The sequence below is a fragment of the Mucilaginibacter roseus genome, from assembly GCF_021215455.1.
GTDB lineage: Bacteria > Bacteroidota > Bacteroidia > Sphingobacteriales > Sphingobacteriaceae > Mucilaginibacter > Mucilaginibacter roseus.
This window is the reverse complement of the sequence record NZ_JAJPWV010000004.1, coordinates 57672-115342: the sequence shown is the minus strand read 5'-3', so window position 1 is coordinate 115342 and position 57671 is coordinate 57672. Positions and strand designations below refer to the sequence as shown.

The 57671-nt window shown below is 44.0% G+C and carries 55 protein-coding genes and 1 pseudogene (2 of these 56 cut by a window edge); 36 read left to right on the top strand and 20 right to left on the bottom strand.

The annotated features are described in order from the left end of the window. The 19 genes from LT679_RS13735 to LT679_RS13645 all read left to right on the top strand — a co-directional run. Nucleotides 1-321: the end of a CBS domain-containing protein gene (locus LT679_RS13735; RefSeq protein WP_232178178.1), read on the top strand. It extends 342 nt beyond the left edge of the window; 321 of the gene's 663 nt are visible here — the last part of the coding sequence; its start codon lies off the left edge, out of view; its stop codon occupies nucleotides 319-321. A gap of 9 nt (nucleotides 322-330) precedes the next feature. Beyond that, on the top strand, nucleotides 331-1212 hold the full coding sequence (locus LT679_RS13730; RefSeq protein ID WP_232178177.1) for an NAD kinase: 882 nt from the start codon (nucleotides 331-333) through the stop codon (nucleotides 1210-1212). A 9-nt stretch (nucleotides 1213-1221) separates the two neighbouring features. Beyond that, the gene (gene porG / locus LT679_RS13725) at nucleotides 1222-2013 is read left to right on the top strand and encodes a type IX secretion system protein PorG (RefSeq protein ID WP_232178176.1); all 792 of its coding nucleotides are present in this window, start codon (nucleotides 1222-1224) and stop codon (nucleotides 2011-2013) included. A gap of 89 nt (nucleotides 2014-2102) precedes the next feature. Further along, on the top strand, nucleotides 2103-2639 hold the full coding sequence (locus LT679_RS13720; RefSeq protein WP_232178175.1) for an ExbD/TolR family protein: 537 nt from the start codon (nucleotides 2103-2105) through the stop codon (nucleotides 2637-2639). 208 nt (nucleotides 2640-2847) lie between these two features. Further along, entirely contained in the window at nucleotides 2848-3582 is a 735-nt protein-coding gene (locus LT679_RS13715; RefSeq protein WP_232178174.1) for an isoprenyl transferase, read from the top strand. A 63-nt stretch (nucleotides 3583-3645) separates the two neighbouring features. After that, nucleotides 3646-6174 (top strand): outer membrane protein assembly factor BamA, encoded by a 2529-nt coding sequence (bamA, locus tag LT679_RS13710; protein ID WP_232178173.1) that lies wholly within the window; start codon nucleotides 3646-3648, stop codon nucleotides 6172-6174. Nucleotides 6175-6189: 15 nt separating this feature from the next. Then, entirely contained in the window at nucleotides 6190-6720 is a 531-nt protein-coding gene (locus LT679_RS13705; protein ID WP_232178172.1) for an OmpH family outer membrane protein, read from the top strand. 52 nt (nucleotides 6721-6772) lie between these two features. Beyond that, nucleotides 6773-7282 carry an OmpH family outer membrane protein gene (locus LT679_RS13700; RefSeq protein WP_232178171.1) on the top strand — a complete coding sequence of 170 codons (510 nt, stop codon included), beginning with the start codon at nucleotides 6773-6775 and terminating at the stop codon, nucleotides 7280-7282. Between the two features lie 63 nt (nucleotides 7283-7345). Next, a complete protein-coding gene (gene murI, locus LT679_RS13695) occupies nucleotides 7346-8176 on the top strand; it encodes a glutamate racemase (RefSeq protein WP_232178170.1) in 831 nt (276 codons plus the stop codon). Between the two features lie 361 nt (nucleotides 8177-8537). Continuing rightward, nucleotides 8538-9608, top strand: a complete 1071-nt coding sequence (gene nuoH, locus LT679_RS13690) for an NADH-quinone oxidoreductase subunit NuoH (protein ID WP_232178169.1) — start codon at nucleotides 8538-8540, stop codon at nucleotides 9606-9608. A gap of 81 nt (nucleotides 9609-9689) precedes the next feature. Continuing rightward, the gene (locus LT679_RS13685; RefSeq protein WP_232178168.1) at nucleotides 9690-10277 is read left to right on the top strand and encodes a 4Fe-4S binding protein; all 588 of its coding nucleotides are present in this window, start codon (nucleotides 9690-9692) and stop codon (nucleotides 10275-10277) included. Then, nucleotides 10274-10822, top strand: coding sequence for an NADH-quinone oxidoreductase subunit J family protein (locus LT679_RS13680; RefSeq protein WP_232178167.1), 549 nt, complete (start codon nucleotides 10274-10276; stop codon nucleotides 10820-10822). The genes LT679_RS13685 and LT679_RS13680 overlap by 4 nt, the downstream gene beginning before the upstream one ends. Next, on the top strand, nucleotides 10819-11124 hold the full coding sequence (nuoK, locus tag LT679_RS13675; RefSeq protein ID WP_232178166.1) for an NADH-quinone oxidoreductase subunit NuoK: 306 nt from the start codon (nucleotides 10819-10821) through the stop codon (nucleotides 11122-11124). The genes LT679_RS13680 and nuoK overlap by 4 nt, the downstream gene beginning before the upstream one ends. Nucleotides 11125-11186: 62 nt before the next feature. Then, nucleotides 11187-13247 (top strand): NADH-quinone oxidoreductase subunit 5 family protein, encoded by a 2061-nt coding sequence (locus LT679_RS13670; protein WP_232178165.1) that lies wholly within the window; start codon nucleotides 11187-11189, stop codon nucleotides 13245-13247. A gap of 4 nt (nucleotides 13248-13251) precedes the next feature. Then, on the top strand, nucleotides 13252-14853 hold the full coding sequence (locus tag LT679_RS13665; protein ID WP_232178164.1) for a complex I subunit 4 family protein: 1602 nt from the start codon (nucleotides 13252-13254) through the stop codon (nucleotides 14851-14853). Between the two features lie 9 nt (nucleotides 14854-14862). Further along, complete coding sequence (locus LT679_RS13660) at nucleotides 14863-16368, top strand: NADH-quinone oxidoreductase subunit N (protein WP_232178163.1); 1506 nt, start codon at nucleotides 14863-14865, stop codon at nucleotides 16366-16368. Between the two features lie 106 nt (nucleotides 16369-16474). Further along, nucleotides 16475-17782 carry an ammonium transporter gene (locus tag LT679_RS13655; RefSeq protein WP_232178162.1) on the top strand — a complete coding sequence of 436 codons (1308 nt, stop codon included), beginning with the start codon at nucleotides 16475-16477 and terminating at the stop codon, nucleotides 17780-17782. A gap of 71 nt (nucleotides 17783-17853) precedes the next feature. After that, on the top strand, nucleotides 17854-18906 hold the full coding sequence (locus LT679_RS13650; protein ID WP_232178161.1) for an acyltransferase family protein: 1053 nt from the start codon (nucleotides 17854-17856) through the stop codon (nucleotides 18904-18906). Nucleotides 18907-19013: 107 nt separating this feature from the next. Next, the gene (locus LT679_RS13645; RefSeq protein ID WP_232178160.1) at nucleotides 19014-20921 is read left to right on the top strand and encodes an amidophosphoribosyltransferase; all 1908 of its coding nucleotides are present in this window, start codon (nucleotides 19014-19016) and stop codon (nucleotides 20919-20921) included. 82 nt (nucleotides 20922-21003) lie between these two features. On the opposite strand, the gene LT679_RS13640 is transcribed toward LT679_RS13645, so the two are convergent. Continuing rightward, nucleotides 21004-21660 carry a LysE family translocator gene (locus tag LT679_RS13640; protein WP_232178159.1) on the bottom strand — a complete coding sequence of 219 codons (657 nt, stop codon included), beginning with the start codon at nucleotides 21658-21660 and terminating at the stop codon, nucleotides 21004-21006. Nucleotides 21661-21829: 169 nt separating this feature from the next. Here LT679_RS13640 and LT679_RS13635 point away from each other — a divergent pair, with 169 nt between their 5' ends. Beyond that, nucleotides 21830-23305, top strand: a complete 1476-nt coding sequence (locus LT679_RS13635; RefSeq protein WP_232178158.1) for an MFS transporter — start codon at nucleotides 21830-21832, stop codon at nucleotides 23303-23305. A gap of 129 nt (nucleotides 23306-23434) precedes the next feature. After that, a complete protein-coding gene (locus LT679_RS13630; protein ID WP_232178157.1) occupies nucleotides 23435-23899 on the top strand; it encodes a deoxycytidylate deaminase in 465 nt (154 codons plus the stop codon). Here the strand turns inward: LT679_RS13630 and cmk are convergent. After that, nucleotides 23889-24566 (bottom strand): (d)CMP kinase, encoded by a 678-nt coding sequence (gene cmk / locus LT679_RS13625; RefSeq protein ID WP_232178156.1) that lies wholly within the window; start codon nucleotides 24564-24566, stop codon nucleotides 23889-23891. The two genes, LT679_RS13630 and cmk, sit on opposite strands and share 11 nt — an antisense overlap. 59 nt (nucleotides 24567-24625) lie before the next feature. On the opposite strand from cmk, the pseudogene arfB reads away from it, so the two are divergent. Further along, nucleotides 24626-25036 (top strand): annotated as a pseudogene (gene arfB / locus LT679_RS13620) (alternative ribosome rescue aminoacyl-tRNA hydrolase ArfB); the annotation flags it as partial. Here arfB and LT679_RS13615 read toward each other — a convergent pair. Then, entirely contained in the window at nucleotides 25033-25986 is a 954-nt protein-coding gene (locus LT679_RS13615; RefSeq protein ID WP_232178154.1) for a lipid A deacylase LpxR family protein, read from the bottom strand. The pseudogene arfB and the gene LT679_RS13615 sit on opposite strands and share 4 nt — an antisense overlap. A gap of 81 nt (nucleotides 25987-26067) precedes the next feature. After that, a complete protein-coding gene (gene lon, locus LT679_RS13610) occupies nucleotides 26068-28542 on the bottom strand; it encodes an endopeptidase La (RefSeq protein WP_232178153.1) in 2475 nt (824 codons plus the stop codon). 337 nt (nucleotides 28543-28879) lie between these two features. Here lon and LT679_RS13605 point away from each other — a divergent pair, with 337 nt between their 5' ends. Then, nucleotides 28880-29512 carry a tetratricopeptide repeat protein gene (locus LT679_RS13605; RefSeq protein ID WP_232178152.1) on the top strand — a complete coding sequence of 211 codons (633 nt, stop codon included), beginning with the start codon at nucleotides 28880-28882 and terminating at the stop codon, nucleotides 29510-29512. Here the strand turns inward: LT679_RS13605 and LT679_RS13600 are convergent. Then, nucleotides 29509-30048 carry a hypothetical protein gene (locus LT679_RS13600; RefSeq protein ID WP_232178151.1) on the bottom strand — a complete coding sequence of 180 codons (540 nt, stop codon included), beginning with the start codon at nucleotides 30046-30048 and terminating at the stop codon, nucleotides 29509-29511. The genes LT679_RS13605 and LT679_RS13600 overlap by 4 nt on opposite strands. Next, nucleotides 30035-31558, bottom strand: coding sequence for a 2,3-bisphosphoglycerate-independent phosphoglycerate mutase (gene gpmI / locus LT679_RS13595; protein WP_317206546.1), 1524 nt, complete (start codon nucleotides 31556-31558; stop codon nucleotides 30035-30037). The genes LT679_RS13600 and gpmI overlap by 14 nt, the downstream gene beginning before the upstream one ends. A gap of 98 nt (nucleotides 31559-31656) precedes the next feature. Here gpmI and LT679_RS13590 point away from each other — a divergent pair, with 98 nt between their 5' ends. From LT679_RS13590 to LT679_RS13570, 5 genes are read left to right on the top strand one after another with little or no spacing between them, the layout of a single operon-like run. Further along, nucleotides 31657-32052 carry a DUF4783 domain-containing protein gene (locus LT679_RS13590; RefSeq protein WP_232178150.1) on the top strand — a complete coding sequence of 132 codons (396 nt, stop codon included), beginning with the start codon at nucleotides 31657-31659 and terminating at the stop codon, nucleotides 32050-32052. Between the two features lie 45 nt (nucleotides 32053-32097). Further along, entirely contained in the window at nucleotides 32098-32940 is an 843-nt protein-coding gene (gene nadC / locus LT679_RS13585) for a carboxylating nicotinate-nucleotide diphosphorylase (protein WP_232178149.1), read from the top strand. Between the two features lie 46 nt (nucleotides 32941-32986). Next, nucleotides 32987-33634: a glycerol-3-phosphate 1-O-acyltransferase PlsY gene (gene plsY / locus LT679_RS13580; protein WP_232178148.1), complete on the top strand. Its 648-nt coding sequence runs from the start codon at nucleotides 32987-32989 to the stop codon at nucleotides 33632-33634. A gap of 5 nt (nucleotides 33635-33639) precedes the next feature. Next, the gene (locus LT679_RS13575; protein WP_232178147.1) at nucleotides 33640-34449 is read left to right on the top strand and encodes a M48 family metallopeptidase; all 810 of its coding nucleotides are present in this window, start codon (nucleotides 33640-33642) and stop codon (nucleotides 34447-34449) included. Between the two features lie 43 nt (nucleotides 34450-34492). Beyond that, nucleotides 34493-35236: a YqjF family protein gene (locus LT679_RS13570; protein WP_232178146.1), complete on the top strand. Its 744-nt coding sequence runs from the start codon at nucleotides 34493-34495 to the stop codon at nucleotides 35234-35236. On the opposite strand, the gene LT679_RS13565 is transcribed toward LT679_RS13570, so the two are convergent. From LT679_RS13565 to LT679_RS13550, 4 genes are all read right to left on the bottom strand, one after another. Then, complete coding sequence (locus LT679_RS13565; protein ID WP_232178145.1) at nucleotides 35190-36473, bottom strand: anthranilate synthase component I family protein; 1284 nt, start codon at nucleotides 36471-36473, stop codon at nucleotides 35190-35192. The genes LT679_RS13570 and LT679_RS13565 overlap by 47 nt on opposite strands. A gap of 69 nt (nucleotides 36474-36542) precedes the next feature. Then, on the bottom strand, nucleotides 36543-37820 hold the full coding sequence (locus tag LT679_RS13560) for an adenylosuccinate synthase (RefSeq protein ID WP_232178144.1): 1278 nt from the start codon (nucleotides 37818-37820) through the stop codon (nucleotides 36543-36545). A gap of 36 nt (nucleotides 37821-37856) precedes the next feature. Beyond that, nucleotides 37857-38324 (bottom strand): Fur family transcriptional regulator, encoded by a 468-nt coding sequence (locus LT679_RS13555; RefSeq protein ID WP_232178143.1) that lies wholly within the window; start codon nucleotides 38322-38324, stop codon nucleotides 37857-37859. Nucleotides 38325-38522: 198 nt separating this feature from the next. Beyond that, nucleotides 38523-40748 (bottom strand): RelA/SpoT family protein, encoded by a 2226-nt coding sequence (locus tag LT679_RS13550; protein WP_232178142.1) that lies wholly within the window; start codon nucleotides 40746-40748, stop codon nucleotides 38523-38525. Between the two features lie 111 nt (nucleotides 40749-40859). On the opposite strand from LT679_RS13550, the gene LT679_RS13545 reads away from it, so the two are divergent. The 3 genes from LT679_RS13545 to bshB1 are packed head-to-tail and all read left to right on the top strand — an operon-like array spanning nucleotide 40860 to nucleotide 42715. Beyond that, nucleotides 40860-41480 carry a DUF4294 domain-containing protein gene (locus LT679_RS13545; protein ID WP_232178141.1) on the top strand — a complete coding sequence of 207 codons (621 nt, stop codon included), beginning with the start codon at nucleotides 40860-40862 and terminating at the stop codon, nucleotides 41478-41480. Between the two features lies 1 nt (nucleotide 41481). Further along, the gene (locus LT679_RS13540; protein WP_232178140.1) at nucleotides 41482-41985 is read left to right on the top strand and encodes a glutathione peroxidase; all 504 of its coding nucleotides are present in this window, start codon (nucleotides 41482-41484) and stop codon (nucleotides 41983-41985) included. A gap of 4 nt (nucleotides 41986-41989) precedes the next feature. Continuing rightward, the gene (gene bshB1 / locus LT679_RS13535; protein ID WP_232178139.1) at nucleotides 41990-42715 is read left to right on the top strand and encodes a bacillithiol biosynthesis deacetylase BshB1; all 726 of its coding nucleotides are present in this window, start codon (nucleotides 41990-41992) and stop codon (nucleotides 42713-42715) included. Nucleotides 42716-42718: 3 nt separating this feature from the next. Here the strand turns inward: bshB1 and LT679_RS13530 are convergent, their stop codons facing one another. The 4 genes from LT679_RS13530 to LT679_RS13515 all read right to left on the bottom strand — a co-directional run bounded on the left by LT679_RS13530 (nucleotide 42719) and on the right by LT679_RS13515 (nucleotide 46168). Then, the gene (locus LT679_RS13530; protein ID WP_232178138.1) at nucleotides 42719-43150 is read right to left on the bottom strand and encodes a hypothetical protein; all 432 of its coding nucleotides are present in this window, start codon (nucleotides 43148-43150) and stop codon (nucleotides 42719-42721) included. Nucleotides 43151-43344: 194 nt separating this feature from the next. Then, nucleotides 43345-44676, bottom strand: a complete 1332-nt coding sequence (lat, locus tag LT679_RS13525; RefSeq protein WP_232178137.1) for an L-lysine 6-transaminase — start codon at nucleotides 44674-44676, stop codon at nucleotides 43345-43347. A 140-nt stretch (nucleotides 44677-44816) separates the two neighbouring features. Further along, nucleotides 44817-45704 carry a 1-aminocyclopropane-1-carboxylate deaminase/D-cysteine desulfhydrase gene (locus tag LT679_RS13520; RefSeq protein ID WP_232178136.1) on the bottom strand — a complete coding sequence of 296 codons (888 nt, stop codon included), beginning with the start codon at nucleotides 45702-45704 and terminating at the stop codon, nucleotides 44817-44819. An 83-nt stretch (nucleotides 45705-45787) separates the two neighbouring features. After that, the gene (locus LT679_RS13515; RefSeq protein ID WP_232178135.1) at nucleotides 45788-46168 is read right to left on the bottom strand and encodes a hypothetical protein; all 381 of its coding nucleotides are present in this window, start codon (nucleotides 46166-46168) and stop codon (nucleotides 45788-45790) included. Between the two features lie 121 nt (nucleotides 46169-46289). Here LT679_RS13515 and LT679_RS13510 point away from each other — a divergent pair, with 121 nt between their 5' ends. Both LT679_RS13510 and LT679_RS13505 read left to right on the top strand, forming a co-directional pair. Beyond that, on the top strand, nucleotides 46290-47333 hold the full coding sequence (locus tag LT679_RS13510) for an RluA family pseudouridine synthase (RefSeq protein WP_232178134.1): 1044 nt from the start codon (nucleotides 46290-46292) through the stop codon (nucleotides 47331-47333). 72 nt (nucleotides 47334-47405) lie between these two features. Beyond that, the gene (locus LT679_RS13505; protein ID WP_232178133.1) at nucleotides 47406-48239 is read left to right on the top strand and encodes an aminotransferase class IV; all 834 of its coding nucleotides are present in this window, start codon (nucleotides 47406-47408) and stop codon (nucleotides 48237-48239) included. 6 nt (nucleotides 48240-48245) lie between these two features. On the opposite strand, the gene LT679_RS13500 is transcribed toward LT679_RS13505, so the two are convergent. Continuing rightward, complete coding sequence (locus tag LT679_RS13500; protein WP_232178132.1) at nucleotides 48246-49466, bottom strand: ABC transporter permease; 1221 nt, start codon at nucleotides 49464-49466, stop codon at nucleotides 48246-48248. An 85-nt stretch (nucleotides 49467-49551) separates the two neighbouring features. Here LT679_RS13500 and LT679_RS13495 point away from each other — a divergent pair, with 85 nt between their 5' ends. Both LT679_RS13495 and fmt read left to right on the top strand, forming a co-directional pair. Continuing rightward, entirely contained in the window at nucleotides 49552-50805 is a 1254-nt protein-coding gene (locus LT679_RS13495; protein WP_232178131.1) for an exo-beta-N-acetylmuramidase NamZ family protein, read from the top strand. Nucleotides 50806-50887: 82 nt separating this feature from the next. After that, nucleotides 50888-51805: a methionyl-tRNA formyltransferase gene (gene fmt, locus LT679_RS13490; protein ID WP_232178130.1), complete on the top strand. Its 918-nt coding sequence runs from the start codon at nucleotides 50888-50890 to the stop codon at nucleotides 51803-51805. Between the two features lie 63 nt (nucleotides 51806-51868). Here fmt and LT679_RS13485 read toward each other — a convergent pair whose 3' ends face one another. After that, a complete protein-coding gene (locus LT679_RS13485) occupies nucleotides 51869-52630 on the bottom strand; it encodes a hypothetical protein (protein ID WP_232178129.1) in 762 nt (253 codons plus the stop codon). 121 nt (nucleotides 52631-52751) lie between these two features. Here LT679_RS13485 and LT679_RS13480 point away from each other — a divergent pair, with 121 nt between their 5' ends. Continuing rightward, the gene (locus tag LT679_RS13480; RefSeq protein ID WP_232178128.1) at nucleotides 52752-53543 is read left to right on the top strand and encodes a DUF3050 domain-containing protein; all 792 of its coding nucleotides are present in this window, start codon (nucleotides 52752-52754) and stop codon (nucleotides 53541-53543) included. On the opposite strand, the gene LT679_RS13475 is transcribed toward LT679_RS13480, so the two are convergent. From LT679_RS13475 to LT679_RS13460, 4 genes are all read right to left on the bottom strand, one after another. Further along, nucleotides 53544-54071: an acyl-CoA thioesterase gene (locus LT679_RS13475; protein WP_232178127.1), complete on the bottom strand. Its 528-nt coding sequence runs from the start codon at nucleotides 54069-54071 to the stop codon at nucleotides 53544-53546. Nucleotides 54072-54115: 44 nt separating this feature from the next. Next, entirely contained in the window at nucleotides 54116-55378 is a 1263-nt protein-coding gene (locus LT679_RS13470) for a type IX secretion system plug protein (RefSeq protein WP_232178126.1), read from the bottom strand. Nucleotides 55379-55380: 2 nt separating this feature from the next. After that, complete coding sequence (locus tag LT679_RS13465) at nucleotides 55381-55698, bottom strand: hypothetical protein (RefSeq protein WP_232178125.1); 318 nt, start codon at nucleotides 55696-55698, stop codon at nucleotides 55381-55383. Nucleotides 55699-55818: 120 nt separating this feature from the next. Continuing rightward, on the bottom strand, nucleotides 55819-57671 hold the 3' portion of the coding sequence (locus LT679_RS13460; RefSeq protein WP_232178124.1) for an ABC-F family ATP-binding cassette domain-containing protein. It continues 58 nt past the right edge of the window; 1853 of the gene's 1911 nt are visible here — the last part of the coding sequence; its start codon lies off the right edge, out of view; the stop codon is at nucleotides 55819-55821.

The following is a 57671-nucleotide window of genomic DNA, read 5'->3' as shown; positions in this document are numbered from 1 at the left end:
GAATATTTTGCTGATCTTACATCAGTATCGGTACCCGGCGGCATTATTGTATTGGAGATAAGTAACCGCAATAACTCGCTTGCGCATATGGCGCAGATAGTAGAGTCAGACAATGCGCAGATACTCAGTTCATACGTTCGCACCTTCCCCGATTCAACCCGTATGGAGGTTACATTAAAAATCAATAAGCTGGATATATCGACCATAGCGGCTACCTTTTTGAGGTACAACTATGATATTAAAGCTACCTTTAATCACTATAACGAAAGGGATAATTCAATGGAGCGGTATGACTCGCTGATGAATTACCTCAACCTATAATCCCGCCTGATGAAAATAGCAGTATACGGCAGACCATTTACAGATAGTGAGGTTTTGCCCTTTATACAACAGGTTTTTGATAACCTGCAACAACACGGGGTCGAAATATATGTACACAGCCGCTTGCATGGCTATCTGCAGGACAAAATAACCAACGTTAAGTATACCGTACTCGAAGAAGGTCAGCCATTTAAAGGCTTGATCGATCTGTTTTTGAGTCTTGGTGGCGATGGTACCATGTTAGATACCGTTACCCTGATACGTGACAGTGGCATCCCTGTAATAGGCATCAACTTTGGCAGGCTCGGCTTTTTGGCCAGTATCAATAAAAGCGACATTGCCGCTGCCATACACGCGGTGGTTAATCAGCAATACACGCTTGACAAAAGGGCTATGCTTCGTATAGACTCGGAAGCCAAGCTGTTTGGGGATGATAATTTCGCGCTGAACGAGATTACCATACATAAGCGTGATGATTCAGCCATGATTACTACGCATGCCTTTTTAGATAATAATTTTCTCAACTCTTATTGGAGCGATGGCATTATTGTATCAACAGCTACAGGTTCAACAGCTTACTCGTTAAGTTGCGGCGGCCCTATTATTTTCCCGGAATCAAACACGGTGGTATTAACGCCAATTTCGCCGCATAACCTCAATGTGAGGCCGGCAGTATTACCTGATTGCTGTACATTGTCTTTCGATGTGGAAACACGCAGCGCCAACTATTTAATATCTTGCGATTCACGTACCGTGGTGCTTGACCAGCCGGTGCGTATCAATGTAAGCAAAGCTGACTTTCAGCTTAATTTGATCAGGCTGAATAATGAAAATTACTTATCAACGTTAAGACATAAGTTATTGTGGGGACTTGACACCCGTAATTATTAGCCTTACCGGATGCAGAAATATCTACTTACAATACTCATATTATTTATAGCCATAACGCTCAAAGCCCAAACCTGGGAAGTAGGGGCGGGTATTGGCGGCGCCGGTTACATGGGCGATTTAAATCAGCATAATCCCTTACAAATTAGCGGGCTTGACGGTAACGTGTTTGTAAAACGCAACTTTAACGGCTACCTCTCGGCTAAACTACAATTCACTTATGGCAAAATAGGGGCTGCGGACAGTACGTCCAACAACCAGCAACAGCGCGACCGTAACCTGAGTTTTACCAATCGCATAATGGAAACCAGCCTAACCGGCGAGTTTAATTTTATGCACTACATTCCTGACGCCGGAAAAAATGTTTTTACGCCGTTTGTATTTGCAGGCATTGGCTTAGCCGCGCACGCACCACGAACCGAACTGAATGGCAATCAGGTAGGTTTACGCCGGTTGCGTACCGAGGGGCAGGAAAAGCAGTATGCAGGTACAATACTATCAGTGCCTTACGGCGCTGGTATAAAATATAACATCGGCGGCAAGTGGACATTGATAGCCGATTTGGGCTATCGGTGGACAAATACCGACTACCTTGATGACGTAAGTGGCTTATACGCTGATAAATCTACATTGCCATCTCCAACCTCTGTGCGGTTGTCAGACCGTACGGGCGAGCGCACCGGCGTGTATACAGGCACTGCGGGCACCCAACGCGGAGATTTACGTAAGCGCGATACGTACCTGTTTTTAAACCTTTCGCTTTCGTTTACATTCGTAACCGAAAAATGTTATTACGAAAATTGATTTTATAAAATAAAATTTTATAAAATATATATAATAAAAAATATAATTTGGCGTAATAAATAGTATTACTCATCTAAACTATTATTGTTATGGCCGAATTAAACACATCTGCCGCCGGATCAGGCAGAAAAGGAACCCGCAAACGCGCCTCAACCCGCGTAGATCTAACAGCTATGGTTGACCTTGCCTTTTTGTTAATCACCTTTTTTATCATGACCACTACCTTGAGCAAGCCTAAGATAATGGCCATAGCAATGCCGGATGATCCCGGAGATGATACAGAGCTCCTGGTATCTGAAAACCGAACGCTGACCGTATGCCTGGGTAAGGATAACAAGGCCCTTTGGTATTTAGGCCGGGCGGAGCAGCCCATACTTAAACCAACAGTGGCAGGTTATGGTAAAAACGGCGTCCGCAAAGCTTTGCTTGATGCCCGGGCGTATGTTAGAAAGAACTACGGTAAAACGCTGATGGTAATAGTAAAACCGGCAGACAGTTCAAAATATGAAAACCTGGTAAACACTATTGACGAACTGGATATAACCCAGGTGCCAGCCTATGCCATTGCCGATATAGCCCCTCAGGATAACGCTGTTGAAGCAAAATGGCATCTATTAAAATTATAAAGATACATGTACAGCCGGGCTCAGCAGCCCGGCTTTTTTGTTGAAAAAAAGCTTGTTTTTTCTTTTACGCCGTCATACTAAAAAAATACAAAGTAAGTTTTACCTTTGTAGCCTGAAAAAACAGGCTTATTTTAAATAATTTAAATAGCTGAGCGCTTACTTATTACAATTGCAGCGCCATAAATTATCGCTATTTAACACGGCAGGAATGAAAGACCAGATCGATTTGTTGAAATTGCCCGCGCATATTGCCATTATTATGGATGGTAACGGCCGCTGGGCAAAAACCAAAGGAAAGTTAAGGGTATTTGGCCATCATAACGGTGTGCTTGCCGTACGCGATGTAGTTGAGGGCGCTTGTGAACTGGGTTTAAAATATTTAACCCTTTACGCATTTTCGGCCGAGAACTGGAACCGCCCAAAGCTTGAGGTAATGGCGTTGATGGAATTAATGGTAAGCACCATTAATAAGGAGATAAGCACTTTCATGAATAATAATGTGCGCCTTAACGCCATTGGCGACTTAAGTATGCTGCCTGCCCGTAACCACCGCGAACTTACCAAAGCCATGCAAACCACCGCCGGTAACACCGGTTTGGTGCTTACACTCGCCTTAAGCTATAGCTCACGTAACGAGATGATCCACGCTGTGAAAAGCATTGCCGAAAAGGTTAAGGCAGGTGAGCTTAACCCGGCAGACATTACTGAACAAACTTTTGCTGATAACCTCTACACTTATAATATGCCTGATCCTGAACTGTTGATCAGGACGAGCGGTGAACACCGCATCAGCAACTATCTGCTTTGGCAAATAGCCTATACCGAGCTGTATTTTACCAATAAATTATGGCCCGATTTCAGGCGCGAAGATTTATTTGAAGCGATACTTGACTACCAGCAGCGCGAGCGCCGCTTTGGTATGACCAGCGAGCAGCTTAACTAAATTTTTACTTTTAACACTATTTAACAACTGTTTAAATTATTTTTAGCCCACTAAAATATCCGAATGTATAAATATATAGTTGCTGTATTTTCTTTCCTGTTAAGTGCAATTACTGCCATGGCGCAGGTTCCGGCCGGCTCGGCAGACAGCCTGAATTATCTTAGCCCTAAAGAGTATATTGTTGGTGGGGTAACCATCAGCGGAGCCAAAAACCTTGATAAGGAAATTTTGATCACCATATCAAAGTTAAACAAAGGCGACAGGCTGATATTACCGGGCGAGGCTAACGCGCGTGTTATTAAAGACCTTTTTTCGCAGGGATTGTTTGATGATGTTCAACTGAACATTACCAAGGTAAATATGGATACCGTATACCTGGAGATAGCAGTGGTTGAAAGGCCGCGTTTATCAAGGTTGAAAATAACCGGCATCAAAAAGGGAGAAATTGAGGATGTTACCAAAAAGCTGAACGATAAAACAGGTAAGATAGTTAACCAAAACCTGATCAATACCACAACCGGTATTATAAAGCGCCATTTTAACGAGAAAGGTTATTTATTTACCGAGGTAAAGATGAACCCGGTACCTGATCCGGGTGATTCAAGTTCGGTGATACTGAATGTGCAGGTTGATAAGAAGACAAAGGTTAAAATAAACAGTGTTGAATTTGATGGTAACACTGCGTTTACCGATAAAAAATTACGTAAGTTTTTAAAGAATACCCGTACCAAAAAGTGGTACAACATTTTCGGTTCAAAGAAATTTAAAGAGGACAAGTTTTTAGAAGATAAGCAAACGCTTATCGAGAAAATGCAGGCCGAAGGTTATCGTGATGCGCAGGTATTGGATGATACCGTTGCCCGCCACGATGAGCGCACGGTTGACGTGAAGATAAAAGTTTACGAAGGCCCTAAGTATTACTTCGGTAACATTAAATGGTCGGGCAATGCTAAATACACCACCGAGTTTTTGAATCGTGTATTGCGTATTAAAAAGGGCGATATATTTAGTGAAGAGGAACTGACCAAAAGGTTGTCAGGCCCAACGCCAAGTAATGATGACGTATCAACGCTTTATTTAGATGACGGATACCTGACTTACAATGCCGACCCGGTACAAACACGTATTTATGGCGATACTATCGATCTGGACATCCGTATTTACGAAGGCCCGCAGTACACCATTAACCGTGTAACCGTTAAAGGTAATGATGTTACTAATGACAAGGTGGTGATGCGTGAGATACGTACTAAACCAGGGCAACGTTTTAACAAAACGTTATTGATCCGTAGTACACGTGAGCTTTCGCAACTGGGTAGCTTTGATGAGCAAAAAACAGAACCACGCCCTACCAACATAAACCCGGCTGAAGGTACAGTTGACATTATTTACAACGTAGTTGAAAAACCTTCAGATCAGATCGAACTTTCGGGTGGTTTTGGCGGTGGCCAGTTGGTTGGTACGTTAGGTTTATCATTCAACAACTTCTCGCTGCGTAATATATTCAACCTTAAAGCCTACAGGCCGCTGCCAAAAGGAGACGGACAAAGGTTAAGTATACGTGGCCAGTCGAGCGGACGTACGTATCAAAACTTCTCGTTCACCTTTTCTGAGCCATGGCTGGGTGGTAAAAAACCTATCTTCTTCAGCTTGTCGGCTTATACACAAGGTAGCTCAACAGGGCAATATTATCCAAAATCAAGCCCTTACTACAATAAGTTACGTATTAACGGTATAGGTGTAACCTTAGGTAAGCGTTTAAACTGGCCTGATAACTACTTCCAATTAAACTACTCGCTTAACTTTGACCACTATTTCCTGGATAACTACTCTGCATATTTATTCAGAAACGGTACATCATACAACATTAAAATTACGCAGGAGCTAAGCCGTAACTCATTGGATGCGCCAATTTACCCAACATCAGGTTCAAACATCAGGTTTACGGTACAGGTAACCCCGCCATATTCATTATTTAATAATACCAACTACGCAATTGCTACGCCGGAAGAGCGTTATAAATTTGTGGAGTATCACAAATGGAAGTTTGATGCACAATGGTTCCAGCGCATAACAGGTAAATTGGTTTTGATGTCGCAGGCAAGGTTTGGTTTCCTGGGTTCATACAACTCGCAGGTAGGCCCTTCACCGTTTGAGCGCTTTAAACTTGGTGGTGATGGTATGCAAACTTACCAGTTTCTGCAAGGTAGCGAGATCATCGGTTTACGTGGTTACCAAAACTTCTCCATTGTGCCAACCGGTTCAAACTACACGGCTAATGATAACCCGGGCAGTGCCATCTATAACAAGTTTACGCTTGAGTTGCGCCACCCGGTAATTGCAAGCCAGTCGGCCACTATATTCCTGCTGGCGTTTGCTGAGGGCGGTAACGCTTGGGATAGCTTTAGCCGGTACAATCCGTTCAACGTAAGGCGTTCGGTAGGTATGGGTGCCCGGATATTTTTACCTATATTTGGTTTGCTTGGGCTTGATTATGGTTATGGTTTCGACCGCATACCTGGTCAACCGGATGCAGGAAGAGGACAGTTCCACTTCTCAATCGCACAAAGTTTACAAGGTGGATTTAATTAATTGTATAATTAATTTATGAAAAGGATAATTTTAACAGCTTTATTAGCGTTTACTGCATGTTTAGGAGCATTTGCACAAAGGTTTGCTTATGTTGACTCAGAATACATATTGAAGCATATACCTGACTACACATCGGCACAAAAGCAACTTACGGCGCAATCGCAGCAGTGGCAAAAAGAGGCTGATGCCAAGTTTCAGGAGATTGACAGGTTGTATAAAGCTTACCAGGCCGACCAAGTGTTGATGACGCCTGAAATGAAAAAACGCCGTGAGGCCGAAATTGTAGGCAAGGAGAAAGCAGCAAAGGATTTTCAGAGGTTGAAATTCGGTCCTGACGGTGAGTTGACACAAAAAAGCAATGCGCTGATTAAACCAATTCAGGATCGCGTGTCAAAAGCGGTACAGGCAGTTGCTGAAAGCGAAAATCTGGATATGATATTTGACAAGAACAGCGAGGTAATGATGCTTTACGCAAATCCGAGGTACGATAAAAGCGCCGCGGTAATTACGCGTTTAGGATTAAAACCAGGAACATTTGCCCAATAAATTTATATTTTATAAAATAGCGAACTATTATATTAAACACACAGAAACAAAAATGAAAAGATTATTTAAGGTTGCTTTAGTAGCGGTATGCATGGTATTTGTGGGGACGTATGCAAAAGCACAAAAGATCGCGCACATTAACTTTAATCAACTGGTGGAGTTGATGCCTGAAACTAAAACGGTAAGAACTCAAATGGAAGCTTACCAAAAAACTTTTGTTGATACTTACACTACTATGGGTAACGAGTTTCAAACAAAAGCTCAGGCTTACGAAAAGGATAAAGCTACAATGAACGATGCAACCCGTACTGCTAAAGAAACAGAATTACAGGATCTGCAAAAACGCATTCAGGACTTCCAGAAAGACGCGCAAGGTAAAGTAGAGGCTAAAAGCAATGAGCTAACCAGGCCATTATTTACCAAAGCCCGCGCTTCAATAAGCAAAGTTGCTAAAGCAAAAGGTTACACTTATGTGCTTGATTCATCTCAAACCGAACTGTTAGTATCACCGGAGGCTGACGATCTGTTAGCATCAGTTAAAGCTGACCTGGGTTTAAAATAATCAGTAATTAAGATATTAAACTGAAAGCGCCCGCATTACCGGGCGCTTTTTTATTTTTGTAAAGTGTCAGCAACAAAACCCATCGGCATATTTGATTCAGGCTATGGCGGATTGACCGTGTTCCGGTCTATCGCCAACCGGCTGCCGCAGTATGATTATATCTATTTGGGGGATAACGGTCGTTCGCCTTATGGTAACCGCTCGTTTAAAACCATACATGAGTATACGTGGGAGTGTGTGCAGTGGCTTTTTAAACAAGGCTGCCCGTTAATTATACTGGCCTGCAACACCGCCTCTGCAAAAGCGCTGCGCACCATACAGCAGCAGGACATGCCCGGTAAGTTTGATGATAAACGGGTGTTGGGTGTAATACGCCCCACAGCCGAAGTAATTGGTAACTATACCCAAGCGGGCGAGATAGGTGTTTTAGGGACAAAGGGCACGGTGCAATCGCAATCGTATTTGTTAGAGATTGAAAAGTTTTTCCCTGAACTAAAGGTTTACCAGCAAGCGTGCCCGATGTGGGTACCGCTTATTGAAACCGGGGAGTATGAAAAGCCGGGAGCTGATTACTTTGTAAAAGAATATCTGGACGCTATACAAGCACAATCAGCTAATATAGATACATTGTTGCTGGCCTGTACCCATTACCCATTATTGCAGGATAAAATAGAGGCATACCTGCCATCAAACATCAAAGTAGTTGCGCAAGGTGATATAGTAGCTACCAGTTTGGTTGATTATTTGCACCGCCACCCCGAGATTAAAGAAAAGATAACCTGGGGCGGTACCAAAGCGTTTTATACCACATCAGACGATACCAGCGATTTTGATCACCACGCGTCTGCCTTTTTTGGTGAACAGGTGATAGCGGAGTATGTGTCGGTAAAATAATACCCTCCCTAACTGGCCCGAGAGGGGAATTAATTTAGCCCCACAAACATAAAAGCACCATCTGTAAATAACCTATCTAACCGGCATCAGAAATGCCCGGAGTAGCATAAACTCTGCTTGAGCACAAACTTATACCGGGCAGGGCGTAGCCGGCGACTTTTGCTTCTTTTGGTCGCTCAAAAGAAGTTTAGGATCGGTAATGAATATGCATTATCGCTATAAACTATAGAATGATCCATCTAACCCAAATCCAAAATAAAACGCTTCCCGATTTCATAAATCAAAATCCTGTTATAATCTACCAAATACATAGAATATTTAGCAGGCATTTGCTAAGTTTGCATCCAAAGGATTTTGGGCGTTGAGTAATTACCTTATATATTTTCTTGTAGCTGCCGGACTATTTGCGTTTGCCGCATTGTTTGCCCTGTTTGGGGTATATGCAGAGCGCAAAATATCAGCTTACATTCAGGACAGGCTCGGCCCCACTGAAACAGGTAAATTTGGTGCGCTGCAAACTTTTGCGGATATTCTTAAGATGATCCAAAAGGAGTTGATCATCCCCTCGAAGGCGGATAAATGGCTGTTCATCCTTGCCCCGGTAATTATATTTGTAGCGGTTTACATGGGCTTTGCAGCCATGCCCTGGGGGCCTGGATTGGTGCCTTCTAAAGTAAATATCGGTTTATACTACGTCTTCGCTATAATCTCTATAGAAACATTAGGCATACTGATGGCGGGTTGGGGTTCAAATAATAAGTACTCCATACTGGGTGCCATGCGTTCTGCCGCACAGATCATTTCTTATGAGATACCGGCCGGATTCGCTATTATATCAGCCGTCATGATCGCACAGTCGCTTGATCTGCAGGTTATCTCCACGCAACAAGGCGTGCAGTCGGGAGAAACCATAAAGTTTTTTGGCTTTTGGGATGTTACGAATATTGGCGGTTTGCTGAGCTGGAACATTTTCAGGGCGCCGCACTTAATTGTGGCGTTTGTTATATATTTCATTGCATCACTGGCCGAGTCAAACCGGGCGCCTTTTGATATCCCGGAGGCGGAATCAGAACTGGTGGCGGGTTTCCATACCGAATATTCGGGTCTGGGTTTCGCATTCGTGTTTTTGGCTGAGTATTCGATGATGTTTTTGGTATCCATGATCGGGGTTATCCTGTTTTTAGGTGCCTGGAATACGCCGTTGCCAAACATGGGCGCGTTAAAGCTGGCCGATTGGACTACCAACATTTGGTGGGGCATTTTTTGGGTGGCAATTAAAAGTTTAGCGTTGGTAGGCGTACAAATGTGGATACGCTGGACGTTGCCTCGTTTGCGTGTTGACCAACTGATGAACCTGTGCTGGAAGGTATTGACGCCTTTGGCCTTTGCCTGTATGTTGATATCAGGTATATGGCGGTTGTGGTTGATGTAGGTTGGTGAATAGAGAGTGGTGAATAGTGATTAGTGAATGGTGGGGTATTGTTAGAAATTAGATTTTAGAATTTAACAGAATATGTTTAAAAGCGCGATAAATGGCTTTATTACTGCATGGAAGGGGATGACTCTGACCATAGGCCATTTGTTTGCGTCAAAAAAGACACGCGAGATAACCCGGGTGAGTGATGATAATTACTTTAAAAAACTCGAGGGAACTAATACAATCCAGTATCCAAAACAACAACTGCCTGTACCCGAGGTAGGCCGTTACCAGTTAGACGTGGAGATGGATGATTGCATTGTGTGCGATCTGTGTGCAAAGATATGTCCGGTGGATTGCATTGATATCGAATCCATTAAAGCCACGGAGGCTATCGGCCAAACCTCTGATGGTACAACCAAGCGCCTTTACGCCGCCAAGTTTGATATTGACATGGCCAAGTGCATGTATTGCGGTCTGTGTACTGTTGTTTGCCCGACCGAGTGCATCACCATGACCAATACGTATGACCGTACGGTATTTGAGCTGAGCGACCTGGTATACGAATTTTCGGACATGACGAAGGAGGAGGCCGAAGAAAAACGTGCGCTCCTTGAAAAGCAAAATGCCGAAAAGCAAGCCGCCAAGCTTGCCGCCATGAAAAAGAAGGAGGAAGGGCAATGATGCTGGTGAAGGTCATGTTTTACATCCTTGCTGCCATCGCGCTCGGGTCGGCATTGTACGTAGCAGCGGCTAAAAATCTCGTGCGCTCGGTATTTATGTTTTTTGTTACGCTGTTTGCCTTAGCGGGTTTATATGTGCTTGCCCTGGCAGATTTTGTGGCCGTCACCCAAATTGTGATCTACGTGGGTGGCATATTGGTGCTTATACTGTTTGCCTTTATGCTATCGGGCCGCGAAACATTAGAGGTATTACAGCAGCAAAAAGGCAAGTTCATAAGCTTAAGTAAACTGCCTGCTGTATTGTTGGCCCTGATGTTTTTTGTGGTGATGTTTGTAGCCCTCAGGCAGGTTAATATAAATGATGCCGACTGGGTAAAAACCGCAGTTGCAGAAGGTAACATCATGAAGCCGGATACAGTACTGGTAGAAAGCATCGGCGTTAACCTGATGACGCGTTACCTGTTGCCGTTCGAGGCTATCTCCATATTGCTGCTTTTCGCGTTGGTAGGTGCGGCACACCTGTCAAGAAAGGAGCCGCAGGCATGATCGGCCTAAATGAATTTTTACTGCTTAGCGCTGCCCTTTTTTGTATAGGCTTGTATATCGTGGTAGCCAAACGCAATGCCATACAAATACTGATAGGTGTTGAGCTGATGTTGAACGCAGCTATATTAAACCTGGTAGCTTTTGGTAAATACGATAAAATCAACAACGGCGGCCAGGTGTTCGCCCTGTTTGCTATTGTGCTGGCCGCGGCGGTAACCGCTGTAGCGCTGGCTATCATTCTGAATGTATACAGGCAATACAAAACTATCGATCCGTCAAAAATTAACAAACTGGGAGATTGAGCCCAATAAGGTAATGTAGCCGTTATTGGTTGATAAAATTGAACTAAACAAAGAACTAAACGTTGATACCCGATCAGGCACATATAGCTCATATACAAACGTTCCACACGGTGGTGGCGGTGGTGTTGCCATTGCTGGCGGCGGTTATCAATAATTTTATACCTAATAAGTTAAAGATTACCGGATGGATCTCCACCATCGCCATACTATTAAGTGCCGCGTTTGCCATCAGTGTTTTTGCCGCTGTTTGGAATACTACCGCTGTGCATACACAACAACTTTGGTTTACCATAGGCGCTACCAAGGTGTACGCGGGTGTATGGCTCAATAATTTATCGGTGATGATGCTGGCGTTGGTGCCTGTGATAGCCCTGCCGGTACACATCTACTCCATGGCTTACATGAAGGAGGATGAACGCTTTAACCGCTACTTCACTTACCTCAGCTTCTTTTGCTTTAGTATGCTTGCGCTGGTGGTGGTTGATAGTACGATACTGCTTTACGCTTTTTGGGAGTTAGTGGGTTTTTCATCGTATCTACTGATAGGTTTTTGGTTTACGCGCGATAAGGCGGTGCAGGCCAACAAAAAAGCCTTCATCATGAACAGGATAGGAGATGTAGGCTTACTCTCCGCCGTCATCATCCTGTTTGCGCAATACGGTACTTTTGATCTGGTTCGGCTATTTGGCGATAATGGCCTGGTATCCAAGTCCGTTATCGAAAACGGCGTATGGATAGCTCCTGCCGGTCAGCTACCTGCCGTATGGCAATATGTAGCTTTTGCAGGGATATTTTTAGGTATGGCTGCTAAGTCGGCACAGTTCCCATTACATACCTGGCTGCCCGATGCCATGGAGGGTCCAACCTCAGTATCAGCTTTGATTCACGCAGCTACGATGGTTGCGGCGGGTGTGTTTTTGCTGGGCAGGGCATACCCACTTTTTACGCCCGAAGAGTTAAGCGTTTTTGCCGTTATCGGCTGTTTCACCGCGTTCATGGCGGCAAGCATCGCCCTAACACAAAACGATCTGAAAAGGATACTGGCCTATTCCACCATATCGCAGCTTGGTTTTATGGTGCTGGCTATGGGGGTAGGGGCTTACGCTTCGTCACTGTTCCATTTGGCTACGCATGCTTTTTTTAAATGCCTGTTGTTCTTGGTAGCCGGTATCGTGATCCACGAGATGCAGCACATCAAACACGAAAACCATCTTGACATTGATCCGCAGAATATATTGTATATGGGCGGACTGCGTAAAAAGCTCCCTTTAACCTTTATTAGCGCTGTAATAGGCAGTCTCGCACTGATCGGTTTATTATTTACTTCAGGATACTTGTCTAAGGATGGCATCCTGATACAAGCCTTTGAATGGGCGGAAGGCAAGGCCTGGTACTTCCAACTGGTGCCTGCGGGTGCCTTGCTGACCAGTTTGCTTACCGCATTCTATGTGAGCCGCTTAATTGTAAAGGTATTCTTTGGCAAATTTCGTTTGCTGAATATTAATCCGGATATAAAACTCCATATAAGTGATGGGGGTTGGAATTACAAAATGCCGCTGGTATTGCTTGCGCTTTGCAGTTTGTTTCCGCTGTTTTCCTTACATCCGTGGCTGTATGAGCACGCCTGGCTCTACCAGGGTTTTCTGCCAGCTAACCACCTGGAGCGCATGAATGTTTACCATACGCTGATTCCTGTCGGAGTTAACATTTTTTGCGTTATTGTAATGTATCTGGCGTATGCTATGTACGTAAAGCGTAATTATGTGGCCCGGCAAAATGGCTGGCTGTTCAGGCTGTCATACAACCAATGGTATATTGATGCTATTTATAATAAGCTGTTTGTAAAAGGCGCCTTGGCATTAAGTAATCTGCTTTACTGGTTTGACCGCACGGTTATTGACGGAATAGTGAACCTGCTGCGCAGTATAACCGGCACATTGTCTTCATTAGCCGAGTGGGCCGACCGCTATGTTGTGAATGGCATAATTTATTTGATAACCGTTTTAGTAAGGCGCACTGGCAATTTGGTGAGGCTATTCCAGGGTGGTAAATTGCAGTACTACATGTATAGTATGCTGGCGGTGGTGCTTTTAGTGTTTATTTTTAAATTACTCATCTCATAGATTGATGAACCTTTTAACGATACTGATATTCATACCTGTACTGTTCGGCACAATTATATTGCTGCTGCCGTCATCATTACGGGCGAGCTTTAAATACATTACCCTGCTGGCTACGCTGGTGCAGTTTGCATTGAGTATTTACATGTACTTGGAGTTTAAAACCGGAGCAGGCTTTGCCGGCATCAACCATGAGGATCAGTTTCAATTCGTTCAAAAATTACCCTGGATACACCTCGATCTTGGCTCTGCCGGTGCTATGCAGATAGATTATTTTGTTGGTGTTGATGGTATTTCGGTGCCTTTGCTGGTAATGACTACCCTGGTCATGGTAATCGCTACGGTGGCATCGTGGGAGATAAGCAGCAACGTAAAAGGTTTCTTCGCTTTGTTTTTGTTGCTGGATATGGCAGTTATCGGCGTGTTTTGTGCGCTGGATTTCTTTTTATTCTACCTGTTTTACGAGCTGATGCTGTTACCATTATACTTCCTGATTGGTATGTGGGGCGGCGTTCGGCGTGAATATGCGGCCATCAAGTTCTTTTTGTACACCCTGTTCGGTTCAGTATTCATGTTGCTGGTGATGGTAGGTCTTTACCTATCGGTTACTGATCCGGCTACGGGTAACCATACCTTCAATATTGTTCAAATGATGAATCCGGCCAATTACAGTGCCGATTCCATATTCTCTGCCGCCGCGCAGCAAACCATATTAGGTGTACCTGCCCGTGTGTTGGGCTTTGTGGTGCTGTTTATTGCCTTTGCCATTAAGGTGCCGGTGGTACCCCTACATACCTGGCTGCCTGTAGCTCACGTAGAAGCTCCAACGCCGGTATCCATCATACTGGCAGGGGTATTGTTAAAGATCGGCGGCTATGGTATCATCCGCATTTGTTTGGGCATCTTCCCTGAGGTAGCTGCTACCGGCGCGTTCTGGCTGGGCTTGCTTGGGGTAGTTTCTATATTATACGGAGCATTGAATGCCCTTGCCCAGCGCGATCTGAAACGCATGATCGCTTATTCCTCCGTATCGCACATGGGTTTTGTGCTGCTGGGTATCGCCTCGCAAACTGCCGAAGGCATAAGCGGTGCTATTTTACAAATGATCAGCCATGGCTTTTTGTCGTCCATGTTATTTTACCTGGTAGGGGTGGTATACAACCGCGTGCACGATAGGGATATTTACAATTTCCGCGGCTTGGGCAGTATTATGCCGAAATATACCGCCTTTGTAATGATCGCGTTCTTTGCCTCATTAGGTTTGCCGGGTTTCTCTGCCTTTGTGGCCGAAGCTTTCACCCTGGCCGGCACATTTAAATCATCAACCACTAACGGTTTGTTGCCTTATTGGATGGCCATTGGCGGCTCAATCGGCATATTATTAAGCGCTGCCTATTTTTTATGGACCTTACAGCGTATGTTCTTCGGCAAAACGTTGTTAAAAGGTGGCGAAGTATGGCGTACAGCGCTAACCGACATTAATGTGCGCGAAACCTTAACGCTGGTGCCTTTAGCCATTATGGCGCTGGCGCTTGGTATCTTCCCGTCGCTGGTGCTTGATGTGGCCAACGGTAGCGTGCTGGCATTGGTAGAGTTTTTAAAGAAATAACATCAGCTTATGCACGACCTGTTACCTACCATACCCGAGCAGCTAAGCAAAATATTAAGCGATGTGCACTTTTTTGTGCCCGAGCTGTATTTGAGCGGACTGTTTGTGCTGGTTTTATTGGCCGACTTGTTTATTGGTAAGAGATCCGAAAAATATTGCCGGGCGATAGGTATAGCCGGTTTGATCATAGTTTTTTTTAAGGATTATGAGCAATATTCCTTAGCTGAGCAGGCAGGCGGTGCTGTGCCCCTATTCAGCGGAATGCTTTTGCTGTATAATAAAGCTGTATCATTTAAGGTAATTATCGATCTGCTTACCGTGCTGCTGATGATTTATTTTCCATGGGATAATAAGTTGAGCACGCATAAAAAGGGATTGTCTGATCTGTACACCATCACTATAGGCTCGGTTTTGGGTTTGCATTTAATGACGATGGCTACCAACCTGCTGTCTATTTTCCTGGCAGTCGAGATGGTATCCATCTCCTCATATCTAATGGTGGCCTACCGGTCGGAAAGCGGCTTTAGCGCCGAGGCAGGTTTAAAATATGTACTGTTTGGCGCGGCATCATCAGCGGTGTTGCTGTATGGTATATCCTTATTATACGGTTTTACCGGTTCGCTGGATATTTGGGATCCAAAATTCATGGTCAACCTAACCGCTACTGGCATCGCGGGTGTTGGGCTGGCTTTAACACTGGTGCTGATAGGCATCGGTTTCAAGCTGTCATTTGTGCCGGTTCATTTTTGGGTGCCCGATGTTTATGAAGGTGCTGCTACACCTGTTACCGCCTACTTGTCAACCGTACCCAAAATTGCCGCTTTCGCCCTTTTAATCAATTTTGTTAATGCCTTTGTAGCCGTAGTTCCGCACCCCGATTTTGATTTCCGGTTGGTATTATCAGCCATCGGTATAGTTACCATGATAGCCGGTAACTTTGCGGCGGTGGCGCAGCAAAATGTAAAACGTATGTTGGCCTATTCCAGCATCGGGCATACGGGTTTCGCGCTGATGGCTGTAGTTACCTACTCGCCACAAGGTTTAAACTCATTGATTTATTACTTGGCGGTTTATGCCATTGCTAATATTGCTGCGCTGTTGATGGCTACCTATTATACCAATCAAACCGGCGCGGAAAAAGTAACAGAATATAAAGGGTTAGGCTTTAAATATCCAATAGTGTCAGTTTGTTTCGTTATTATACTGATATCGCTAACAGGTTTGCCTGTTTCAGCCGGATTTACCGGAAAGCTTTTCGTTTTTTCGTCTGTGTATGCCACCTATCAGCAAAATCATGACGTTTGGTTGCTTGCTTTAATGATAACAGGCGCCGTAGTAACCGTTGTATCATTGTTTTATTATATCAAAATACCGCTTAACTTGTTTTTACGTAAAGGTGCATTGCCGTTCGAGCACGATCATTCAGACAAAAAGATTATAGCATTATCGATTTTATTGACGATTTTAATTATTTTCTTAGGATTATTTCCGCATTTTCTCTACAAGGTGCTTTAAAATGAGTTTAAGTCGTTTAATTTTGGGAATAATGTAAATTTAGTAGTGATTTTATAATAAAAATCATATTTTCACGCCATTCTAAATTTAATTATCTAAAAAATTGATGAAACGGTACTTTCCTTTCCTTTTAATCCTGATTGCTTTAGTACTTACCTTTGTTTATCCTTCAATTGAGTTAAACACAACCGAAAAATCGCATTTCAACGGTGCAGATATCGCCTGGATGCTGATGTCAACCGCGTTGGTGTTGATCATGACTCCCGGACTTGCCTTTTTTTACGGCGGTATGGTGAATAAAAAGAATGTCATATCAACCATGCTGCAAAGTATTGTTTGTATGGTGATCATTACCGTGATCTGGGGAGTATTCGGTTTCAGCTTAGCATTTGGCGATAGTGTAGGCGGGGTAATAGGTAATCCATCAACTTTTTTTATGATGAAGGGCATGCTGGGTACTGCAACCTGGCCCGCAGCGCCAACTATCCCGTTGTTACTGTTTGCCATGTATCAGCTCAAGTTTGCTATTATAACCCCTGCGCTGATTACCGGCGCATTTGCTGAGCGTATCCGTTTCAACTCATATATTATTTTTTTGATCCTGTTCTCCATCTGCATATTCTCACCGCTTGCCCACAGCACCTGGCACCCTGATGGCATATTGGCCAAAATGGGCGTGCTTGATTTTGCCGGCGGTACAGTAGTGCATATGTCGGCAGGCTGGGCGGCATTGGCATCAGCCATTTACTTGAAACGCCGTAACGAGGCTACACATTCGCCCGCCCGTATCACTTATGTAATTATAGGCACAGGCTTGTTGTGGTTTGGCTGGTTCGGTTTTAATGCAGGTTCGGCATTAGGCGCTAATCCATTAGCGGTAACCGCCCTCGCAACCAGCACCACAGCTTCTGCCGCCGCAGGCATTACCTGGATATTTTTTGATATGCTGCGCGGACGTAAACCATCAGCCATGGGTACCTGTATTGGTGCGGTTGTGGGTTTGGTGGCCATAACACCGGCTGCAGGTTTTGTATCGGTGCCGCACTCGCTGGCTATCGGTATTATATCGGCCATAGTAAGTAACCTCGTGGTTGAGTGGCGTACCCGCACTTCAATTGATGACACATTGGATGTATTTCCTTGCCACGGTGTTGGTGGTATGGTGGGTATGCTGCTTACCGGTGTATTCGCACATCACAACGTTAACGCGGGTATGGCTAACGGCAACGGCTTATTTTTTGGCGAAACCAAGTTGTTCCTGATACAACTGGTAGCATTGGTCGGTACTTCGATATTCGCGTTTTTTGGTTCGCTATTGTTATTAAAGATCACCGATATGATTTCACCGTTACGTGTATCCATGGAAGAAGAAATTGTAGGTTTGGACGTTAGCCAGCACGGCGAAAAACTGTAACAAACTATCTACATAGTTTATTTTTAAAATGCTTATGACTACTTTACAACGTCATAAGCATTTTTTATTTGATGAAACCCCATTACCCTATACTTGATGGATTGCGCGGTACGGCCGCCATACTTGTAGTTATATTTCATATACTCGAGGTAAACTTTCCGCCCGAAACGCATCCCATGAATCATGGTTACCTGGCGGTTGATTTTTTCTACCTGCTATCAGGCTTTGTAGTTGGGTATGCTTATGATGACCGTTGGGGAGAAATGAGTGTAGGGCAATTCCTGAAAATAAGGTTTGCGCGCCTGCATCCCATGGTAATATTCAGCATTACCGTAGGTGCGATAGCCTTTTGGTTCGACCCGTATCACGACAGCTCATTTAACATGAGCCTGATCAAGCTAATTGGTGTCACGCTGATCGGTTATACCATTTTGCCTCATCCCGATGTTCGCGCATGGGGCGAAACCCATTCGCTAAACGGCCCGTGCTGGTCGTTATTACAGGAATATATCGCCAACATTATTTACGCGCTGGTAGGCCGCAAATTAAATAAGACAGCTTTAGTAATAGTGCTTATTGTTACCGGATCAGCATTAACTTTGATGGCTCTTAAACAAAACTACATGGGCCTGGGCTGGAGTTACGAAACCTTATGGGCGGCGCCCATACGCATGTTGTTTCCTTTCTTCGCCGGTTTACTGTTGTTTCGTATGGGTAAACTGATCAGTATCCCGATGGCCTATCCGCTGCTTTCGTTGTTGCTGATCGTAGTATTCTTTATGCCGAGGTTTCAATATAATGGGTTGTATGATGTCGCCTGCGTTATTTTGCTGTTTCCGCTCGTGGTAGCTGCAGGGGCAGGAGGCCAGGTGAGCGGTACATGGGCAAAGGTTTGTAAATTTGCAGGTGAATTATCTTATCCGCTGTATCTGATCCATTATCCTTTCATCTACATTTACGGTTACTGGATCAGTGTTAAAAAGCCGGCAGTTGATCAGAACGTTCCTATAGCTATAGGTCTGTTCGTATTTTTCATTGTTTTCGCATTGGCTGCCTTAAAATTATATGATGAACCGGTTCGCAAATGGCTTCGGCAAAAGCTGGTTCCTGCAAGGGCAATGTGATGGTTAAGGTAGTGTTAAATTAATATCAATATTAATGCTTTTTTAATGACAATAGGATAGGAGATAATCGCAAACAAAAGTTTACCTTTGCAACCTCATTACAAATCATGAGCGATCAGATTAAACATGAATGCGGTGTGGCATTTATCCGCCTAAGAAAGCCACTCTCTTACTATCAGCAAAAGTACGGCACTGCACTGTACGGCTTAAACAAACTGTACCTCTTAATGGAAAAACAACACAACCGCGGCCAGGATGGCGCTGGTGTTGCTACTATTAAGCTGGATATTGATCCCGGTAAACGCTACATAAGCCGCCACCGCTCAATGGCATCAAACGCGGTTGCTGATATTTTTGAGTACATCCAGAAAAAATTTGCTGACATTGAAAAGGAGTTTCCGGATAAGCTTGCTGATGCCGACTGGCTGAAAGAGCATGTGAGCTTTACCGGCGAAGTGCTTTTGGGCCACCTGCGTTATGGTACGCATGGCAAAAATAGTATCGAAAATTGTCACCCCTTTCTTCGTCAAAACAACTGGAAAACCCGTAACCTGGTAATTGCCGGTAACTTTAACATGACCAATGTTGATGAATTACTGCAACAGCTTTACGATTTGGGGCAGCACCCTAAAGAAAAGGCCGATACCGTTACCGTGTTAGAGAAAATAGGCCACTTTTTGGATACTGAAAATCAAGGATTGTTTGATCAGTACAAACGTGAAGGCCTGGATGATAACATGGAGATCAGTAAATTAATTGCCAATGATCTTGACGTAGCCAAAATTCTCCGTAAATCAGCCAAAAACTGGGATGGTGGTTATACCATAGCCGGTATTATGGGCCACGGTGATGCATTTGTAATGCGCGATCCGGTAGGCATACGCCCGGCATTCTATTATTATAATGATGAGATTGTAGTGGCTGCTTCAGAGCGCCCGGCAATTCAAACTGCTTTCAACGTTTCGCTTGATGATATTAACGAGATTAAGCCGGGCCACGCGCTTATCGTTAAAAAGAATGGCGACGTATCAGAAGATATGTTTAGTGAGCCGCTTGAAAAGAAATCGTGTTCATTTGAGCGTATTTATTTCTCTCGCGGCAGCGACTCGTCTATCTACCGTGAACGTAAGCAATTAGGCCGTTTATTGTGCCCGCAGATACTGGAAACGGTTGATCACGATATCAAAAACACCGTATTTTCTTACATCCCTAACACTGCCGAAGTTGCTTTTTATGGCATGGTTGAAGGGGTGCACAAATACATTAAAAAGTATCAGCGCGACAGATTACTTAACCGAGAGGACAAAATAAGCGATGAAGAACTGACCGAGGTGCTGCAATTGGCGCCACGTGTGGAGAAGATCGCTATAAAAGACGTTAAGCTGCGTACCTTTATTACCCAGGACGCCGACCGTAGTGAAATGGTTGCCCATGTTTATGATACCACTTATGGTTTAATAAACCATGGCACTGATAAACTGGTGGTGCTGGATGATTCAATTGTGCGTGGTACCACACTTAAGCAAAGTATCCTGAAAATACTGGATCGCTTAGGGCCTAAAAAGATCGTGGTAGTATCGTCAGCGCCGCAAATACGTTACCCGGATTGCTATGGCATTGATATGTCTCGAATGGGTGAGTTTGTGGCTTTTGAGGCAGCGGTGAGCCTGCTTAAAGATGCCGGTAAAGAAGAAATATTGCTAAAGGTTTACCAGCAGTGTAAAGACAGCGCCAAGCTGCCTAAAGAACAAGTGGTAAACTATGTTAAGGCTATTTACGAGCCATTTACCGATCAGGAGATATCTGATCGTATTGCACAAATCATTACTCCAAAAAATACAAATGCAGAAGTTCAGGTGATCTATCAAACGCTGGAAAACCTGCACATTGCCTGCCCTGACCATACCGGCGATTGGTATTTTTCAGGCAACTATCCAACAGCGGGTGGTAACAAGGTAGTTAACCGCGCTTTTGTTAACTGGATGGAAGGCAAAAACCAACGCGCTTACATGTAAGCCGTATTTGGTTAACCTGCACACAATTTACAGAACGCTCCGGAAACGGGGCGTTTTTTGTTTGAAAAGCTTTTTATAAAATTTAAGAAACCTTCTCGGGCGCAAAAACAAGGTGGGTTACCAACCTATCGAAGAGGATAAATGATGCGATGATAAGCGCTATGCCGGCCACCTGGTTAAGCTTGTGCACCAGGGTTACTGATATTCGGTCGCGCAGTTTATTGGCATAAAATGCCTTCAGCGTGTCAAGGCCAAACTGCACAATCAGCACAGTTAAAAACATGGTGGCTATTTTAAGCTGACGGTTGGGTATTCCTTCATGGAATGTGGTGCTGGCCGTACCAATTACCATCATCCAATGGAAAAGGATGGTCGGGTTAAAAATGCACATAAAAAAACCCTTCAAAAAATAGCCGGTACGCTTAAGCTTTGAAGGTGTGGAATTTTTATAGTTTACGTCGGCTTTTTTAAAAATGTAATATATGCCCACGCCAAGCAGTATAACGCTGCCTACAACGCCTGCGTAAATTTTGGTTTGCGGGGTAATATCTATCAGTTGCGAGCCAAAAAGTATAGCACCAACAAAAACCACATCGGTTGATACTACGCCCAGGGCAAAGGCTACGCCCGCCTGAAAGCCTCTCTCGATACTCACCTTTATCAGCGAGAAAAATACCGGCCCGGTTATAAAAGTTAATATTAACCCTATACCGATTCCTGAAATAATGGCATCTATCATTAATTATATCTTGAGCGGCATATTTTGGCCATGCGAATATGCAATTTTATCTCATAACCAAAAGAAAAATGTGTTAGCCGCGGTAACAAAATGTAATCTTATAACAGGAAATTATAAAAATTGATTTATGTTAGTGCTTTAAACAAAATTCGTACAACCAACTTATAAAATGGAACAAAACAAAACTAAAAGCTACGGATCGGCACTGGCAACGCTGGTTACAGTATTCTTTTTTTGGGGATTCGTAGCAGCGAGTAATGACATTCTCATTCCGGTGTTTAAGGAGAAGCTTAACCTTGAGCAATGGCAATCACAAATGATTTCGTTTGCCTTTTACGTGGCTTATACAGTAGGCTCTATTATCTATACCTTAGTTTCTAACAGTTTAGGTGGCGACTTGCTAAATCGTATTGGCTACAAAAATGGTATAGCCATCGGCCTTACCATATCAGCGTTAGGAACATTGTTATTTTATCCGGCAGCTGAATCTGCATCGTTCCTGATTATGATCACGGGTTTGTTTATAGTTGGCCTTGGTTTTTCATTACAGCAAATTGCGGCTAACGCGTTGGCCGTAGCGCTTGGCGATCCTAAAACCGGTGCACAACGCCTTAGCTTAACCGGTGGTGTAAACAACTTTGGTACTACCATAGGGCCGTTGTTGGTAAGTTTGGCCATATTCGGATCGGTTAGCGCTAACTCGTCTGATGCAAGTATAAGCGCGGTGAAATTTCCGTATCTTATTTTAGGCGCTCTATTTATAGTTGTTGCAGTCGTATTTAAATTTTCTTCAATTCCTAATAAGATTGAAACCGAATCAGATACCATCGACCTAAGCACCCCTACAGACGTTTCGCATGTTCACACCAGCGGGCAGAAGAAAGGTGCCTTAAACTATCCTCAGCTTTGGATGGGTATGATCGCCATTTTTGTTTATGTAGGTGTAGAAGTATCAACAGCGAGTAACCTGCCCGAGTATATGGGTAAAGAGCTTGGTTTAGCTACGGCTAATATTGCGCCTTTCGTATCGTTATACTGGGCCAGCTTGATGATCGGCCGTTGGACTGCTTCGGTAGGTGCGTTTAATGTTAGCGGCGGTTTGCGCAAGGTGCTGAACGTAGTAGTTCCTTACATTGCGTTCGGCGTGTTCTTAGCCGTTAACAAAATGGCGCAGCATGATGTTACCCCATTCTATGTATACGGATTTGTAATCATCGCCATGATTATTGGTGACATGTTAAGTAAAGGTAGCCCCGCGCGTTTGTTATTTATCTTCTCGGCAATGGGTATAACCGCATTGTTTATAGGTATGTTAACCAGTGGTATGATCAGTGCCTTCGCATTTATCAGCGTTGGTTTATTCTGTTCAACACTTTGGCCATGTATTTACACCCTCGCCGTATCCGGATTAGGTAAGCATACCAACCAGGGTTCAGGCTTCCTGATCATGATGATTATGGGTGGCGGTATCATCAGCTTACTACAAGGTGTTTTAGCAGCTGATGATTTGTTAGGCATTCAATGGTCATACCTGGTGGGTGTAGGTTGCTTTGCTTACCTGGCGTTTTACGCACTTAAAGCGAAGAGCATTCTGAAATCTCAGGGTATTGATTTTGATTCGCTTGAAGTAAAAGGCGGACATTAATTTTAGTGAATAGGCATTAGTCATTGGTCAGTTGTCATTAGTCGTTGTATATGCTAATGATAACTGACCAATGCTTTTATAACAAACTTTGAATGCCAAATGACTACTGACCACTAACTACTGACCATAATGAAACCCAGTTTCGATAATATATTTATGAACCTCGCGACCGACTTAGCCCGACGGTCGCATTGTGTTAAAGCGCACGTTGGGGCGGTATTGGTTAAGGATACGCGCATTATTTCGATAGGCTATAACGGCCCGCCGGCAGGCACGCACAATTGCGATGAGGAATGGCCCGATTCCGGTTGTCCTCGCGATGCCCGCGGAAGCTGCTCATTAGCTTTACACGCTGAGGAGAATGCTATATTATACGCCGTTAAGAATGGGGCTAATTTGCAGGGTGCTACGTTATACACTACATTATCGCCATGCCTGCCATGTGCCAGGCTGATATTTTCGGCAGGTATAAAGCACGTTTTCTATAATAAATCGTACGCTGCTTACAAGGGTTTGCCAAGCGATGAGGGCGTGGATTTTCTGAACCGCTTTGGTGTAGTTGCCGAACGATTTGATACCGATGTTATTCCTTAATAAAAGGCTTGATTTTATTCAGCGCAAACTCCAGTTGCTCATCGGGAGTAAGGTAGCTGTTATCTAATACAATAGCATCTGCAGCCTGTACCAGCGGACTTTCCTTGCGGGTGGTGTCGTCATGGTCGCGCAGGGCAAGGTTTTCAAATACTTCTTCCATGGTAATATCAGGCTGTTTAACTACCAGTTCCTTATAGCGGCGTTCAGCGCGGATCTTAGGGTCGGCCGTCATGAAGAGTTTTACCTGCGCATCCGGGAAAACTGTAGTGCCTATATCGCGGCCATCCATTATGATGTTAATGGATTTACCCATCAGTTGCTGCTGTTTCACCATGGCGTGGCGTACGGCAGGTATAGCTGCAATCTTGCTTACATTTGAAGCCACATGCATCTGCCTGATCTCTTCGGATACATCCTCATCATTCAAAAAGATGCTCACCTGCCCATCAGTAGTTTTAAGGCTGATATGGATGTTGTTGAGCGCGGTTTCTACTTGAGTTTGGTTGGTTACATCTACCTCATTACGCAAAAAATAGAGTGTAACGGCACGGTACATGGCACCGGTGTCAACATATACAAAATTAAGTTTTTTGGCTAAGGCTTTGGCAATGGTGCTTTTACCGCACGACGAGAAACCGTCAATGGCTACAACTATATTGTTATTCATATGCGCATCCAAGATACAAAATATAAGCGTTGCCCTGATAAACAATTTATATTTGCCGCATGAATGCAAACAAGGCGGAGCTGCAAAAAGAGGTGATATACAAAACATCGCGCAGCGGCGGCAAAGGCGGGCAAAACGTTAACAAAGTATCAACCAAAGTTGAATTGCTGTTTTCTGTTGATGAGTCATCGCTGTTTAATGATGATGAGAAAATTTTGATAAATAGCCGTTTGCAATCGCGCTTTAATAAGGATGGCATGATACAGGTGGTGTGTGACGAGGAGCGCAGCCAGTACTTAAATAAGGAGAAAGCACTCGAGAAACTTGTTGCCTTACTCACTAAAGCTTTACAAATCGAGAAACCACGAAAAGCCACAAAGGTAAGCCGCGCCGTTAAAGCGGCTCGCGCCGAAAATAAACGCCAGCAATCAGCTAAAAAAGAAAGCCGTAAACGAAACTTCGATTACTAATTGAACCGGTAAAGTATAGTTGCTGATCCCCACTGGTGGGCTTTCAGCATCTCTTTTGTGTCCTTAGTTTGAAAAACAGCCGACAGGTCAAATATCCAGCGCTCACCGCCGTAGGTAACGCCAAATTGCTGGCTGAATACAATGGGTTTACGGGTAAGCCTTACTTCTACACCATCCGCATCTTTATTAAACAAGCTGCCTTCAATGGTAGCATCATAGGCTACATAACGCAGGGTAGGGCGTAGGTAGAAAAAAAATTCGTGCTTATTCAGCGGTTCAAAGCCTCGTTGCTTAATGGCGTTACTTTGCGTACTTACTGAGTTGAATAGCTGGTTAAAGTTACCTAATCGCACTAAAAAGCCGGCGCCCGCGCCGGTGAAGCCGGTACCCAGGTTAGCGTAGGTGTTTAACGATATATCCGCATCCTTGCCAGCCCGGCCAAGCAACCTGTTGTACTCGCCCGATAAGTTAAATTGAAAGTTGTTGCGTATCTGATATTCCCAGCCTTGCAGTTCATAAAAGCCGAACGTGTTGTGTATAACCTCCTGCGCCTGTCGGCCAAGCGCTGCAGGGCCTATCACGCCTATTTGCGCGCCCAGTTTCAGGTTGCTCTCGTTGCTGTATAAATAGTTAAGGTTAGCACCTGCATACAAGTAACCGGCAAATGGGCGGTCAACCATTTCACGGTCGGGTGTTTGGCCGCTTGCCGGATTGAAAATTTTTTGGCCCAGCTCAATGCCTAAAACTTTGTTTTTAAAGCGGGTGGTATCGTTAACATTTAATCCCCGTCTAAAGAAAACAAAGAGTCCGTTGGTGTAATAACGGTCAGACCCTTGAGCCAGAAAGGAATCGTTATCGCTTTGAAAGCCGAATTCGTTACGGTGTGTCTGCGCAAATGCTTGCAGGCCCGATAAAAGGCACAGCAGGAGCAAAGTATGTTTGAGGTTCATTAATTAACAGGGGGAATGTCAATAAAAAAGCCGGATCAATATTGATCCGGCTTTAAAGGTAATTTATATTTTGCTTAAAATTTAATTTAATGCGGGTTTGATATCCTCTTTTATCTTGAGGTCAAGCGGCTCTTTCACCTGCTCGTTAAGTAAAGCCAGGTTGATCACCTCGCGCATGTCCGTAACGTAATGAAAGGTTAAATCCTTGATGTAATTTTCCTTGATTTCCAGTATATCTTTCTGGTTTGATTTACACAGGATGATCTCCTTAATGTTGGCACGTTTGGCCGCCAGTATTTTCTCTTTAATACCACCTACGGGCAGCACACGGCCGCGCAGGGTAATCTCGCCCGTCATGGCCAGGTTTTGCTTAACCTTGCGTTGGGTAAACGCCGAAGTTAGTGCCGTTAGCATGGTAATACCTGCCGATGGGCCATCTTTAGGCGTTGCGCCAGCCGGAACGTGTATGTGTACATCCCATTGGTCAAACAAACGTGCATCAATGTCAAAGTAGGATGCATGAGCGCGCAGGTAAGCCAACGCTATCACCGCCGACTCCTTCATCACATCACCCAGGCTACCGGTAAGTGTTAATCTACCTTTACCCGGACTAAGGCTTGCTTCAATGAACAGGATGTCACCACCAACTGAAGTCCAGGCCAAACCGGTTACAACACCGGCCACATCGTTGCCTTCATATAGGTCCTTATCAAAAATAGGGGCGCCCAATATAGTTTCGATGTCCTTTTTGTTGACGTTGGTATTGTACGGCTCTTCAAGCGCAATGCTTTTGGCAATGCCCCGAACTACCGAGCCTATCTTTTTCTCCAGAGAACGTACACCAGATTCACGAGTGTAATCCTCAATTACCTTCTCAATTACATCCGGCTTAAGCGCAATATCCTTGCTTTTCAGGCCATGCGCTTCGCGTTGCTTTGGCAGCAGGTGTTGCTTGGCAATCTCTACTTTTTCCTCAATGGTATAGCCGTTTACTTCGATAATCTCCATACGATCAAGCAAGGCAGGCTGTATAGTGCTCAAGGAGTTTGCTGTCGCGATAAACATTACGTTTGACAGGTCAAAATCCAGCTCAACGTAATGGTCATAAAATGTGCTGTTCTGTTCCGGATCAAGCACTTCAAGCAATGCTGATGATGGGTCGCCGCGAAAGTCGTTACCTACCTTATCTATCTCATCTAATATAAAGACAGGGTTGGCAGCGCCGGCTTTCTTGATAGATTGAATAATGCGGCCCGGCATCGCTCCGATATATGTTTTGCGGTGACCGCGTATCTCAGCCTCATCGCGCACGCCGCCGAGGGCCATACGTACATACTTGCGGCCAAGCGCCTTGGCTATTGATTTACCTAAACTGGTTTTACCAACACCCGGAGGGCCAACAAGGCACAGGATAGGCGCTTTCATGTCGTGCTTTAATTTTAGCACGGCCAGGTATTCAATTATGCGGCGTTTTACCTTGTCTAAGCCAAAGTGATCCTTATCCAGCACTTTTTGAGCGCGTTTCAGGTCAAAGTTGTCTTTAGTGAACTCGTTCCAGGGCAGGTCAAGCAGCAACTCCAGGTAATTCATCTGCACCGAGTAATCGGCAGCGGCTGGGTTGGTACGTGCCAGTTTCTCCAGTTCCTTATTAAAGTGGTCGCTTACTTCTTTTGCCCATTTCTTTTTTATAGCACGCTGGCGCAGATTTTCTATCTCGAGGTCAGGGCTGCTACCGCCTAATTCTTCTTGTATGGTTTTAAGCTGCTGGTTTAAAAAGTAATCACGCTGCTGCTTGTCAAGGTCAACGCGCACTTTTGTTTGTATCTGGTTTTTCAGTTCCAGCATCTGCAGGTCGAGCGTTAAATGCTCCAACACCATGTTGGCCCTTTCGCGTAGGCTTGATACTTCAAGCAAGCGCTGCTTTGCCGACATTTCGGCATTCATGTTAGAGGCAATAAAGTTGATCAGGAAAGCGGTGCTCTCAATATTTTTTATAGCGATGCCTGCCTCACTCGGGATGTTTGGCGAAAGTTGGATGATACTCATGGCCATATCTTTGATAGAAGATATCATGGCCTTAAATTCCTTATCCTCTTTCAGCGGTGTATCCCGGTACGATTCAATGGTCGCTTTTATGTAAGGTTCACTTTGCAGCTCCTCTTTTAGTAAAAAGCGCTTTTTACCTTGGATGATCACTGTGGTGTTACCATCAGGCATTTGAAGTACCTTGATAATAACGGCCAGGGTACCTACATGGCAAAGCTGGGTAAAATCAGGATCTTCAACAGATACATCTTGTTGTGCCACAACGCCAATCATGCGGTCGCCTTTATTGGCGTCGCGTATCAGTTTGATAGATTTATCGCGACCAACAGTGATAGGTATCACAACACCCGGAAACAATACGGTGTTACGTAACGGCAGTATGGGTAATGATTGAGGTAATTCCTCATTGTTCATCTCCGCCTCGTCTTCTGACGACATTAACGGAAAGAACTCTGATTCCTCATTTATAATAGGTAAAGTATTTTTAAAGTCAAACGGGTCGTAACTCATTAAAATAAAATTTTAACGCCATAATGTCAGCCGGGTTGTACCAGGCAGACTATTTAACGCGTTATTTAACAGTTATTATATATGTTTCAACTGCTGTGCCAATAATCATAAAATACTGCTTAATTAAGTATTTATGGGCTAACCCATTGTAAATTAGTCAACAGCGTTAAGGTAGGTTATTCAGCTTAAAACCGGCTTTGTATACCCGGGCTGAAAAAAAGTCATCAACTTTGTTATTTATACCGGGTATAAATTTCACAATTAGTGCAAAACCTTATAATATTTTGTTGCAAAGTTAGTTAATGTTATACTAATTTTGTTCACCCCTGGGTTATTGATGAGATTATCGGCTATAATATCATTACTACTTTTTTCAACCATCGAGACATCCCTGGCTCAAAGCGCTTACGTAAAACTTGGCGAGCAGGCTTTGCTGGATGGTAACTTTAAGTCTGCTGTAAAGCAGCTGGAAAAGGCATGCCTCGTTGATTCAACCAATGCCAACGCCCTGTGGATGCTGGGTTATTCTTATTACCACAGCGAGAATTACAAAAAATCCATTATTGCTTACACAAAGGTTATTGCTATAAAGCCGGTTGATGCCTCAGCTTATTATTACCGGGCACGTTCAAAAGCTTTTTTGGGCCGGGATGCATCCCTGTCCGCGCAGGAGAAAGAAAAACATTTGTTAGGCGCTATTCAGGATTTAACTAAAGCTATTGCGGTGAGCGCAGATCCGAATGATATGAAGCTCTACCAAAACCGTGGTATAGCTTACCGTGAATATGGTTTATTTAAATTAGAGCATGCGGCTAACAATGCCGACCGTAACCGTGGTATAAACTCATTACGGGCATCTATAAATGATCTGCAAAAAATAATGGATACCAATCCGGGCCGCAGTGATATATCTACGCTGATCGATCTTTCAAAGGAAAAGCTGGCTACCGCTACAGGTAAACGCAGTTAATTAAAACGACTATTAATATCATAGCTGTTTTCGCCAAGCAGGCGAACATGCTGTACTTTGCCGATGTGATAGGCCGAATCAGGATAATAGCTTAAATTCTCGGTGCTGGTGTAAAGCAGGTTGGATGTGTGGTTAACAATATCTATTGATTGCACCTTATCACCATTGTTTATTATGGTGATGGATTGCGTTTTAAGTTCGGGCAGTTTTGCTTTGTAAACCGTAGTGTTACCTCGTTTAGTAACAGTATAACTATCGCGCCAGGCAGGTTTATTAATATCTGACCCGCTAAACAAGCCCAGCTCATCCTTCCAGCTGGATATGCCAAGGTCGCGGCTTTCGCTTTGCCTGTTATGCTTTACCGTTTTTTCAACATGCGGATGAAGTTTGGTGAGCCGTTCAGCTTCGTTACTAAAGTAACCTTTTATGTCAAAATAGCGGTTACCTTCAACCGCTGCATCAGGCTTGCATGAAACAAGTGCTGATGCAATGGTTGCTGATAAAGCTAATATTTTAAAACGTTTATACCAGTACATTGCCCGTCATTTCAGCCGGGATGTTCACGCCCAGTATTTTAAGTACAGTAGGAGCGATATCGCCAAGCTTGCCGTCGTTTACGGTTTTTACGTCGCTGTCAATTATAACGCAAGGTACCAGGTTAGTGGTATGAGCCGTGTTGGGCGATCCGTCGTCGTTTATCATGTAATCGGCATTGCCATGGTCAGCAATGATGATGAACGAATAGCCGTTTTTTAAACCTGTTTCAACTACTGCTTTAGTGCAGGCATCCACTGTTTCGGCTGCTTTTACTACAGCTTCAAAAACGCCGGTATGGCCAACCATATCCGTATTGGCAAAATTGAGGCACACAAAGTCGGGCCATTTATTTTCGAGCTCCGGAATAATAGCGTCTCGTATACCTTGGGCGCTCATTTCGGGCTGCAGGTCATAAGTAGCTACCTTTGGAGACGGGATCAAAAGGCGTTTTTCACCTTCAAATTCCTTTTCACGTCCGCCCGAAAAGAAAAAGGTAACGTGTGGGTATTTCTCGGTTTCCGCGATACGGATTTGTGTTTTACCGGCATCTTGTAGTACCTCACCAATGGTTTTGGTCAGGTCATCCTTCCTGAAAATCACCTCAACATCGTTAAACGTATCGTCATACGAGGTCATGGTAACGTATTTTATTTTCAGCGGATGCAGATTGTATTCCGGGAAAGCTTTTTGGGTTAGGGCCAAACTGATCTCGCGGCCACGGTCAGTACGGAAGTTAAAACAGATCACCACATCGCCTTCTTTTATTACGGCAATGGGTGCGCCGTTTTCGTCGGTTTTAACCAGAGGCAAAACAAACTCATCAGTTACATCTTCAGCGTACGATTGTTTGATGGCATCGGTAATGCTTTGTACCGGCTTTCCGGTTCCGTTCACCAATAAGTCATAGGCCTGTTTCACACGCTCCCAGCGGTTATCACGGTCCATGGCGTAGTAGCGGCCAATAGCTGAAGCCAGTTTTGCTGTGGTAGGGGCAATGTATTCTTCGAGTTCAGAAATAAATCCTAAACCTGATTGCGGATCAGTATCGCGTCCATCCAAAAAGGCGTGTATATATACATTAGCGAGGCCGTACTCGCGGGTTACATCAACCAAACCTTTCAGGTGGTAAATGTGCGAGTGTACACCACCGTCGGACAGGAGGCCGATAAAGTGCACATCTTTTCCGTTTTGTTTGGCATAGTCAAACGCTTCTTTAACAACCAGGTTACCGGCAAGCTCTTTCTCGTCAACCGCCTTATTAATGCGGCCAAGCTCCTGGTAAACCACGCGGCCCGCGCCCAGGTTCATGTGGCCAACTTCGGAGTTGCCCATTTGCCCGGCAGGCAAACCTACTGCCGTGCCCGATGCTTCGAGTTTAGAATTTGGGTATTGTTGTAACAGCGAATCAAAAAATGGCGTATTGGCTGCATATATAGCGTTCGACTGATCCTGACGGCCATATCCCCAGCCGTCAAGTATCATCAGTACAAGTTTTTTATTAGTTTCCACATCGCAAATATAAAGGCCTCGTGTAAACTTTAACACTTTATGCGTATTAATATGCTTGTTTTATTGTAATAATTTGTTGTAACTTGCTATCGAGGATTATGAGAAAGCTCCAATTTTTACCATTACTGGTGATGTTTTTTGTTTTGCAATCGGCAACCACCGTTGATCCGATAGATAGCGTTGCCGAGCTTTTTAAGCAGGGCAATGCCACAGAGCTTACCAAGCAAATGGCGCCCACGCTTGATGTATCCTTACTTAAAAAGGAAGAAACTTACTCAAATACACAGGCCGGTATCATATTAAGTAAATTCTTCACACAAAATAAGCCTAAGAGTGTTAAAGTGCTACATCGGGTTAATACAAGCAATGCGTACCGGCTGGGCGTATTGTTGCTTACTACTGATAAGGGCGCTTTCCGTGTATCTTTCACCCTAAACGGAACTAAGGGTGTTTTACAGATCATAGATTTGCGTATTGAAGCTGAAAAAGCTTAATAATTGTCAATTGTTCTTATTTTTGAGGGCACTAAACACGCAATTTTGGACAAGGAACTGATCAAGAACTTTATTATCAATTCATTACAGGAAGATGTGGGCGACGGCGACCATACCTCTTTAGCCACTATTCCGGCCGGGACTACCGGTAAGGCGCATCTCCTGGTAAAAGACGAAGGTATTTTAGCCGGTGTTGAACTGGCGCTTGAAATATTTAATACTGTTGACCCAGAGCTTAAGGTGACTACCTATTTACAGGATGGCGATGCCGTGAAAGTAAAGGATGTGGTGCTAATTGTGGAAGGCAGCGTACACAGCATACTTATAGCCGAACGTTTGGTATTGAACTGTATGCAGCGCATGAGCGGTATCGCTACTGTTACCCGGCAGATAGTTGACATGCTGGCCGGAACCAACACTAAAGTGCTTGATACCCGCAAAACCACGCCGGGCCTGCGTTACCTCGAAAAATGGGCTGTACGTATAGGCGGCGGCGTTAACCACCGTTTTGGCTTGTATGACATGATCCTGATTAAGGATAACCATGTTGATTACTCGGGCGGAGTAAGGCAGGCCATCGGGAATGCATTAGAATATACCGCTACGCATAAAAAACTGGCTATTGAAATTGAAGTGCGTAATCTTGACGAACTAGAGCAGGTTTTGCAAACGGGCGGTGTTGACCGTATATTGCTCGACAATTTTAAATTTGACGATTTGAGGCAGGCCGTAGCTATAGTTAACGGCCGTTATATTACCGAGGCATCGGGCGGTATTACTATTGATAACGTACGCGATTATGCCGCTTGCGGTGTTGATTACATATCAATGGGTGCCTTAACGCATTCAGTTAAAAGCCTTGATCTGAGCTTAAAAGCTATTAGTTAATGATATTGAACTTTACGCTTCGCAACCTAAAATACAAAGCGGGTATATGATATCCATTTATTCAATTACGGCACTCATACTGGCTTACCTTTGCGGGTCTATACCAACAGCTGTGTGGATAGGTTTATCATTTTACGGCATTGATGTGCGTGAATATGGCAGCGGTAACGCCGGCGCTACCAATACTTTCAGGGTATTGGGCAAGCAGGCAGGTATTCCAGTAATGCTTATTGATATCCTGAAAGGGTGGACAGCCACCAATCTCGCTTACATAATCGGTGTATCCACTACCGGCCCGCATAATTCCGTAGCGTTTACTAATTACGCGCTTGCCCTTGGTATAGCCGCGGTAATGGGTCACCTGTTCCCGATATTTGCCGGCTTTAGGGGCGGTAAAGGCGTTGCAACCCTGTTTGGAATGATATTAGCTATTAATCTGCATGCGGCCCTGCTTTGCGTAGTGGTATTTATTGTTGTTTTGCTAATAACGCGTTATGTGTCATTAAGCTCAATAATTGCCGGCTTTACATATCCCATCGGTGTAGCATTTATATTTCCGGTGTATATAAAATCGGTCATTATTTATGGCATGTGCATATGTCTGCTGGTATTAGTAACTCATCAAAAAAATATCGAGCGTTTATTGAAAGGCACGGAGTCGAAGGTTAATTTGTTTAAAAAAAAAGTCACTTAAACTCTATGAAATCATTTAAACCATTTGCAATGCTGGCCTTTGTAGCAAGTGTTGTTGTTTATTCATGCTCCACAGTGCCGCTTACCGGCCGTAAACAGCTTAGCTTAGTTAGCGATGACCAGATCAATCAGGCAGCGGCACAAAGCTATCAGCAATTACTTTCCGATCCGAAAACAAAAGTGATTAGTGGTACAAGTGATGCGCAGCGCGTTAAAACAATAGGTAGCAGGCTTGCCGTTGCAATTGAGAAATATTTAAAAGATAATGGCTATGCCGATCAGTATAATTTTAAATGGGAATTTAACCTGATACAAAGCCCCGAGATAAACGCCTGGTGTATGCCTGGTGGAAAGGTAGCGGTATACAGCGGCATACTGCCGGTTACAAAAACCGATGCAGGTTTAGCGGTAGTAATGGGCCACGAAATAGCGCACGCTATAGCACGCCACTCTGCGGAGCAAATGTCAAAACAGATGGCAGCCGAGGCTGGCGGCGCGGTAGTTGGTGCAGCCACAGGCGGTCAATCGCAAGCTACGCAAGCAGTTATTGGTCAATTATATGGTGTGGGCGGACAGTTAGCCCTGTTAAAATATTCAAGGGATAACGAGTCAGAAGCTGATAGATTAGGTTTAACCTTTATGGCAATGGCCGGTTATGATCCGAACGAGGCAGTTGCTTTCTGGCAACGTATGGCGGCGTCAAAGCAAGCTGGCGGAGCGCCACCGGAGTTTTTAAGTACGCACCCGTCAGACGCTACCCGTATACGCAACATACAGAACCGCATACCCGAAGCGATGAAGTATTACAAGAAATAAAGTATTTTGCATCCCGCCTCTCATAAGGGCGGGATTTTTTTTAATGGCTAAAATCAAATTTCTCACAGCTACCTGGAAAAACCTGGTGATGTTAAATTACGAGGTAGATTCGGAAATATTGAAACCTTATTTACCAGCCGCTACCGAGCTTGATTTGTGGCAGGGCAAATGTTTAGTGAGCATGGTCGGTTTTCTGTTTTTAGACACACGGGTGCTTGGAGTTAAATGGCCCGGACATGTCAACTTTGAGGAAGTTAACCTGCGCTTTTACGTTCGGCATTTTGATGGCAAGGAGTGGAAGCGCGGAACCGTATTTGTAAGTGAGATTGTACCTAAACCCATGATTCCACTTATAGCTAACACGTTATATAAAGAGCATTACCGCCGTTTACCTATGCGGCATCAAATAGCAAGTGTTGACGCTGATCATACCTCATACCTATACGAATGGAAACTCAACGGGCGTTGGAATAAGCTCGGTGCTACGGTCAGCAATAATTTTATACCGATGACGGCCGGAAGCGCGGAAGAGTTTATTTTAGAGCATTACTGGGGTTATAACCGCCGCAGTGATGTAAATTCAATGGAATACCAGGTAGAACATGAGCCCTGGCGAATAGGCGAGGTTACAGATTTTGTGTTTGATGCCGATGTTAAGGCGCTATACGGAGCAACTTTCGAGCCTTACCTTACCGTAAGACCTCAATCCGCGTTTTTTGCTGAGGGGTCGGAAATCAATGTCAGAGCTGCGAGTAGGCTGATGATTGCCCCAATACTTCCAAAATAGCTTTTGCCTTTAATAAACATTCCTCATATTCCTGCTCTGCATCAGCGTTAAAAGTAATGGCGCTACCGGTTTGAAAGGATAGGTATTGATTGGTTGAGTTATATAGCAAGCTCCTTATCACAACATTGAAATCGAAATCCCCATTCGGACTAAAATAGCCTATCGCACCAGAATATATACCCCGTTTGCTGCGCTCGTATTGCTCCATAAGTTGCATAGCGCTGACCTTTGGTGCGCCTGTCATACTCCCCATAGGGAAGGTGTTTTTAATCGCCTCGACATCGCTTATCGAATCATCTTTTTCACAAACAACAGTCGATATCATTTGATGGACATGTTTAAAACTGTATAGACCGAACAGCTCCTCGGATTTCACGGTTCCTGGTTTGGCAGAGCGGGTAAGGTCATTACGCACAAGGTCAACTATCATCACATTTTCCTGTAACTCTTTAGTGTGCCGCTTTAATGATGCCTTGTTTGCTTCATCCTCGGCTGGGTCGTCGCTGCGTTTCGCAGTGCCCTTTATTGGTTGTGAGATTAGTTTATCGCGACGCTTAGCCATAAATCTTTCCGGCGAGGCGCATACAACGTATTTATCCCTCAACTTAAAGTATGAAGAGAAGGGGTTAGGAGAGATGCTGTTTAGTTTGTTATAGATGCTTAGCGGGTTAATAACCGCATTCTCAGCGTAAAACTCCTGGCAAAAGTTGGTTACATAAATATCTCCCCGGGCAATATGCTGCTTTATTTGGTTGGCGGTTTGCAGGTATTCGTCTTTGCTGAAACGGGTTTTTACGTAAGCTGATACCGGTTGATCTGTTGATGGTATCGAGGCCTGCTCAATATCGCCGAGCAAGCTATCCGCATCGTCGCTGATGATTTCTGCCTTATTATTTTTTATCACGATGATATGTTCCGGCGCGAAAAAATACACATCCGGAAAGCCCAACCCATCACGATTGGCTGATGATAAGTTTTCCACCTCGTTCTTCAGATCGTAGCCAAAAAAGCCGGTTACCCAGCCCTGATGTTTTTGCCGGAATTGCTCCAGCTGCTCGAAAGCATTGCCTGCATTTGCGGTTAATTCATCCTTTACGCCTACTGCTATCAGCGCTTCAAACTTGCCATATTTGTCCGTAAAATTATTGGAGTTGAGGCAGCAGCAAACCTCAAAGCTGTGAGCCCAGGCAATTGCTTTTTGCTTAAATTCTTCCGGATTGTTCAGTGAGACGATCACCCTGCAAAAATAATAAAACAAAAGGCCGGATTAACCGGCCTTTAAATGTATATCTGTATAAAAAATATCTTAGTGTAAAACTAACGTTTGTACCCTGTCCGGGCCAACAGACAAATATTTTACCGGAACGCCCAGTTCTGCTTCCAGGAAATCAATGTAAGAGGCCAACTTGGCAGGGATCTGGTCAAGCTCGGTAATGCCGGTGATATCCTCGTGCCAGCCTTCAATCTCTTTTAACACAGGTTTTGGCTCAATCGTGCAAATATCATACGGCATGTAGTCGATAGTTTCGCCGGCATAATCATAATGCGTACAAGCGTATATCTTCTCAAAACCGCTTAAAACGTCAGCCTTAGTCATTACCAATTGGGTAACGCCGTTGAGCATAATAGCGTATTTAAGGGCAGGCAGATCAATCCAGCCGGTACGGCGAGGCCTGCCGGTAGTAGCGCCAAATTCATGGCCAATCTTGCGCAACTCTTCGCCCGTCTCGTCATGAAGTTCGGTAGGGAAGGGGCCGCCACCAACACGGGTACAATAAGCCTTAAAAATACCTATTACATCACCAATCTCTTTAGGAGCAATGCCTAAACCGGTACAAGCGCCGGCAGCGGTAGTGTTTGATGAGGTTACAAATGGGTATGAACCAAAATCGATATCCAGCATAGCGCCTTGTGCGCCTTCGGCCAGTACTTTTTTGCCTTGTTTAATGTAGTTATTAACCAAGTGCTCCGAGTCAACCAGTTCAAACTGTTTGATCAGGTCAATTGCCTCAAAAAACGCTTGCTCACGCTCGCTAAAATCAGCCACCTCGCCGTAAAGCGATTGCAGCATTGATTTATGTTTTTCAACCAAACGGTCATAGCGCTCTTTAAAGTCAGGCAGTGTTATATCACCAATACGCAAGCCGTTACGGCCGGTTTTGTCCATATAAGTAGGACCTATACCTTTAAGAGTGGATCCAATTTTACCTTCGCCCATCTTTTTTTCAGAGGCGGCATCAAGCAATTGGTGAGTTGGTAGTATAAGGTGCGCTTTTTTAGCAATCACCAGGTTCTTTTTCGCGAGCAGGTCATGCCCGGCGTCTTTTAACTTATCAAGTTCTTTTTTGAGAGTGATGGGATCAATAACTACACCGTTACCTATCAGGTTAAGGGTGTTGTTAAAGAAAATGCCTGAAGGAATTGTGTTCAGAACAAACTTTTTACCATCAAACTCAAGCGTATGGCCGGCATTGGGGCCGCCCTGAAAACGCGCTATCAGATCATATTCGGCGCTTAGTACGTCAACTATTTTGCCTTTACCTTCGTCGCCCCACTGGAGGCCTAATAATACATCAACAGCCATTATTTAAATTGCAATATTGTGTGAAAGGCGGCAAAGTTAAACTTTTCTGTCACAAACACCTTCTTTTAATTTAACACAATTTCCGTAAAGGTTTAACGAGTGGTGTTTGATATCAAATTTCAGGATATCGCCCATCATGCTTTGTATCTGCTGTATACGCGGATCGCAAAACTCAACCACTTTGCCGCAGTCGATACAGATGATATGATCATGCTGCTTAAAGCCGTAAGATTTCTCAAACTGGGCCATGTTTTTACCAAACTGGTGTTTGGTCACCAAATCGCATGATACCAGTAGCTCTAACGTATTATAAACCGTAGCGCGGCTAACACGGTACTTCTTATTTTTCATGTGGATGTATAATGATTCCACATCAAAATGGTCGTTACGCGAGTATATTTCCTCTAATATGGCGAAGCGCTCAGGGGTTTTGCGCAGGCTTTTGTTTTCAAGATAGGCCTCGAATATCTTTTTTACCAGTGCTATAGTTTCCTGTTGGGGCATAATTTAGTAGTGCAGTAAAATAAAAAGTAAAGGTATTAATAAAAGCTGATTAGTGGTTAGTTATTGGAGATTAGTAAATGATTATGATTTTGAATTGAAAATAGAGGGCTGAGATCTTAAACGCTAATTTCTAAATCCTAAAAGTAGATGGCAAAAATAATCACCAACTACCAGCCTCTAATCACTAATCACTATTCACTATCCTGCCGCTTTCTCCACCGCCGAATCAAACCGATCAACCGAGGTTACGCCGCGCACTTGTTTCAGTTTTTTAACCAGGTCTTCCAGATGCTGAGTGTCATTTACGTAAACCATTATCGAGCCTTCAAAAATACCGTTATCACTATCAACCGTTATGGATCGCATGTTTACCTTAAAATCGTTTGAAATTACGGTAGTCAGCTTGTTAATCAAGCCAACATCATCAATACCGCGTATGCGTAAGCCGGTCAGGAAGGCCAGTTCCTGCTGATTTGTCCAACGTGCTTTTACAATCCGGTAACCGTAATTGGCCATTAGCTTTGCTGCGTTAGGGCAGTTGGTACGGTGTATCTTGATGCCCTCGCTCACGGTAATAAATCCAAACACATCATCACCGGGGATAGGGTTACAGCAGTTAGCTAGCTTATAATCTATCTTCTGCATATCCTCGCCAATAAGCAGCATATCGCTGTCTTTGGTCTTGATGCTTTTGATGAGGTTTTGTACCTGATCGGCCTCTATCTTATCCTGCGGCTTATTCTCAATTATCTTTTCGGATGCCTGGTATTCTTTCAGGTCCTTCATGTCAATCAAGCCCTTAGCTACATTGTAAAACAGGTCTTGGGTTGATGGCAGCTTAAAGTAGTAGCTTAATTTATGCAAGTTGTCGGAGTTGTAAGTGATCTTCAGCGATTTCAGCTTACGTTCCAGTATCTCTTTGCCGTCCTCGGCAATCTTGCGTTTTTCTTCCTTAAGTGCCGATTTAATTTTGGCTTTCGCCTTTGCAGTCACTACAAAGTTCAACCAGTCCTCTTTAGGAGTTTGCTTGCCCGAGGTGATGATCTCCACCTGGTCGCCGTTTTGCAGCTTGTAGTTAAGCGGCACCAGCTTATGGTTTACCTTGGCGCCAATACAGCTGGCACCTACGTCGGTATGTATCTCAAACGCAAAATCGAGCGCGGTGGCATTTAGCGGTAATTGTATAAGCGCGCCTTTCGGAGTAAAGATGAATATCTCGTCCGAAAAGAGGTTCATCTTAAAATCGTCAATAAAATCGAGCGCGTTTGAGTCAGGATTTTTCAATAGCTCACGCACTTTATGTACCCACTGATCCAATCCGCTATCGGTGCTCGACTCTTTGTACTTCCAGTGCGCCGCGAAACCCTTTTCGGCAATTTCGTTCATACGGGTGGTGCGTATCTGTACTTCCACCCATTGTCCGCGTGGCCCCATTACAGTGGTGTGTAATGATTCATAACCGTTTGCCTTAGGCGATGATATCCAGTCGCGCAGTCGGTCAGGGTTAGGGCGATATAGATCAGTCACTATCGAATAAGCCTTCCATGAATCAGATTTTTCACTTTCGGGCGGACTATCCAAAATAATACGGATTGCAAATAAATCGTATACCTCTTCAAAAGGTATCGATTTCTTTTTCATCTTGTTCCATATAGAATGGATAGATTTTGGGCGGCCAAAAACATCGGCATGCAAGCCCTGGCTTTCCAGCGTACGCTTAAGGGGCTCAATAAAATCACGTATAAATTTTTCGCGCTCAGCCTTCTTCTCGTTTAGCTTACGCTTAATGAGCTGGTAAGTATCCTTCTCCATGTATTTCATGGAGAGGTCTTCCAGTTCAGATTTTATAGCATAAAGGCCCAGTCGGTGCGCCAGCGGCGCATACAGGTAAACTGTTTCTGATGATAGTTTAAGCTGCTTATCACGCGGCATAAACTCCATGGTGCGCATGTTGTGCAACCGGTCTGCCAGTTTTATTAGTATTACCCGTACGTCATCAGCCAGGGTAAGCAGCATTTTACGGAAGTTCTCGGCCTGCAGTGAGCTATTGGTGTCGAAAACGCCTGATATTTTGGTCAGCCCGTCAATAATCTTGGCCACTTTTTTGCCAAACTCACGTTCAATGTCATCCAGTTGTACATCAGTATCCTCAACTACATCGTGCAGCAGGGCACATACAATAGAAGTAGTGCCCAGGCCGATCTCTTCAGCAGCTATTTGCGCTACCGCGATAGGATGGTATATATAAGGCTCGCCCGATTTGCGGCGCATATCTTTATGGCTTTCCAAAGCCATATCAAAGGCCTTGCGTATCATGCGCTTATCACCCTTTTGCAGGGTTGATTTGCTGGCACGCAGCAACGCCCGGTAACGTTTCAGTATCTCTTTTTTCTCAGCTTCCAGGTCAATCACCAAATCTTTCATGTATAGCCTTGCAGTGTAAGTATTTATAATTATTTTGTAACAAAAAATGTAAATTGCGGGTAATAACCAATTACCTAAAAATTTGCACTAATTTTGTGTACAAGTAAATATATGAAATTTATCGGTTTAATACTGTCATGCTTTTGTTGTTTGCCTATGCTGGCGTCGGCACAGGCAGATAGTGCTAAACCACAGATGGTGATTGGCAAAAATGATACCATCAAAACCTATCTTACCGAGAAAGACGGCCAACTGATTCCCTGGATAGTGTTGGCCGACGTGAAGATAGTTGATACCCGCATTTTTGCCAGCGAGGAAGACAGGCTAAAGTATAAGCGCTTACGCTACAACGTGATGAAGGTTATGCCTTACGCCCGTTATGCAGGCGAACGTTATAGGCAGTTACAGCGCGATATTGCGCTTACATCTGACAAAAAGAAACAAAAAGAACTGGTTAAGGCTTGTGAAAAGCAGATTAAGGATTTGTTTAACCGCGAGATCAAGAACATGACAATCAGTCAGGGTGAGGTGCTCATTAAACTTATTGACCGCGAAACCGGTAACAGCAGTTACGCGATGCTTAAGGAGTTGAAGGGCGGCCTTAACGCATTTATGATGCAATCAGTAGCCCGGCTGTTTGGCCATAATTTAAAACAAGAGTACGATCCTGAAGTTGAGCGCGATATAGAAGAGATCATCCGAACATCCGGATACGACAGGGCTTATTATTAAGATGACCGAGAATACTATCTACCAATATGATGTTCCAAAGCTAAACGGCGATCAAATCAATCTCTCTGCCTTTAAAAACAAGGTGTTACTGATCGTTAATACGGCTTCGCAATGCGGCTTTACGCCTCAGCTTAAGGATTTGGCCGCGCTTAAAGAAGAATTTGCGGATAAGGACTTTGAAATTCTGGCTTTCCCGTCAAATGATTTTGGCAGCCAGGAACCGTTGGAAGGCGAAGCGCTTGAGCAATTTTGTGAAGTGAACATTCCCAACTACAGCGTTTTTGATAAATTGAGGGTACGCGGGCCGTACGCGCATCCATTGTTTAAATTTCTGGCAGATAAAAAGCAGAATGGTGCTGTCGGTTCAACGCCCAAATGGAACTTCCATAAATACCTGATAGATCGTACCGGCAGGGTGGTTGATTTCTTTTATCCCTTTACCAGCCCCACGTCATCCAAAATCCGCAAAAAAATAACCCGGTTTTTAGAGGCCGGCAGCAAATAAATATATGTTAAAATTAGATATACTGGTATTGTCTGTACATCCCGACGATGCCGAACTGGGTTGTGCAGGTGTTTTGCTTAAGCACATAGCCATGGGCAAAAAAGCAGGCATAGTTGATTTAACCCTTGGCGAGCTGGGCACGCGCGGTACGCCTGAAATACGCGCTAAGGAAGCAGCAGTATCAGGCGAAATTTTAGGACTTACTGTACGCGAAAACCTGGAGATACCCGACGGTTTTTTTGAAAATACAAAGCCTTATCAATTAAAGGTGATAGAGGCGATACGTAAATATCAACCGGAAATAATCATTACTAATGCTTATCATGATCGTCATCCCGATCATGGTCGCGCCAATCAATTGGTAGAGTCATCGGTGTTTTTATCAGGCCTGCGCCGTATTGAGACTTTCAGTGACGGAAAATTACAGGATGTGTGGCGCCCGAATTTACTGCTGCATTTTATACAGGACAGGTACATTCAGCCTGATATAGTGATAGATATTACCGAACACTGGGATAAGAAGATTGAAAGCGTGCTGGCATTTGGTTCGCAGTTTCATAACCCGGATTGGGATCCTAACGAACCACAAACCTACATTTCATCGCCTGACTTTATAAAGGTAGTTGAAGCCCGTGCTTTAGAGTTTGGCAAAAATATAGGTGTACGATATGCTGAAGGTTTTACTTCAACAAAAATATTGGGGGTTGATAACCTGTTTAATTTACGTTAAGGCTTAAGCCTTAACGTAATCAAAACGATTATTGTCGCGGCTTTTCTCGCGTCTCAGCTTTTGCTCGTTCACCAATTTTAATAAGATGCCGGATAGCTCGGATGTTTTAAAGTCCGAATCGTAATTATCCTTACAATAGTTAGCTATGGCCGAAATGGAGCGAGGCACATCAAAAAAATCTGTAGCTAACAATTGGTTAAGTACCCGTGTGGCACCTGGTTTTTTGCGATAGGGAAAACCGCCGGCGTTGTCGCCGTCTGTTTTAAAACGCTGTGCACGTTTGCCGAACTCGCCATCCTCAAGCCTGTCGGTATCAATAAGCACGTCAAAAAGTTTTTCGGCTATGCGTACCTGTACGGCTTCTGATTTGAACGTGTTTACAACTTCAGATATCTCTGCCAGTTGTCTCTTCAGCTTCTCCATTTGTTTGTTCATGACAGGATCGGTTTTTCATGATCAGCAAACTTTGGGTTTATATTAAACCGTAAGTCGCTTAATTGATAATATAATTTTATAGCCAAAGGGCATATTTTTAAATAACGAATTTTAACGATTATAGTATTTTTAATACAAAAAAAGCGCCTTTTTGATGTCGAAAAGGCGCTTGTAGCAATATTATTACACTTTTGTTATAATACACGGCATATCTCTTCGAGCACGTTCAGCCCTTTATCAATGTCTGCTTGCTGAATAACGAGTGATGGCCTGAAGCGTATGGTACGTTCGCCACAACCTAAAAACATTACGTCGCGGTTAAGGCCTTCCTGTAAAAATCTGTTGCGTGTTTGCTGATCCGGAAAGTCAAATGCCGACAGTAAGCCTTTACCCCTGATATTGCTGATGAGGTTTGTTTTACCAGCTATATCCGACAGCTGTGTTTGCAAATAGGTCCCCATTTGCGCTGCGTGGTTACAAAGGTCATCCTCGGCAATAATGTCGAGTATCTTAGAGGCACGCACCATATCGGTAAGGCTACCGCCCCAGGTAGAATTTAAACGCGATGATGTATTGAAGGTATTATGTTCCACCTCGTCAACACGCTTACCTGCCAATATACCGCATACCTGCATTTTTTTACCAAAAGCAATTATATCCGGGCGGGCTTTTTCACCAAAATGTTCATGGCACCAAAACTTTCCGCTTAAGCCTACACCTGTTTGCACCTCGTCGTATATCAGCAAGGCGTCATGCTCGTCGGCTAATTGGCGCAACTGTCCGGCAAATTCCTTACGCATGTGATTGTCGCCACCTTCCGCCTGTACAGGCTCAACTATGATGGCGCAAATGTCATCCTTATTGTCAGCAAATGCCTTTCTGATCTGTTCTATTGATGCAGCTTCACGTTTGAGCAGGGCGTCATAGTTAACATCAGTTAAGGGATATTCTACATACGGGAATGATACCCGCGGCCAGTCAAACTTGGCGAACCATTTGGTTTTAACTGCCTGCGTATTGGTTAAACTCAGCGTATAGCCTGAACGGCCATGAAAGGCATGCTCAAAATGCAAAACCTTATGGCCTTTTTCCTGTGTGTAGCCCTTAGCAAAGTTCTTTTGCACTTTCCAGTCCATGGCAACCTTCAACGCGTTTTCAATGGCCAGCGCGCCACCTGATATAAAAAAGGCATGCGGCAGGTAATCTGGTATGCCAACCCTTGCAAAGGTTTTAACAAATTGCGCATACTGTTCGGTATATATATCAGAGTTTGACGGATTGGTCAGCGCCGCCAAAAGCAGGTTCTTTTTAAAAGCCTCGTCATTAAGCATCTTGGGATGGTTATACCCCAAAGGGATAGATGCAAAGCAGGAAAAAAAATCGAGCAGGGTACGTTTATTTTTTGAGTCGAAAATGTAAACACCCTCACTTTTTTCCATATCGAAAGTAAGGTCAAATCCGTCGGCTAAAATATGTTTTGCCAAAACGTTGTGCACGTTTTCGGGGGCTACATCTAAATGGTACATAACTAAATAAGTTTATAAACAAACATACTAAAAACGCCCAAAAAATTAAATTTAAGCGGTTTTTGAACCGTATGTCAAAAAAGTAAGTTTAAAATGTTTAAAGCTGTATTTTATACCGGATGTAGATTTGGTTTATAGTTTCAGAATTTGTTGGCCATACCAAAAAGGCCCATTATACCGCCGGTATGCACGGCAAGTATGCGGCTGCCCGACGCGAATTCGCCCTGCTTTACCATATCAACCAAAGCGTAAAGCATCTTGCCGGTGTAAACTGGTTCAATTAAAATTCCGGTTGCTGCGGTAAATGTTTTTATAAAGCCGATAAGCTTAGGCGTTGTTTTGGCATAACCTCCAAAATGATATTGGTTATGTAAATGAAAAGGATGCGGGTGAGTCAAGAATTTATCAATATCATTCCGCAAAAAATTGCCATTCTTAAGCGCAGGTATGGCGTGGAATTGTGTTTTAAGTTGATGTTTATTTAGTCCGTTAATAATGCCTGCCGCTGTGGTGCCGGTACCGCAGGCGCAAAATACGTGATCAAACGCAAAAGGCAATTCGTCAACTAATTCACTGCAGCCCAGGGCTGCCTCGGGCGAGGCGCCGCCTTCGTCAATAAAAAAGGCATTTGTATCGCCGGCGAAATGATTATTGAAAAGAGCTGCCTTATCACGATAGCTCTCGCGGCTGGTAAATATCAGTTGCATACCATGCAGCCGGCATAAAAGCAGGGTGTCGTTTTGCACTTCCTCACCACGCACAAATCCGGTGGCCTTAAAGCCAAACTTAGCTGCGGCTGCGGCAGTGGCCAATAAATGGTTAGAGTAAGCTCCGCCAAAGGTAACCAAATGCTGTTTACTTTCGGCATCCGCTTTTTTTAGCAGGTATTTCAGCTTACGCCATTTATTGCCTGATATTAACGGATGGATCAGATCATCGCGTTTTACGAATACCCGCACACCATGTTTAGTAAATGCCGGCAGGTTTACTTCCTCCAATGGACTATGTATCTCCAGATCCAAGCGCATAATTGTAACACGGCATAAACCGCGTTACAATATTAAGAATTAACTAAGCCAACGCCGAAAAACAGGTGAACGTTATGTGCGGCCTATTTAAATTGTGCTGATCGCACCGGGATATCTTTCCCAATAAAATGTACCGTCATTTCATGCGGGTCTACCGTAAACTGCCATGTAAGCTTCCCGGCTGTGTTGTTAATTGCCGGTACGGATTGATATGCAAGGATGTATTCAGTCTGCATTTCCCCGGTCAATCGCGTGACATCAAACGATATATCTTTAATTTTTATATCCGTTAGATCCGGACTTTCTCCTTTGGTTTGATGGTAATATTGGCAGGTGGTTAGTAACACCTCGTTATTTTCCTCGTCGGCAAATAAATCATCTATAAAATCATTCGGGCTTATCTTAGATGATATCAAATTGGTCATATCAGTCTCAATTACTGATATAGTGAACTCCTCTTTCATGTGAATATGGTTGAATAATTGGTTTTTTAACGGTTAATTTTACGGTAACATAAATTTGAAGGTTACATCACATAAAATTCAATACGTAACAAATTGGTTAAAAACGGTTACTTTTGCGCTAATGGCCGAGGATATAGAACTGATAGAACAAGAAGAGCAGGATTTGTACGAGCACCTGCGCATTGTGGTTGACAAAGGGCAATCGCTGTTGCGTATTGATAAGTTTTTGATGCACCGGGTAGAGAATGCCTCCCGTAACCGTATACAAAACGCTATTGACCTGGGTAACGTACTGGTTAACGATAAACCCATAAAATCAAGCTATAAAGTAAAGCCGCTTGACATTATATCAGTTGTGCTGCCACATCCGCCGCGAGACACTGAGGTTTACCCGGAAGATTTACCGCTTAACATTGTTTACGAAGACGATGATGTGCTCATTGTAAATAAAGAGCCGGGTATGGTGGTGCATCCGGGGTATAATAACTATACGGGTACTTTGGTGAACGCGCTGGTGCACCATTTTCAGCAATTGCCAACCATGCCGGGCAATGATGGCCGCCCGGGATTGATTCACCGTATTGATAAAGATACCTCTGGTTTGCTGGTGATCAGCAAAAACGAGCGTTCCATGAATTACCTGGCCAAGCAGTTTTTTGATCATACCATTACCCGTAAGTATATTGCCCTGGTATGGGGAGATATTGCCGAGGATGGTACGGTTACCGGCTATATAGGCCGCAGCCACAGCGACAGGCGGGTAATGGATGTGTATGACACTGAAGAAAAAGGCAAATGGTCTGTTACGCATTACCGCGTATTAGAGCGTTTAGGATATGTTACCTTGATAGAGTGCCAGCTTGAAACCGGCCGCACGCACCAAATACGCGCGCACATGAAACACATAGGCCACCCACTGTTTAGTGATGCTACCTATGGCGGTGATAAAATTTTAAAGGGTACCGTTTTTACCAAATACAAACAGTTTGTTGAGAATTGCTTCGAGATGATGCCAAGGCAGGCCCTGCACGCGCAAACGCTGGGCTTTAAGCATCCAACACAAAAAAAATATGTGGGCTTTGAGGCTACTTTGCCCGCTGATTTTGAGTCGGTTTTACAGAAATGGCGTAAATATGCCAATACCAACAATCAAAAGCAGGACTAACTGTATTGAAACAATACAGGGCAAGAGTTGTCTAAAATCACATCTTAACATCAAAAACGTTTACCTACAGGCATGCCTTTGTACATCAATTTTAATGGCGAAATTGTACCTGCTGATTCCAAACTGTTAACTACCGCCAACCGTAGTTACCGATATGGGGATGGCTTGTTTGAGAGTATGCGAATGATGAAAGGTAAACTCAAATTTGCCGACCTGCACGCCGACCGCTTGCAGCGCGGTATGAAGGCGCTTAAAATTGATGGCTATTCGCAAACCGATGCCTGGTTTTTAAAAAATAAGGCCGAAGAACTTGCCACCCGCAATAAGGCTAAGCACGCCCGTTTACGCCTGACTGTTTATCGAGATGCGGATGGTTTGTATACGCCAACGCAAAACAAAATGGGTTACAGCCTTGAGTTGCAACCGATGGATGAGCCCCGTTATTTTTTGAACGATAAGGGCCTGATTATGGATGTGTTTACCGAACTGCCTAAGCCTTCCAACTATCTATCGGGTATAAAAACGTGCAACTCGCTTATCTACGTAATGGCAGGCATCTACAAAGAGCAAAACCGTTTGGACGATGTATTTCTGCTAAATCAAAACGGCTATCTCTGCGAAGCCAGCAGCTCTAATATATTCATCTGGTATAATAATCACCTGTATACCCCGGCTTTAAGCGAAGGTTGCGTTGAAGGGGTGATGCGTCAGGTGGTTATCAATTTAGCTAAAGCAAACAACATTGGTGTTACCGAGGCGCAGATAAACCCGGAGATACTATACGAGGCAGATGAAGTGTTTTTAACTAATGCCGCGCGTGGTATACAATCCGTAATGGGCTTTGGTGTAAAGCGTTATTTTAACCGCCTTAGCAAGGGTTTACTTGATGAGCTGAATAAACTTTAGAACTAATTACTTAAAGCGGATAGCTTTAACCGGTAATATCTTGCTAACCAATGCCGATGGGATCAGTAGCACCAGTAGGCAAACCACCAGTGTACCGGCGTTAAGTAAAAACACATCCAGCCAGTTTATTTGTACCGGTACAAAGGCCATGTAATAGGATGCAGGGTCTAACTTAAAAAAGTGTGTTTGGTGCTGAAATAAACCGAGGCCAACGCCAAATAAATTGCCTAATATCAATCCAAGGCCAATAAGATAGAACGCGTTGTACAAAAATATTTTTTGAATACGCCAGTTGGTCGCACCCAATGCTTTAAGCATTCCTATCATGGATGTACGCTCCAAGATCATGATCAGTAAAGCCGAAATCATATTGATTACAGCAACTATCAGCATCAGTATAAGCATAACGCGGGCGTTAACATCCAGCAGTTGCAGCCACTCAAAAATGGTTGGGTAATTTTGTTGTATGGTGTATGATTTAAGGCGCACCGGTATAACGGTATCCATATAAATGTCAGCCTTGTCCAGCTTATCAAAATCAGCTACACGAACCTCATAACCGCCAATTTCATTATTTTCCCAATTGTTAAGGCGCTGAATAAGCGGCAGGCTGCCTATTACAAAGGTTTTATCAACCTCGTCAACCCCTGAGCTGTAAATGCCGCTTATGGTTAGCTTACGTTTACGCAGGGGCTCCTGCACAAAATACATCAGTATATCATCGCCTGCTTTTAGCTTTAGCCTGTCAGCCGTATGGCGCGATATCATTACCTGCTCGTTCGCTTTAACTGAGTCGCTAAAATCAATGTATTTACCTTCAAGTAACGTTTTGGCGAATACCTTCCAGTCGTACGTTTTATCAACGCCTTTAAGCACTATGCCCTCAATCTCGTCATTAGCCTTTATAATAGCCGGTTTGGTGGCAAAGGGTTTTATACTGATGATTTGCTTGTCTTTTAAAGCTTGCTGAACAAAGTGATCATCCTTTACAAAAGGTGAGTTCTCGTAGGAGTTGTTAAGGTCGAACTTCACCACCTGCATATCCCCGGCAAAGCCACGGATTTTTTCGCGTATCTCCTGCTTAAAGCCTTTTACAATGGCGATGGAGAGGATCATTACCCCCAGGCCCAGCATAATGCCTACCACAGCAATCCGTACGATCAGTTTTGAGAACGTACGTTTTGATTTAAAGGTAATACGGCCGGCAATAAACGACGAAAAATTCAAAGCAGTATGATTTTTGTAACTTCGCAAATATGCGGTTTTACCGCTAAAAAACGTTTACTTAAATTACCAACTGAAAAACTTATATATGATACCCGCTACAATTTTTTTACGCTTAGCTACCACCGGTATGTTGCTGGGCGCCACAACATGCGGCCAGCCCGTAACCGAAAGCTCAAAGCCTGCTGCCAAAGCTGATACCGTTGCTGTTAACAAGCAACAAGCCCCGGCAAAAATAATTACCGCTGCCGACCGCACTGAGGCCTACGTAGATCAGCTCAAAGGAAAAAATATAGGTATGCTGATCAATCAAACATCGATAATTGGGACGGACGGTAAACTTACCGTGGACAGCTTGTTAAAAAGGGGTGTTAGCATAAAAAAGATATTTGGTCCCGAACATGGCTTCAGGGGTAATGCCGCTAATGGCGCCAAGGTGGGTGACGAGGTTGATCAATCAACGGGCTTGCCGGTAGTATCCTTGTATGGCAAACACTACAAACCCACCGCCGACGATTTAAAAGGCATCGATATGATGGTTTTTGATATTCAGGATGTGGGTGCGCGCTTTTATACTTATATATCAACCCTGCATTATGTGATGGAAGCCTGCGCCGAGAATAATATTCCGCTGATGGTATTAGACAGGCCCAACCCTAACGGATTTGTTATTGACGGGCCAATTATGGACCCCGCTTATAAATCATTTGTGGGCATGCACCCTATACCTATCAGCCACGGTATGACGATGGCCGAATATGCGCAGATGATTAATGGTGAAAAATGGCTGAACAACGGTGTACAATGTAATTTGAAAATTGTAAAGATGGAAGGCTACACGCATCAGTCGGACTACACGCTGCCCGTGCACCCGTCGCCCAATCTAAATACACAACAATCTATTTTATTATACGCCAGTACTTGTTTGTTTGAGGGTACCACATTTAGCCTGGGCAGGGGTACCCAATTCCCGTTCCAGGTAGCTGGCCATCCATTGCTCAAAGGCGAGTTTGATTTTTCGTTTACACCGATAAGCATTCCGGGAGTGAGTGATAATCCACCGCAAAAAGGCAATACCTGTTACGGTATCGATTTGCGAAATTATGATGCATCGGTATTTAAAAAAACAGGCAAGCTTAATTTGACCTGGTTGATGGATATGTATAAGGCATTTCCTGATAAGAGTAAATTTTTTAATGCCTATTTCCTTAAACTGGTAGGTACAAAAGCCTTGCAACAACAAATAGCGGCCGGTAAAACCGAATCACAGATACGGGCTACCTGGGAGCCGGGGTTAAGTAAATTTAAACAGATGCGCAGTAAATATCTCTTATATCCGTAAAATGGCATAAAACTGATTTTTGATATAAAACTTTTCGGGCGCGATGCTTATTTTTATGCAATACATCTAAAAAACAAATACCATGAGAATTGTATTTATGGGCACCCCCCAATTTGCCGTAGCATCGTTAGACGCTTTGATAACCTCCGGTTGCGATATTGTGGCCGTAGTTACCGCGCCCGATAAGCCCGCTGGCAGGGGGCAAAAAGTAAGCGAGAGTGCCGTAAAGCAATACGCCGTAGCCAACGGCATCAAGGTATTACAACCCGAAAAGCTGAAAAGCCCGGAATTTTTAGAGCAGCTTAAGGCCTTAGAAGCCGACCTGCAAGTGGTGGTTGCCTTTCGTATGTTGCCTGAGGTAGTGTGGAGTATGCCGCCAAAAGGTACTATAAACCTGCATGCCTCGCTTTTACCACAGTACCGCGGCGCGGCGCCTATCAACTGGGTGCTGATAAATGGCGAAAAGGAAACCGGCGTAACTACCTTCTTCTTAAAACATGAAATTGATACCGGAGATGTGCTGTTTACAGAGAAGGTAACCCTCACCGGCCAGGAAACCGCAGGCGAACTACATGACCGCTTGATGAACAAAGGCGCAGGCCTATTGGTAAAAACTGTTAAAGCTATTGAAAGTGGCCGCTATCATGAGCATCCGCAGCACCAATTGGGAACAGGAGAAGAGTTGCAACACGCCCCAAAACTGACCAAAGAACTTGGCGCGATTGATTGGACGCAACCGGCATTGAAGATATACAATTTGATACGTGGCCTTAGTCCGGTACCAACGGCCTACACTACTTTAAATGGCAAAATATTAAAAATATTTAACGCTGAGTATTCCGAAACCGAACCCGGAATACAACCCGGCGGCTTTTTAACCGATAATAAAACCAATCTTAAATTTGCAGCTCCCGATGGCTTTATCATCCTGACCGATGTACAGTTGGAAGGTAAGAAGCGAATGGGTATAGAAGAGTTTTTAAGAGGGGTAAGGCTGTGATCGCATAATACATAAAAGAAAAGCGGCAGATCAATCTGCCGCTTTTCTTTTATAGTCCTTTTTTCATGAACCGGTTCGCTCTTTAACGGTTGGATTGGTATCGCCGTACATAGGTAGCACGCGCGCTTCTTCCCGCAGGTGTTTCAAACGTTTCTTCATGTAGGTAAAGCCATTTAGGCGATAGATGTACAGGAAAATAAATGATGTAGCAATGGCGCCGAAGGTGTGCCATAAAAAGTGCGTACCCATAGGCAACAATGCCTCGGTGTCAATTATCCTGAAAAACAGTGCGAAGCCAAAACTTATAAATGCAGCCGCTACTAATGAGCCATTCTTCCAGTTGGTTTTTATTAGCAGAATAAGCAAAGGCACTACTATCATCATCACCATTACGCCGTAGTTTATGCTGAACATAATATGCTTGTCATAAACCAAATATAGCTCGCGTAAGCCAACTTCAACAGCGCCGAATGCCACCAGTGCTATTACTGCCCATTGCCACTTGCCCGTAACTTTAATGATAAAGAACATACTGGCCAGCATGCAAAGCAAGGCAATTGGCACCCAGTCCAGGTACATAAAAAACCGCCATTGCCTAAAGCCGTGGTAAACCGTGCTGCCAATACAACCGGTTAGCATCAGCATGGTGGCTATACTTAAAAATGCGTGACGCTTGTTAAAGCCGCCAAGCTTATTAAGCCAATATATACCAGGAATTAAAAAAAGTGCTGATGAAACCATGTTCCATGGTTCAGGAAACAGGTTATGCATATTGGTTTCAGTGTACAGCGCTGAACCATCGGCCGGTAAAATATCTGTCAGCATGAAGTGTAAGTTTTATACTTCCATCAACACCGCTGTGCAAAAAATGTTGTGCCGGTATCCTAATTTATAGCGCTTCCGAATAATGACATGCAAATAATATTTAACCTGCTAAATTTGCCGCATGAACTACACGGAACGGATTGAGCAGTTAAAGCAAGAGATAGCGCCTTTACGCGCGAAGTTAATTGATCACGCCTTATACAAACAAATGCAAAGTGCTGATGATCTGGGTGTTTTTATGGAACACCATATATTTGCCGTGTGGGATTTTATGTCGCTTTTAAAAGCACTTCAACAAAAGCTTACCTGTACCGATGTGCCCTGGGTGCCGGTAGGCAGTGCAAATACCCGTTACCTGATTAACGAAATTGTTACGGGTGAAGAAAGCGATGTTGACCAGCATGGTAATCGCGTGAGCCATTTTGAGCTTTATCTGCAAGCTATGGAGCAGGCGGGTTTTAACATACAGCCGGTTAATAACCTGTTGCAGCAATTGGCGCAAGGTAAAAGTGTTAGCGATGCATTGAATGCAGTGGGTATACCTGCAGCCGCTGTCAAGTTTGTGCAACGTACGTTTAATGTAATTGCTACCGGGCAAGGGCATTTAATAGCGGCGGTGTTCACTTTCGGCCGTGAGGACTTGATTCCGGGTATGTTCATTAGCATGGTGAAAGGGATCAGCGACAGCGCACCGGGCAAGATAGATACCTTTGTTTATTACCTCGAACGCCATATTGAAGTTGATGGTGACCACCACTCGCACCTGGCTTATGAAATGACTGCCGAACTTTGCGGCGATGACGATGCCAAATGGCAATCAGCTACCGAAGCGGTTAAACAAGCCTTTCAGGCGCGTATCGATCTGTGGGACGGTATACTTGCCGAAATAAATGCTTTAAAGCAGGAGGCGTAATTACACTTCTTTTTTAGCGGCGGTAAATAATGCTTTAAGCTCAGTTGCATCATCGGGGTGCATGCGGCCAGCAAGTATCAGGCGCAACTGCCTGCGGCGTAATGCTCCGTTGTAAAGTTCTATTTCCTTTTCGGTTTGCGGTTCAATTTCCGGTACGGCTATGGTGCGGCTGTTCTCGTCAAGCGCTACAAAGGTATAGTAAGCCTCGTTGCATTTTATATTAGTGCCCGATGGCATATTTTGCGCCCAAACATCCAGCTTAACTTCCATCGAGGTGTTGAACGCCCGCGTGACCTTGGCCTCAATGTTAATTACATCGCCCAGTTTAACGGGCTGCTGAAAAGATACATTATCAACTGACGCGGTAACCACAATACGGTTGCAATGCTTTTGTGCCGATATGGCTGCGGCAATATCCATCCAATGCAGCAGACGGCCACCCATAAGGTTGTGCAGGTAATTGGTATCATTGGGTAATACCAGTTCATTCATTATGGTTAGCGAGTCTTGCGGGGTCTTTAAAGTCATATACAATTGGCGATGTTGCTGCAAATATAGCAAAATACAAGCCGCTACCGGTTTTGGTTTTTGGCGGTGCTTATTTGCTGAAACCCGGCCAGTTCTTCCCAACGTGCCCCGGGCGGGCGGTAGTAGATGAAAAGTTGGTAGTCATTCCCTGTTTCGTAATGGCTACCCTCAATTACGGTATCATCAGCTTGTTTAGTAGCGTTGTCTATCCAAACATACTCATAATCATACACGCCCTGTTTTAAAAGCAGCATGGTGGTAAACCTGCCGCTAGCTGCATCAAACTTTAATGCGCTGTTAGCGTCAGGCTTAAAATTGTTAAAACGGCCAATTACGTAAGCACTGCCTTCGGTAGCGCTTTTACGCGCATCAATACTGAAAAACACACGGGCGTAATCAGCATCAACTCGTGGGTCGCTACCATCCTGGTTTAAAATAAAAAAGTTACCGTTGTTATCAAACTGAAACTCGTAAGGCTGCCCGTTGCGGTTGATGTCTGTATTCAGTTGTACGGAAAAGCCGGTGTCTCGGTAAATGCGGTTTATTCCGTGGGCGCCAGCTTTAAGCGATCGCATATCAAAATACCTGAACTCGTTACGGCCGGCAAAATCATTAGCGTTAACGTTATTATAAATCAGTTGCGTGCCGCGTATAATGTTAGGTTCGCGATTTAAAATACTGGCATCGCTGCGGTAATTCTGCATAATCAGCACCCGCATATCGGTTGCCGGATTTTGTATACGCAACTGGCCGAAGTCAACTGTAAAATTCAGCTTTTGGTTGGTTTGCCGGTGCTGTACATTATTTGACGGAACAATAGTTGCCGCTACTGACACGCGAGAGTTGAGCACATACAGCTTTCGCGTGAACACCAGCTTCTGCTGATCACCGTCCTCATAAACCTTCAAAATATAATTACCGGCGTATTTTGGGATGATATTGGCATTGGGGAAGATGATCTCATAATGCACATATTTTTGATAAGTGCCAGACGAATATTTATAGTTAATGATCTGGTCTTCGGTAAAGCTCTGCAAATACTCCGCAGGAGCCAGGCGCGAGGAATTCCAAAGTGCATCGCAATGCTCCAGGGTATAATAAAAATTGCTGGTTTGGCCAGTAAGGTCATCAAAACCCAGTACCAGCTTATCACCCGAATTAAGGTTGATTGCCGGCAGCGAGCCAGCCTTGCTCTGGTTATAAAGCTCAATACTTTTTATGTTAGCGCGATAAACGCTATCGGTATATTGTTGAGCCGAACTCTGATAGAAAAAAAATAAAAAAAGGACTAAAAGGTATTTCTGCATTATCAATCGGTAGCTTTAATATCCCGTAAGGTAAGATAAAAAGTTACAATTGATAATGAAAAAAAGGGTAATCCAGTACAAAAACTAAACATGGCCAAATCATCTTTGAATAACGTACGGGTTAAAACAAAGAAGCCTAACCAAAGAATAAATATACTGCCAAGTAATAAATTTTTATTGTGTGCAATTATTGAAATAATAGCAACAATTTGCCCTAACATGGCTATGGCAACAGCTGAAAAGGCTGATTGATCATAAGTTGAAGTTAAAGAGAGCGATCTAAAACTTTCGATAAAAGGTTGAGGGTGAGTAAAAGCCATTATTCTATCAAAACAAATGGTCCGACGCCATGACCAGCAGCTATCAATACAAAAAAGTTCGCTATAATGGTAGCAACTGCAAGCTTTTTAATATAGATAGGCATCATTTTGGAAGGGCCCTTACTCCAACTCCAGTATCTGCTCAGCTAAAGCTTCCCATTTTTCCTTTATTGTGCCCAGCTCATCTTTTTTGTGCTGATACGCGGTGTTGGTTTGCTTTAAACGGTTTTGGTCCGAATAAATTTTATCGTCGGCCAAATCAGCTTCCAGTTTTTTAATTTCGGCTTCAATGTCGGCAATCTGCTTTTCCATTTTGCCCAGGTCCTGGTTTAACTTTTTTAGTTGCTGTGCCTTATCATCACCCTGTTGCTTAACCGGTTCAGGCTTTTTCTCTTCCTTTTTAGGCTGAGAAGCTGCGGCTGGTTTTTCAAACTTACGTTTCGAATTCCATTCCTCGTATTCGGCATAAGTGCCCGGATATATCTTGATCTTTTGATCCTCAATAAACCATATCTTATTGGCAATATTATCCAGGAAATACCTGTCGTGCGATACCACTACCACCGTACCTTCATACTGCTGTATAGCCTGTATCAATATATTCACTGATTGAATGTCGAGGTGATTGGTAGGCTCATCCAGTACCAAAAAGTTAGCATCAGCGGTAAGTGCCTTGGCTAAGGCCACACGCGATTTTTCACCACCCGAAAGTACCTTGATCTTTTTAAATACGTCATCACCCGTAAACAGGAATGAACCTAAAATGGTACGCAATTCAGTATCGGTATGCTTTGGGGCGAAAGATTGCAGCTCGGCCAATATCTCGTTCTCCAGGTGCAGTGATTCCAGTTGGTGCTGCGCGAAGAAAGTTGTTGAAACGTTATGCCCTGTAGTTACCGTTCCGGTGAAATCCTTATCAGCATTAGCGATAATGCGCAACAGGGTTGATTTACCACGGCCGTTAGCACCAATCAGGGCTATCTTATCGCCCTTTTCAATCACTGCCTCTGTATGGTCTAAAATATCAATAGCCGGATATTTTTTGGTAATATCCTCAAGGGTTACCACATGCCTGCCCGATTGCTTGGAGAAGCGGAAGGTGAAGTTAACCGTTGGATTATCATCATCCACATCATCTACCCGTTCCATTTTATCAAGCATTTTAATACGCGATTGCGCCATTTTTGCCTTGGATGCCTTGGCACGGAAACGCTCGATCAGACGCTCTTCCTGGCGGATTTTTGATTGCTGGTTTTTAAATTCGCCACGCTGAATTTCCTCACGCAAGGCCTTTTCCTCTAAATAGAAAGAATAATTGCCCGCGTAAACGGTAAGCTTACCCTTGCGCGATTCAACAGTACGGTTGATCACTTTATCCAAAAACCACCTATCATGCGATACGATGATAACTGCACCTTCAAAATCTTTCAGGTACTGCTCCAGCCATTGTATCGAGGGTAAGTCCAGGTGGTTGGTAGGCTCATCCAGTAACAAAATATCCGGTGCCTGTAACAGAATTTTAGCCAGCATAACACGCATACGCCATCCACCCGAAAAGGTGCTGAGCTTACGGTGTGTATCCGCCTCACTGAAGCCTAAACCCGCTAAAATTTCGTGGGCTTTATATTCAATGTTATAACCGTCAAGCGCCTCAAATTCAGTTTGCTTGTCGCTTAGTTTATGTAAAAGGTCTTCGCTGTAATCTGTTTCCAGTTTTTTCAGCAGGTTCTCAATTTCGGTATGCAGTTGGTTTTGGCGCTCAAAAGCCTCCATGGCCACATGCAGTATGTTTTTGTCTGACGAGTAGGAGAGCAGGTCCTGGTTCAGGTAACCCAGGGTTAAATCCTTAGCCATTGATATAGTGCCTGATGTAGGTTTGTACTCACCCACAATCATACGCAGCAGCGTGGTTTTGCCGGTACCGTTAGCGCCAATAAGGCCTATTTTTTCACCGGGTTTAATATGCCAGTTAG

Coding starts and splice junctions, on each gene's coding strand:
- LT679_RS13485 (WP_232178129.1), bottom strand. CDS start 52,630: ATGCTGACAGATATTTTACCGGCCGATGGTTCAGCGCTGTACACTGAA.
- LT679_RS13660 (WP_232178163.1), top strand. CDS start 14,863: ATGCACGACCTGTTACCTACCATACCCGAGCAGCTAAGCAAAATATTA.
- LT679_RS13555 (WP_232178143.1), bottom strand. CDS start 38,324: ATGCCCCAACAGGAAACTATAGCACTGGTAAAAAAGATATTCGAGGCC.
- LT679_RS13545 (WP_232178141.1), top strand. CDS start 40,860: ATGAAATTTATCGGTTTAATACTGTCATGCTTTTGTTGTTTGCCTATG.
- LT679_RS13730 (WP_232178177.1), top strand. CDS start 331: ATGAAAATAGCAGTATACGGCAGACCATTTACAGATAGTGAGGTTTTG.
- LT679_RS13645 (WP_232178160.1), top strand. CDS start 19,014: ATGAGCGATCAGATTAAACATGAATGCGGTGTGGCATTTATCCGCCTA.
- LT679_RS13630 (WP_232178157.1), top strand. CDS start 23,435: ATGAAACCCAGTTTCGATAATATATTTATGAACCTCGCGACCGACTTA.
- LT679_RS13470 (WP_232178126.1), bottom strand. CDS start 55,378: ATGCAGAAATACCTTTTAGTCCTTTTTTTATTTTTTTTCTATCAGAGT.
- LT679_RS13465 (WP_232178125.1), bottom strand. CDS start 55,698: ATGGCTTTTACTCACCCTCAACCTTTTATCGAAAGTTTTAGATCGCTC.
- LT679_RS13475 (WP_232178127.1), bottom strand. CDS start 54,071: ATGACTTTAAAGACCCCGCAAGACTCGCTAACCATAATGAATGAACTG.
- LT679_RS13615 (WP_232178154.1), bottom strand. CDS start 25,986: ATGAACCTCAAACATACTTTGCTCCTGCTGTGCCTTTTATCGGGCCTG.
- bamA (WP_232178173.1), top strand. CDS start 3,646: ATGTATAAATATATAGTTGCTGTATTTTCTTTCCTGTTAAGTGCAATT.
- LT679_RS13665 (WP_232178164.1), top strand. CDS start 13,252: ATGAACCTTTTAACGATACTGATATTCATACCTGTACTGTTCGGCACA.
- nuoK (WP_232178166.1), top strand. CDS start 10,819: ATGATCGGCCTAAATGAATTTTTACTGCTTAGCGCTGCCCTTTTTTGT.
- LT679_RS13680 (WP_232178167.1), top strand. CDS start 10,274: ATGATGCTGGTGAAGGTCATGTTTTACATCCTTGCTGCCATCGCGCTC.
- fmt (WP_232178130.1), top strand. CDS start 50,888: ATGAGAATTGTATTTATGGGCACCCCCCAATTTGCCGTAGCATCGTTA.
- LT679_RS13495 (WP_232178131.1), top strand. CDS start 49,552: ATGATACCCGCTACAATTTTTTTACGCTTAGCTACCACCGGTATGTTG.
- cmk (WP_232178156.1), bottom strand. CDS start 24,566: ATGAATAACAATATAGTTGTAGCCATTGACGGTTTCTCGTCGTGCGGT.
- LT679_RS13520 (WP_232178136.1), bottom strand. CDS start 45,704: ATGCGCTTGGATCTGGAGATACATAGTCCATTGGAGGAAGTAAACCTG.
- LT679_RS13700 (WP_232178171.1), top strand. CDS start 6,773: ATGAAAAGATTATTTAAGGTTGCTTTAGTAGCGGTATGCATGGTATTT.
- LT679_RS13540 (WP_232178140.1), top strand. CDS start 41,482: ATGACCGAGAATACTATCTACCAATATGATGTTCCAAAGCTAAACGGC.
- LT679_RS13570 (WP_232178146.1), top strand. CDS start 34,493: ATGGCTAAAATCAAATTTCTCACAGCTACCTGGAAAAACCTGGTGATG.
- LT679_RS13515 (WP_232178135.1), bottom strand. CDS start 46,168: ATGAAAGAGGAGTTCACTATATCAGTAATTGAGACTGATATGACCAAT.
- LT679_RS13575 (WP_232178147.1), top strand. CDS start 33,640: ATGAAATCATTTAAACCATTTGCAATGCTGGCCTTTGTAGCAAGTGTT.
- LT679_RS13685 (WP_232178168.1), top strand. CDS start 9,690: ATGTTTAAAAGCGCGATAAATGGCTTTATTACTGCATGGAAGGGGATG.
- plsY (WP_232178148.1), top strand. CDS start 32,987: ATGATATCCATTTATTCAATTACGGCACTCATACTGGCTTACCTTTGC.
- LT679_RS13705 (WP_232178172.1), top strand. CDS start 6,190: ATGAAAAGGATAATTTTAACAGCTTTATTAGCGTTTACTGCATGTTTA.
- LT679_RS13715 (WP_232178174.1), top strand. CDS start 2,848: ATGAAAGACCAGATCGATTTGTTGAAATTGCCCGCGCATATTGCCATT.
- LT679_RS13560 (WP_232178144.1), bottom strand. CDS start 37,820: ATGGCTGTTGATGTATTATTAGGCCTCCAGTGGGGCGACGAAGGTAAA.
- LT679_RS13600 (WP_232178151.1), bottom strand. CDS start 30,048: ATGTACTGGTATAAACGTTTTAAAATATTAGCTTTATCAGCAACCATT.
- bshB1 (WP_232178139.1), top strand. CDS start 41,990: ATGTTAAAATTAGATATACTGGTATTGTCTGTACATCCCGACGATGCC.
- LT679_RS13505 (WP_232178133.1), top strand. CDS start 47,406: ATGCCTTTGTACATCAATTTTAATGGCGAAATTGTACCTGCTGATTCC.
- LT679_RS13510 (WP_232178134.1), top strand. CDS start 46,290: ATGGCCGAGGATATAGAACTGATAGAACAAGAAGAGCAGGATTTGTAC.
- LT679_RS13550 (WP_232178142.1), bottom strand. CDS start 40,748: ATGAAAGATTTGGTGATTGACCTGGAAGCTGAGAAAAAAGAGATACTG.
- LT679_RS13480 (WP_232178128.1), top strand. CDS start 52,752: ATGAACTACACGGAACGGATTGAGCAGTTAAAGCAAGAGATAGCGCCT.
- LT679_RS13655 (WP_232178162.1), top strand. CDS start 16,475: ATGAAACGGTACTTTCCTTTCCTTTTAATCCTGATTGCTTTAGTACTT.
- lon (WP_232178153.1), bottom strand. CDS start 28,542: ATGAGTTACGACCCGTTTGACTTTAAAAATACTTTACCTATTATAAAT.
- LT679_RS13590 (WP_232178150.1), top strand. CDS start 31,657: ATGAGAAAGCTCCAATTTTTACCATTACTGGTGATGTTTTTTGTTTTG.
- LT679_RS13635 (WP_232178158.1), top strand. CDS start 21,830: ATGGAACAAAACAAAACTAAAAGCTACGGATCGGCACTGGCAACGCTG.
- lat (WP_232178137.1), bottom strand. CDS start 44,676: ATGTACCATTTAGATGTAGCCCCCGAAAACGTGCACAACGTTTTGGCA.
- LT679_RS13650 (WP_232178161.1), top strand. CDS start 17,854: ATGAAACCCCATTACCCTATACTTGATGGATTGCGCGGTACGGCCGCC.
- porG (WP_232178176.1), top strand. CDS start 1,222: ATGCAGAAATATCTACTTACAATACTCATATTATTTATAGCCATAACG.
- LT679_RS13640 (WP_232178159.1), bottom strand. CDS start 21,660: ATGATAGATGCCATTATTTCAGGAATCGGTATAGGGTTAATATTAACT.
- LT679_RS13720 (WP_232178175.1), top strand. CDS start 2,103: ATGGCCGAATTAAACACATCTGCCGCCGGATCAGGCAGAAAAGGAACC.
- LT679_RS13605 (WP_232178152.1), top strand. CDS start 28,880: ATGAGATTATCGGCTATAATATCATTACTACTTTTTTCAACCATCGAG.
- LT679_RS13530 (WP_232178138.1), bottom strand. CDS start 43,150: ATGAACAAACAAATGGAGAAGCTGAAGAGACAACTGGCAGAGATATCT.